The sequence below is a fragment of the Acinetobacter sp. CIP 101966 genome, assembly GCF_000369725.1.
In the GTDB taxonomy this organism is placed as follows: Bacteria; Pseudomonadota; Gammaproteobacteria; order Pseudomonadales; family Moraxellaceae; genus Acinetobacter; species Acinetobacter lwoffii_Q.
The window spans coordinates 612,503-669,660 of record NZ_KB850159.1 but is presented as its reverse complement, the minus strand read 5'-3'; the positions used below and the strand labels follow the sequence as shown (position 1 = coordinate 669,660).

At 44.3% G+C, this 57,158-nt stretch carries 52 protein-coding genes, 2 rRNA genes and 2 pseudogenes (1 of these 56 cut by a window edge); 46 read left to right on the top strand and 10 right to left on the bottom strand.

Going from position 1 to position 57,158, the window contains the following annotated elements; genetic code table 11:
* Positions 1-244 precede the first annotated feature (244 nt).
* The 9 genes from F891_RS06030 to hisC all read left to right on the top strand — a co-directional run bounded on the left by F891_RS06030 (position 245) and on the right by hisC (position 10,718).
* A 23S ribosomal RNA gene (locus F891_RS06030) occupies positions 245-3,142 on the top strand.
* A 216-nt stretch (positions 3,143-3,358) separates the two neighbouring features.
* Positions 3,359-3,473 (top strand): 5S ribosomal RNA (gene rrf / locus F891_RS06025).
* 198 nt (positions 3,474-3,671) lie between these two features.
* Complete coding sequence (locus tag F891_RS06020) at positions 3,672-5,123, top strand: RNA polymerase factor sigma-54 (RefSeq protein WP_005262613.1); 1,452 nt, start codon at positions 3,672-3,674, stop codon at positions 5,121-5,123.
* A gap of 184 nt (positions 5,124-5,307) precedes the next feature.
* The gene (hpf, locus tag F891_RS06015; protein ID WP_004730744.1) at positions 5,308-5,640 is read left to right on the top strand and encodes a ribosome hibernation-promoting factor, HPF/YfiA family; all 333 of its coding nucleotides are present in this window, start codon (positions 5,308-5,310) and stop codon (positions 5,638-5,640) included.
* A 133-nt stretch (positions 5,641-5,773) separates the two neighbouring features.
* A complete protein-coding gene (ibaG, locus tag F891_RS06010) occupies positions 5,774-6,025 on the top strand; it encodes a BolA family iron metabolism protein IbaG (protein WP_004730742.1) in 252 nt (83 codons plus the stop codon).
* A gap of 7 nt (positions 6,026-6,032) precedes the next feature.
* Complete coding sequence (murA, locus tag F891_RS06005) at positions 6,033-7,289, top strand: UDP-N-acetylglucosamine 1-carboxyvinyltransferase (protein ID WP_005262612.1); 1,257 nt, start codon at positions 6,033-6,035, stop codon at positions 7,287-7,289.
* Entirely contained in the window at positions 7,289-7,990 is a 702-nt protein-coding gene (hisG, locus tag F891_RS06000; RefSeq protein WP_004646025.1) for an ATP phosphoribosyltransferase, read from the top strand. Before murA ends, hisG begins: the two co-directional genes overlap by 1 nt.
* Positions 7,991-8,176: 186 nt before the next feature.
* Positions 8,177-9,481 (top strand): histidinol dehydrogenase, encoded by a 1,305-nt coding sequence (gene hisD / locus F891_RS05995; protein WP_005104910.1) that lies wholly within the window; start codon positions 8,177-8,179, stop codon positions 9,479-9,481.
* A gap of 148 nt (positions 9,482-9,629) precedes the next feature.
* Entirely contained in the window at positions 9,630-10,718 is a 1,089-nt protein-coding gene (hisC, locus tag F891_RS05990; RefSeq protein ID WP_005104909.1) for a histidinol-phosphate transaminase, read from the top strand.
* 109 nt (positions 10,719-10,827) lie between these two features.
* Here hisC and F891_RS05985 read toward each other — a convergent pair whose 3' ends face one another.
* Positions 10,828-12,159, bottom strand: a complete 1,332-nt coding sequence (locus F891_RS05985) for an anthranilate synthase component I family protein (protein ID WP_005262611.1) — start codon at positions 12,157-12,159, stop codon at positions 10,828-10,830.
* Positions 12,160-12,418: 259 nt separating this feature from the next.
* Here F891_RS05985 and F891_RS05980 point away from each other — a divergent pair, with 259 nt between their 5' ends.
* The 6 genes from F891_RS05980 (at position 12,419) to F891_RS05955 (ending at position 20,621) form a co-directional block, all read left to right on the top strand.
* Positions 12,419-13,537, top strand: coding sequence for a putative pilus system protein FilA (locus tag F891_RS05980; RefSeq protein WP_005262610.1), 1,119 nt, complete (start codon positions 12,419-12,421; stop codon positions 13,535-13,537).
* Between the two features lie 188 nt (positions 13,538-13,725).
* On the top strand, positions 13,726-14,559 hold the full coding sequence (locus F891_RS05975; protein ID WP_005262603.1) for a putative pilus system C39 family peptidase FilB: 834 nt from the start codon (positions 13,726-13,728) through the stop codon (positions 14,557-14,559).
* Positions 14,560-14,593: 34 nt separating this feature from the next.
* Entirely contained in the window at positions 14,594-15,799 is a 1,206-nt protein-coding gene (locus tag F891_RS05970) for a putative pilus system protein FilC (RefSeq protein WP_005262601.1), read from the top strand.
* A 12-nt stretch (positions 15,800-15,811) separates the two neighbouring features.
* Entirely contained in the window at positions 15,812-17,476 is a 1,665-nt protein-coding gene (locus F891_RS05965) for a putative pilus system OmpP1/FadL family transporter FilD (protein WP_004646033.1), read from the top strand.
* Between the two features lie 7 nt (positions 17,477-17,483).
* Entirely contained in the window at positions 17,484-18,668 is a 1,185-nt protein-coding gene (gene filE, locus F891_RS05960) for a putative pilus assembly protein FilE (RefSeq protein ID WP_005262598.1), read from the top strand.
* 21 nt (positions 18,669-18,689) lie between these two features.
* Positions 18,690-20,621 carry a putative pilus system protein FilF gene (locus F891_RS05955; RefSeq protein ID WP_005262597.1) on the top strand — a complete coding sequence of 644 codons (1,932 nt, stop codon included), beginning with the start codon at positions 18,690-18,692 and terminating at the stop codon, positions 20,619-20,621.
* A gap of 59 nt (positions 20,622-20,680) precedes the next feature.
* On the opposite strand, the gene F891_RS05950 is transcribed toward F891_RS05955, so the two are convergent.
* Positions 20,681-21,229, bottom strand: coding sequence for an NUDIX hydrolase (locus F891_RS05950; RefSeq protein ID WP_161785319.1), 549 nt, complete (start codon positions 21,227-21,229; stop codon positions 20,681-20,683).
* A 123-nt stretch (positions 21,230-21,352) separates the two neighbouring features.
* Here F891_RS05950 and F891_RS05945 point away from each other — a divergent pair, with 123 nt between their 5' ends.
* From F891_RS05945 to F891_RS05905, 9 genes are all read left to right on the top strand, one after another.
* Entirely contained in the window at positions 21,353-21,961 is a 609-nt protein-coding gene (locus F891_RS05945) for an NUDIX hydrolase (protein WP_004279164.1), read from the top strand.
* A 24-nt stretch (positions 21,962-21,985) separates the two neighbouring features.
* On the top strand, positions 21,986-22,513 hold the full coding sequence (locus F891_RS05940; RefSeq protein ID WP_171066341.1) for a gamma carbonic anhydrase family protein: 528 nt from the start codon (positions 21,986-21,988) through the stop codon (positions 22,511-22,513).
* Between the two features lie 136 nt (positions 22,514-22,649).
* Positions 22,650-23,315 carry a tRNA (adenosine(37)-N6)-threonylcarbamoyltransferase complex dimerization subunit type 1 TsaB gene (gene tsaB, locus F891_RS05935; protein ID WP_005262590.1) on the top strand — a complete coding sequence of 222 codons (666 nt, stop codon included), beginning with the start codon at positions 22,650-22,652 and terminating at the stop codon, positions 23,313-23,315.
* 16 nt (positions 23,316-23,331) lie between these two features.
* Positions 23,332-24,156 carry an undecaprenyl-diphosphate phosphatase gene (locus tag F891_RS05930; RefSeq protein ID WP_004279167.1) on the top strand — a complete coding sequence of 275 codons (825 nt, stop codon included), beginning with the start codon at positions 23,332-23,334 and terminating at the stop codon, positions 24,154-24,156.
* Positions 24,150-24,968 carry a class I SAM-dependent methyltransferase gene (locus F891_RS05925; protein ID WP_005262589.1) on the top strand — a complete coding sequence of 273 codons (819 nt, stop codon included), beginning with the start codon at positions 24,150-24,152 and terminating at the stop codon, positions 24,966-24,968. The genes F891_RS05930 and F891_RS05925 overlap by 7 nt, the downstream gene beginning before the upstream one ends.
* Before the next feature lie 120 nt (positions 24,969-25,088).
* Positions 25,089-26,471 (top strand): C13 family peptidase, encoded by a 1,383-nt coding sequence (locus F891_RS05920; RefSeq protein WP_005262588.1) that lies wholly within the window; start codon positions 25,089-25,091, stop codon positions 26,469-26,471.
* A 43-nt stretch (positions 26,472-26,514) separates the two neighbouring features.
* A complete protein-coding gene (gene fghA / locus F891_RS05915; RefSeq protein WP_005262587.1) occupies positions 26,515-27,351 on the top strand; it encodes an S-formylglutathione hydrolase in 837 nt (278 codons plus the stop codon).
* Positions 27,352-27,471: 120 nt separating this feature from the next.
* Positions 27,472-28,569: a YjgN family protein gene (locus F891_RS05910; RefSeq protein ID WP_005262586.1), complete on the top strand. Its 1,098-nt coding sequence runs from the start codon at positions 27,472-27,474 to the stop codon at positions 28,567-28,569.
* An 11-nt stretch (positions 28,570-28,580) separates the two neighbouring features.
* A complete protein-coding gene (locus tag F891_RS05905) occupies positions 28,581-29,720 on the top strand; it encodes a M48 family metallopeptidase (RefSeq protein ID WP_005262585.1) in 1,140 nt (379 codons plus the stop codon).
* A gap of 44 nt (positions 29,721-29,764) precedes the next feature.
* On the opposite strand, the gene F891_RS05900 is transcribed toward F891_RS05905, so the two are convergent.
* The gene (locus F891_RS05900; RefSeq protein WP_005262583.1) at positions 29,765-30,043 is read right to left on the bottom strand and encodes a DUF2218 domain-containing protein; all 279 of its coding nucleotides are present in this window, start codon (positions 30,041-30,043) and stop codon (positions 29,765-29,767) included.
* Positions 30,044-30,211: 168 nt separating this feature from the next.
* On the opposite strand from F891_RS05900, the gene rpe reads away from it, so the two are divergent.
* The 4 genes from rpe (at position 30,212) to F891_RS05880 (ending at position 33,097) form a co-directional block, all read left to right on the top strand.
* Positions 30,212-30,898, top strand: coding sequence for a ribulose-phosphate 3-epimerase (gene rpe, locus F891_RS05895; RefSeq protein ID WP_005262570.1), 687 nt, complete (start codon positions 30,212-30,214; stop codon positions 30,896-30,898).
* 628 nt (positions 30,899-31,526) lie between these two features.
* Positions 31,527-31,844 (top strand): DMT family transporter, encoded by a 318-nt coding sequence (locus F891_RS05890; protein ID WP_004279177.1) that lies wholly within the window; start codon positions 31,527-31,529, stop codon positions 31,842-31,844.
* 73 nt (positions 31,845-31,917) lie between these two features.
* Positions 31,918-32,400: a methylated-DNA--[protein]-cysteine S-methyltransferase gene (locus tag F891_RS05885; RefSeq protein WP_005262555.1), complete on the top strand. Its 483-nt coding sequence runs from the start codon at positions 31,918-31,920 to the stop codon at positions 32,398-32,400.
* A gap of 34 nt (positions 32,401-32,434) precedes the next feature.
* Entirely contained in the window at positions 32,435-33,097 is a 663-nt protein-coding gene (locus tag F891_RS05880; protein WP_005262552.1) for a nuclease-related domain-containing protein, read from the top strand.
* Positions 33,098-33,150: 53 nt separating this feature from the next.
* Here the strand turns inward: F891_RS05880 and F891_RS05875 are convergent, their stop codons facing one another.
* The 3 genes from F891_RS05875 to paaZ form a co-directional block, all read right to left on the bottom strand.
* On the bottom strand, positions 33,151-34,086 hold the full coding sequence (locus tag F891_RS05875; RefSeq protein WP_005262551.1) for a tRNA-dihydrouridine synthase: 936 nt from the start codon (positions 34,084-34,086) through the stop codon (positions 33,151-33,153).
* Positions 34,087-34,271: 185 nt separating this feature from the next.
* Positions 34,272-35,711 carry a spinster family MFS transporter gene (locus F891_RS05870; protein ID WP_005262550.1) on the bottom strand — a complete coding sequence of 480 codons (1,440 nt, stop codon included), beginning with the start codon at positions 35,709-35,711 and terminating at the stop codon, positions 34,272-34,274.
* A gap of 193 nt (positions 35,712-35,904) precedes the next feature.
* On the bottom strand, positions 35,905-38,016 hold the full coding sequence (gene paaZ / locus F891_RS05865) for a phenylacetic acid degradation bifunctional protein PaaZ (RefSeq protein WP_004646054.1): 2,112 nt from the start codon (positions 38,014-38,016) through the stop codon (positions 35,905-35,907).
* Positions 38,017-38,279: 263 nt separating this feature from the next.
* Here paaZ and paaA point away from each other — a divergent pair, with 263 nt between their 5' ends.
* The 8 genes and pseudogenes from paaA to F891_RS05825 all read left to right on the top strand — a co-directional run.
* Positions 38,280-39,224, top strand: coding sequence for a 1,2-phenylacetyl-CoA epoxidase subunit PaaA (gene paaA / locus F891_RS05860; RefSeq protein WP_004646055.1), 945 nt, complete (start codon positions 38,280-38,282; stop codon positions 39,222-39,224).
* A gap of 33 nt (positions 39,225-39,257) precedes the next feature.
* Positions 39,258-39,548, top strand: a complete 291-nt coding sequence (gene paaB, locus F891_RS05855) for a 1,2-phenylacetyl-CoA epoxidase subunit PaaB (protein WP_004279183.1) — start codon at positions 39,258-39,260, stop codon at positions 39,546-39,548.
* A gap of 16 nt (positions 39,549-39,564) precedes the next feature.
* Positions 39,565-40,320, top strand: coding sequence for a 1,2-phenylacetyl-CoA epoxidase subunit PaaC (gene paaC / locus F891_RS05850; RefSeq protein ID WP_026056591.1), 756 nt, complete (start codon positions 39,565-39,567; stop codon positions 40,318-40,320).
* Positions 40,321-40,348: 28 nt separating this feature from the next.
* Positions 40,349-40,849 (top strand): 1,2-phenylacetyl-CoA epoxidase subunit PaaD, encoded by a 501-nt coding sequence (gene paaD, locus F891_RS05845; RefSeq protein ID WP_004646058.1) that lies wholly within the window; start codon positions 40,349-40,351, stop codon positions 40,847-40,849.
* Between the two features lie 75 nt (positions 40,850-40,924).
* Positions 40,925-41,983, top strand: coding sequence for a 1,2-phenylacetyl-CoA epoxidase subunit PaaE (paaE, locus tag F891_RS05840; protein WP_005262548.1), 1,059 nt, complete (start codon positions 40,925-40,927; stop codon positions 41,981-41,983).
* A gap of 38 nt (positions 41,984-42,021) precedes the next feature.
* Positions 42,022-42,792: an enoyl-CoA hydratase-related protein gene (locus tag F891_RS05835; protein WP_004646060.1), complete on the top strand. Its 771-nt coding sequence runs from the start codon at positions 42,022-42,024 to the stop codon at positions 42,790-42,792.
* Positions 42,792-43,583 (top strand): 2-(1,2-epoxy-1,2-dihydrophenyl)acetyl-CoA isomerase PaaG, encoded by a 792-nt coding sequence (gene paaG / locus F891_RS05830; RefSeq protein WP_005247159.1) that lies wholly within the window; start codon positions 42,792-42,794, stop codon positions 43,581-43,583. The genes F891_RS05835 and paaG overlap by 1 nt, the downstream gene beginning before the upstream one ends.
* A gap of 3 nt (positions 43,584-43,586) precedes the next feature.
* Positions 43,587-44,867: pseudogene (locus F891_RS05825) on the top strand (3-hydroxyacyl-CoA dehydrogenase NAD-binding domain-containing protein); the annotation flags it as partial.
* A gap of 8 nt (positions 44,868-44,875) precedes the next feature.
* On the opposite strand, the gene F891_RS05820 reads toward F891_RS05825, so the two are convergent.
* The gene (locus F891_RS05820; protein WP_004282341.1) at positions 44,876-45,577 is read right to left on the bottom strand and encodes an IS1 family transposase; all 702 of its coding nucleotides are present in this window, start codon (positions 45,575-45,577) and stop codon (positions 44,876-44,878) included.
* 59 nt (positions 45,578-45,636) lie between these two features.
* On the opposite strand from F891_RS05820, the pseudogene F891_RS05815 reads away from it, so the two are divergent.
* The 6 genes and pseudogenes from F891_RS05815 to F891_RS05790 all read left to right on the top strand — a co-directional run.
* A pseudogene (locus F891_RS05815) lies at positions 45,637-45,936 on the top strand (3-hydroxyacyl-CoA dehydrogenase family protein); the annotation flags it as partial.
* 11 nt (positions 45,937-45,947) lie between these two features.
* Entirely contained in the window at positions 45,948-47,159 is a 1,212-nt protein-coding gene (gene pcaF, locus F891_RS05810) for a 3-oxoadipyl-CoA thiolase (RefSeq protein ID WP_005262543.1), read from the top strand.
* A gap of 60 nt (positions 47,160-47,219) precedes the next feature.
* Positions 47,220-48,512 carry a phenylacetate--CoA ligase PaaK gene (paaK, locus tag F891_RS05805; RefSeq protein ID WP_005262541.1) on the top strand — a complete coding sequence of 431 codons (1,293 nt, stop codon included), beginning with the start codon at positions 47,220-47,222 and terminating at the stop codon, positions 48,510-48,512.
* 63 nt (positions 48,513-48,575) lie between these two features.
* Positions 48,576-49,514 (top strand): phenylacetic acid degradation operon negative regulatory protein PaaX, encoded by a 939-nt coding sequence (gene paaX, locus F891_RS05800; RefSeq protein ID WP_004279192.1) that lies wholly within the window; start codon positions 48,576-48,578, stop codon positions 49,512-49,514.
* Positions 49,515-49,545: 31 nt separating this feature from the next.
* Complete coding sequence (locus F891_RS05795) at positions 49,546-50,154, top strand: DapH/DapD/GlmU-related protein (RefSeq protein WP_005262539.1); 609 nt, start codon at positions 49,546-49,548, stop codon at positions 50,152-50,154.
* Positions 50,155-50,283: 129 nt separating this feature from the next.
* Entirely contained in the window at positions 50,284-51,045 is a 762-nt protein-coding gene (locus F891_RS05790) for a class I SAM-dependent methyltransferase (RefSeq protein ID WP_005251061.1), read from the top strand.
* Between the two features lie 60 nt (positions 51,046-51,105).
* On the opposite strand, the gene F891_RS05785 is transcribed toward F891_RS05790, so the two are convergent.
* Positions 51,106-51,915: a cytochrome C assembly family protein gene (locus F891_RS05785; RefSeq protein ID WP_004730673.1), complete on the bottom strand. Its 810-nt coding sequence runs from the start codon at positions 51,913-51,915 to the stop codon at positions 51,106-51,108.
* A gap of 138 nt (positions 51,916-52,053) precedes the next feature.
* Between F891_RS05785 and ffh the strand changes: the two genes are divergently transcribed.
* The 3 genes from ffh (at position 52,054) to F891_RS05770 (ending at position 54,928) form a co-directional block, all read left to right on the top strand.
* On the top strand, positions 52,054-53,460 hold the full coding sequence (gene ffh / locus F891_RS05780; RefSeq protein ID WP_004279196.1) for a signal recognition particle protein: 1,407 nt from the start codon (positions 52,054-52,056) through the stop codon (positions 53,458-53,460).
* A 151-nt stretch (positions 53,461-53,611) separates the two neighbouring features.
* A complete protein-coding gene (locus F891_RS05775) occupies positions 53,612-54,178 on the top strand; it encodes an RBBP9/YdeN family alpha/beta hydrolase (RefSeq protein WP_005262538.1) in 567 nt (188 codons plus the stop codon).
* 144 nt (positions 54,179-54,322) lie between these two features.
* The gene (locus tag F891_RS05770; protein ID WP_005262536.1) at positions 54,323-54,928 is read left to right on the top strand and encodes an RBBP9/YdeN family alpha/beta hydrolase; all 606 of its coding nucleotides are present in this window, start codon (positions 54,323-54,325) and stop codon (positions 54,926-54,928) included.
* Here the strand turns inward: F891_RS05770 and F891_RS05765 are convergent.
* Together F891_RS05765 and F891_RS05760 are read right to left on the bottom strand one after the other, a co-directional pair.
* Complete coding sequence (locus F891_RS05765; RefSeq protein ID WP_005262533.1) at positions 54,882-55,622, bottom strand: type III pantothenate kinase; 741 nt, start codon at positions 55,620-55,622, stop codon at positions 54,882-54,884. The genes F891_RS05770 and F891_RS05765 overlap by 47 nt on opposite strands.
* A 14-nt stretch (positions 55,623-55,636) precedes the next feature.
* Positions 55,637-56,392, bottom strand: coding sequence for a biotin--[acetyl-CoA-carboxylase] ligase (locus tag F891_RS05760; RefSeq protein WP_005262531.1), 756 nt, complete (start codon positions 56,390-56,392; stop codon positions 55,637-55,639).
* Positions 56,393-56,419: 27 nt separating this feature from the next.
* Between F891_RS05760 and F891_RS05755 the strand changes: the two genes are divergently transcribed.
* Positions 56,420-57,158, top strand: partial view of a sulfite exporter TauE/SafE family protein gene (locus F891_RS05755; RefSeq protein ID WP_005247146.1) — the 5' portion only. The gene runs 65 nt beyond the window's last position; 739 of the gene's 804 nt are visible here — the first part of the coding sequence; it begins with the start codon at positions 56,420-56,422; its stop codon lies off the right edge, out of view.

Genomic DNA, 57,158 nt, shown 5'->3' with positions numbered 1-57,158 from the left:
TGAGTTGAAATAATTTGTTCAAACTCGTTTTTAAGATCAACACTAACAGTGATTTATTACTGTGATGTGAAGATTAAGGAAATGAGTTCTAGCGAAATTAACTGAATCAAGCGTTTTGGTATATGAATCTAATTGAAGCTGTACAGTAGTTAAATCTACGAAACGCCAACTGTATGAGTAAGTCGCAAGACAAGCTCTGTTGCTTATCCTACTTGTAAGGATAAACGACTGTTTGGGGTTGTATAGTCAAGTAATTAAGTGCATGTGGTGGATGCCTTGGCAGTCAGAGGCGAAGAAAGACGTGATAGCCTGCGAAAAGCTCCGGGGAGGCGGCAAATATCCTGTGATCCGGAGATGTCTGAATGGGGAAACCCACTTACCATAAGGTAGGTATTGCAACATGAATACATAGTGTTGCAAGGCGAACGAGGGGAAGTGAAACATCTCAGTACCCTTAGGAAAAGAAATCAATTGAGATTCCCTCAGTAGCGGCGAGCGAAAGGGGAAGAGCCCATTAAGTCATATAAGTTCTAGTGGAACGCTCTGGGAAGTGCGACCGTAGACGGTGATAGTCCTGTACACGAAAGGGCTTATATGATGATGTCGAGTAGGGCGAGGCACGTGAAACCTTGTCTGAATATGGGGGGACCATCCTCCAAGGCTAAATACTCCTGACTGACCGATAGTGAACCAGTACCGTGAGGGAAAGGCGAAAAGAACCCCTGTGAGGGGAGTGAAATAGATCCTGAAACCGCATGCATACAAGCAGTGGGAGCCGGCATTGTGTCCGGTGACTGCGTACCTTTTGTATAATGGGTCAGCGACTTATATTCAGTAGCGAGGTTAACCGAATAGGGGAGCCGTAGGGAAACCGAGTCTTAATAGGGCGCATTAGTTGCTGGGTATAGACCCGAAACCAGGTGATCTATCCATGAGCAGGTTGAAGGTTGGGTAACACTAACTGGAGGACCGAACCCACTGTCGTTGAAAAGCCAGGGGATGACTTGTGGATAGGGGTGAAAGGCTAATCAAACTTGGTGATAGCTGGTTCTCCCCGAAAGCTATTTAGGTAGCGCCTCGGACGAATACCATTGGGGGTAGAGCACTGTTTCGGCTAGGGGGTCATCCCGACTTACCAAACCGATGCAAACTCCGAATACCAATGAGTACTATCCGGGAGACAGACTGCGGGTGCTAACGTCCGTAGTCAAGAGGAAAACAATCCAGACCGCCAGCTAAGGCCCCAAAATTATAGTTAAGTGGGAAACGATGTGGGAAGGCATAGACAGCTAGGAGGTTGGCTTAGAAGCAGCCACCCTTTAAAGAAAGCGTAATAGCTCACTAGTCGAGTCGGCCTGCGCGGAAGATGTAACGGGGCTAAAACTATATGCCGAAGCTGCGGATGCATAATTTATTATGCGTGGTAGGGGAGCGTTCTGTAAGCCGATGAAGGTGGATTGAGAAGTCTGCTGGAGGTATCAGAAGTGCGAATGCTGACGTGAGTAACGACAATGCGAGTGAAAAACTCGCACGCTGAAAGACCAAGGGTTCCAGTCCAACGTTAATCGGGGCTGGGTGAGTCGACCCCTAAGGCGAGGCCGAGAGGCGTAGTCGATGGGAAATTGGTTAATATTCCAATACTTCTGTGTAATGCGATGAGAGGACGGAGAAGGTTAAGTCAGCCTGGCGTTGGTTGTCCAGGTGGAAGGTTGTAGGCATGTATCTTAGGCAAATCCGGGGTACTCTATGCTGAGAACTGATAGCAAGCTGTACTTGTACAGTGAAGTGGCTGATACCATGCTTCCAGGAAAAGTCTCTAAGCTTCAGTTACACAGGAATCGTACCCGAAACCGACACAGGTGGTCAGGTCGAGTAGACCAAAGCGCTTGAGAGAACTCTGCTGAAGGAACTAGGCAAAATGGTACCGTAACTTCGGGAGAAGGTACGCTGTTGTCTGTGATAGGACTTGCTCCTTGAGCGGGCGACAGCCTCAGAAACCAGGCCCCTGCAACTGTTTATTAAAAACATAGCACTCTGCAAACACGAAAGTGGACGTATAGGGTGTGATGCCTGCCCGGTGCTGGAAGGTTAATTGATGGGGTTAGCGTAAGCGAAGCTCTTGATCGAAGCCCCAGTAAACGGCGGCCGTAACTATAACGGTCCTAAGGTAGCGAAATTCCTTGTCGGGTAAGTTCCGACCTGCACGAATGGCATAATGATGGGGGCGCTGTCTCCAGCAGAGACTCAGTGAAATCGAATTCGCCGTGAAGATGCGGTGTACCCGCGGCTAGACGGAAAGACCCCGTGAACCTTTACTGCAGCTTGACATTGAACTTTGATCTTACTTGTGTAGGATAGGTGGGAGGCTTTGAAGTCGCGACGCTAGTTGCGATGGAGCCGTCCTTGAAATACCACCCTGGTAATATTGAGGTTCTAACTCTGTCCCGTTATCCGGGACGAGGACCATGTCTGGTGGGTAGTTTGACTGGGGCGGTCTCCTCCTAAAGAGTAACGGAGGAGTACGAAGGTGCGCTCAGCGTGGTCGGAAATCACGCGTAGAGTATAAAGGCAAAAGCGCGCTTAACTGCGAGACCCACAAGTCGAGCAGGTACGAAAGTAGGTCTTAGTGATCCGGTGGTTCTGTATGGAAGGGCCATCGCTCAACGGATAAAAGGTACTCTGGGGATAACAGGCTGATACCGCCCAAGAGTTCATATCGACGGCGGTGTTTGGCACCTCGATGTCGGCTCATCTCATCCTGGGGCTGAAGCAGGTCCCAAGGGTATGGCTGTTCGCCATTTAAAGAGGTACGCGAGCTGGGTTTAGAACGTCGTGAGACAGTTCGGTCCCTATCTACCGTGGGCGTTGGAAATTTGAGAGGATCTGCTCCTAGTACGAGAGGACCAGAGTGGACGAACCTCTGGTGTACCGGTTGTCACGCCAGTGGCATCGCCGGGTAGCTATGTTCGGAAGGGATAACCGCTGAAAGCATCTAAGCGGGAAGCCTACCTCAAGATAAGATTTCCCCGAGACTTTATGTCTCCTAAAGAGCCGTTGAAGACTACGACGTTGATAGGTTGGATGTGGAAGCATAGTGATATGTGAAGCTGACCAATACTAATTGCTCGTGAGGCTTGACTATACAACACCCAAACAGTTGTATATAAAGCATCAATTGATTTCATATTGATCTAACGATCAGACGAAGCCTTGATTTAGTTAAGCTAATCGAACAAACTACTGCAACTCAGATATATCTGTTAATGAACGATGTTCAAAGCACTGCTTTGAACAGAGTGCAAGATTTGAAGAAAGCTAAGGCAACCATAAGACCTCAGTAAGTAATCATACCAGTTGTGCTGGCGACCATAGCAAGAGTGAACCACCTGATCCCTTCCCGAACTCAGAAGTGAAACCTCTTAGCGCTGATGGTAGTGTGGGGTTACCCATGTGAGAGTAAGTCATCGCCAGCTCATTATTCGAAAACACCCTCAAGCCAAGGCTTGGGGGTGTTTTTTTATGCGAAAAATTAAGTATTTAAACAATTATTAGTCGCGAAAGACTAGAAATTTAAAATCCAATTTGTATGTTTTTTGGTAAATCTATGTTATAAAAAATAAAACGGCATAAAAATTGCTTATAAAACGGGATTTTCTATTAAGGGGGTAACAATGAGATTATCAGTGGGCATAAAAATTGCGAACTCGCTGTCATTAACTCCACAATTACAGCAAGCAATTCGGCTATTACAACTTTCAAGTCTGGAATTGGAGCAAGAAGTTCAATTGCAACTTGATAGTAATCCTCTATTAGAAAAAGTTGAAGAGCAAATTACCCTGGAAAGCTTATCTACAATTGAATCAAATAATGAAAATCACGATCTAACCAATGAACTTAATGCCGATCATCTGCCTGATGACTTACCTGTAGATACCGATTGGGATGATGTCTATACCCATCAACCTACAAGTCTGGGGGCAGCCGAGTTCGAAGAGCGTGAAGATAATCGTCAAGGGCATCAGAGCCTGCAAGAATATATGCTAGAACAAATTAATCTGCTGAATTTTTCACAGGTTGATAAATTAATCGCTTATTGCATAGTCGATTCTTTGGACGACAAAGGTTTTTTAGATGCTGAGTTGAGTGAAATTACTGCATCAGTACAACATTTACTCTCTTCTATGGGGTCTGAAGAAGAAATTGAAGATGATGAGGTTGCCGTTGTATTAAAGCATATCCAGCGTTTGGATCCGGTAGGTGTAGGTTCTAGAAGCTTGGCAGAATGCCTATTGGTTCAACTTGATAATTTACCTGCGTCAACCCCTTGCCGAAATGATGCGATCAAACTTCTGCAACATTATGAATTGTTGATTACCAATGAGCTTCCTAAGCTGATCAAACAGACTGGCTTAAATCCAGAACAGTTGCGCTGTGCCGTAGATTTGCTAAAAACCTTAAAACCGCATCCAGGTCTGGAATTTGAAAACAAGGAATCGGATTATCAGGTGCCAGATGTTGTGGTGATGAAAAAGAATAACTGCTGGCAAGTCAATTTAAACTCGGATGTACTGCCAAAGTTACGCGTCAATTCTTTTTATGCCAAAATGATTCGTCGTGCAGATCAAAGCGATGATAATCAGTACCTGCGTAATCAGATGCTGGAAGCGAAGAACTTTATCAAAAGTATCGATGAACGGCATAAAACCTTATTGAAAGTCGCGACTTGTATTGTAGAACATCAAAAAATGTTCTTGGAAATTGGGGCGGAAGGCATGAAACCTCTGGTTTTAAGAGATATTGCCGAAGAAGTCGAATTGCATGAATCTACAGTTTCTCGTGTAACCACCAATAAATATATGCTGACCCCACGTGGATTGTTCGAGTTGAAATATTTCTTCTCGAGTCATGTCGGGACTACTTCAGGTGGTGAAGCATCTTCTACTGCTATTCGTGCCAAAATCAAAAAACTGATTTCCGAAGAAAATGCCCGTAAGCCTCTGTCTGATAATGCACTTGCCAATATGTTAAAAGATGAAGGCATTGATGTGGCACGACGTACGGTGGCGAAATATCGTGAATCGTTACATATTCCTTCATCTTCTGAACGAAAAGTCTTGATCTAAAATTTGAAATCTGGCTATTCTAGAGATTCATTATGACAGCATAATGAATCTTTTTTTCTTTTGAGGAGCAGTAAAATGATTTGATCCAGGACTTAAAATACGGATATTTTATTTATAAGTTGCTGTATTTAAATTATTTTATATTGTGACTCTTCTAATCCTAACGAAGGTGAGGGATAGAACTATGCAAATAACAATTCGTGGACATCATTTATCGATTACGCCAGCTATTGAAGAAAGTATAAAAACCAAGTTTTCACAGATGACGAAGCACCTAGATCAGGTGAATAGTATGCAAGTGAAACTCTCGAAAGATCATCAAATTGATAAACGCTCTAGAAAGGGCAGTAGTAATCATATCGCAGAGGCTATTATCCGATTACCGGGCATTGAATTTTTTGCTCACGCCACCGCAGATGATATGTATACCTCAATTAAAATATTGACCGAAAAATTGAAACGGCAGATTGATCGATACCGGGAAATGCATTTACAGCAGCATCCTTTAGCCCTATAAAGGACAAATGATGAAAAAGAGGTTTTAAAAGCCTCTTTTTTTTTTATATATAATGTATGGATCCATGAATTATTTTTGCTATTTATAGTAAAATGGCTCGTTTTACACCCTTAGTCCTATAAGAGGTCTTGTGATGAATAATGAACAGCTCGCTGAAATTTTAGAAGCCGCTTTTCCAGAGGCGGATGTTGCTGTGAGTGGTCAGGGCGGAAAATTTGATCTCCGTATTGTGGATGATCAATTTGAAGGTAAGCGTCCAGTTGCACGCCAACAAGCTGTTTATGCTCCTCTCAATGCCCATATTGCCAGTGGTGCAGTTCACGCAGTAACGATTCGCGCGATGACAAAAGAAGAATGGCGCAAAGCAAGCTTATTTGGAGCTTAATCATTTAATGGATAAATTTTTAATTCAGGGCGGTATCAAGCTCGAAGGTGAAGTGCGCATTTCTGGTGCAAAGAACGCAGCACTTCCATTATTGGCAGCAATGATTCTTGCTGATACCCCGATTACGCTGAGAAATGTTCCTAATCTAAAAGATGTCAATACGTTGGTGAAGCTGATTGCTGGTCTTGGGATCACCATGACTTATGAAGGCGATACGGTTGTTGCTGATACGTCTACATTAGATAACCAGTTCGCACCGTATGAGCTCGTAAAAACTATGCGTGCTTCTATTTTGGTGCTTGGTCCATTATTGGCGCGTTATGGTAGTGCAAAAGTGTCTTTGCCAGGCGGTTGTGCGATTGGTTCCCGTCCTGTGGATCAGCACTTAAAAGCTTTAGAAGCTTTAGGCGCCGAGATTGAAGTGGAAGCCGGTTATGTACATGCCAAAGTCGATGGTCGCCTGAAAGGTGGCGAAGTCGTTTTTGATATGGTGACTGTAGGTGGAACAGAAAATATTCTGATGGCTGCCGTGTTGGCCGATGGTGTGACCACGATTCGCAATGCAGCACGTGAACCTGAGATCACTGATCTTGCGCAAATGCTGATCAAGATGGGTGCCAAGATTGAAGGTCTGGATACTGATACTTTAATCGTGACTGGTGTCGAAAGTCTGCATGGTTGTGAATATGCGGTTGTTGCTGACCGGATTGAAACCGGTTCATATCTGGCAGCGGCAGCGATCACTGGCGGTCGTATCAAAACCACGCATACCGATCCGTCCCTGATGGAAGCGGTGCTGGACAAGTTTGAAGAAATGGGCGCAGAAGTGACCCGTGGTGACGACTGGATTGAACTGGATATGCTGGGTAAACGTCCGAAAGCTGTCAGTTTCCAGACTCTACCGCATCCGGAATTTCCAACCGATATGCAAGCCCAGATTATGGCTGTGAATGCCATTGCTCAAGGCTTTGCAACAATTTCTGAAACGATTTTTGAAAACCGTTTCATGCATGTTCCTGAATTGGCACGTATGGGCGCCAATATTCAGGTTGAAGGTAATGATGCTGTGGTAACGGGTGTAGAAAAACTTTCAGCTGCACCCGTAATGGCAACAGATTTACGTGCTTCGTTCTCTTTGGTGTTGGCAGCACTTGCCGCTGAAGGTGAAACGCTGATTGACCGCATTTATCATATTGACCGCGGTTATGAAGATGTAGAAGCAAAGTTACAAAGTTTAGGTGCCCAAATTAAGCGAGTAAATTAATGAGCGATATGAGAAACGATGATCCAAACTTTGACGTAATGGGCAATTTTGATCATGGTTTAACTTTGGCATTAAGTAAGGGGCGTATCTTAAAAGAGACTTTACCTTTGCTAGAAACAGCAGGGATTAATCTTTTAGAAGATCCTGATAAGTCTCGTAAACTGATTTTCCCGACCACGCATAAACAGGTTCGTATCTTAATTTTACGTGCTTCAGATGTACCGACTTATGTTGAAAATGGTGCAGCCGATATTGGTGTGGCCGGTAAAGATGTATTGATGGAACATGGCGCGCAAAATGTCTATGAACCATTGGATCTGAAAATTGCGGTATGTAAATTGATGACCGCCGGTAAGGTGGGGATGCAACGTCCTAAAGGTCGCTTAAAAATTGCGACCAAGTACGTGAATTTGACCCGTCAATACTATGCCAGCTTGGGTGAGCAGGTTGATGTGATCAAGCTGTATGGCTCCATGGAACTTGCACCACTGGTTGGTCTGGGCGATTACATTGTTGACGTCGTAGATACAGGCAATACTTTGCGTGCCAATGGCTTAGAGCCACTTGAAGAAATCTGTAAAGTGTCTTCACGTTTAATCGTAAACAAAGCTAGCTTCAAGCGTAAGCAAGCGTTGTTAAATCCGATTCTGGCACAGCTTGAAAAAGCAGTAGAAGAACGTGAAAAGGCCAAACAGGCTTAAGCTTGCTATTTAAAAAAGCTGTCCTTTCAGGGCGGTTTTTTTATTCGATTGAACATAAATACGATGTAAATTCTTTCATCAATTTTACCAAAAGTTATTTCCAATAAAACTCATAGGGCTAGAGCACTATAGCTGCCGACAAAAGTCTGGAAAACAGGTAAACTAAAGCCTTCGAATTCAAACCTGATGGGTAAATTGATGCGACGTTTATCGACCCAAGATCAAAACTTCAAGCAAGCATTTGCTGACTTGTTGGCTTTTGAAACTGTTAATGATCCTGAACTTTTAAAAACTGTAGATCAAATTATTGCTGATGTTCGTCAGTATGGTGATGCTCAAGTTCTTAAACTCACTCAACAGTTCGATCGACATCCGGCGCATCAATTTTCAGATCTAGAGTTAAGCCAAGAACAACTACAAGCTGCCTTTGAGGGGCTAACGACTGAGGTACGCGAAGCTTTAGAGCTTGCTGCAGCACGCGTGCGTGAGTTTCACCAGGTACAAAAACAGGATGGTTGGACCTATGTGGATGCCTTGGGCAATACGCTAGGTCAAAAAGTGACCCCACTGGATCGTGTGGGAATCTATGTACCCGGTGGTTTGGCGTCTTATCCATCTTCTGTGTTGATGAATGCGGTGCCTGCACATGTGGCGGGTGTGCCGGAAATTATTATGGTAGTGCCTGCGCCGAATGGTGATTTAAATCCATTGGTATTGGCGGCTGCATATCTGGCAGGTGTAACGCGTGTCTTTACGATTGGTGGCGCGCAAGCAGTTGCGGCATTGGCTTATGGTACCGAAACTGTCCCACCGGTTGATAAAATCACAGGTCCGGGGAACCGTTTTGTGGCGGCTGCGAAGCGAGCAGTATTTGGTCAAGTCGGGATTGATATGATTGCAGGGCCTTCTGAAATTCTGGTATATGCCGAAGGCCAAAATAATGCTGAATGGCTGGCGATGGATTTACTTTCGCAAGCTGAGCATGACACTGTGGCACAAGCCATTTTCATCACACCAGATGAACAGTTGCTAAATGCCGTTGAACAGGCGATTGAAATGCACTTGGCAACATTACCGAAGGCGGAAATTGCCCGTACTTCGATTGCCAATCGTGGTGCTTTAGTCTTGGTAAAAGACCGTCAAGAAGCGTCAGATTTGATTAATCAGGTAGCGCCTGAGCATTTGATGTTATGTTTAGATGATGCAGAAGCAATGTCTGATAGCATTCGTCATGCAGGTGCAATCTTTATGGGTCGTTATACGCCTGAAGCCATTGGTGATTACTGTGCCGGGCCAAACCATGTCTTGCCAACTTCAGGTACTGCGCGTTTTTCATCGCCACTTGGTGTCTATGATTTCCAGAAGCGTTCAAGTTTGATCATGTGCTCACAAGAAGGTGTAAAAACTTTAGCAAAAACTGCGGATATCTTGGCGCAACAAGAGAACTTGGATGCACATGCACAGTCAGCACGTTATCGTTATCAATCATAAATAGCATTACAACCTCTCCCTGACCCTCTCCTAAAAGGAGAGGAGAATTTAAACCACAAAAATCTTGTGTCTTTATTAATGAAAATTCCTCTCTTGCGCCATATATGGCTCAGGGAGAGGTTAGGAGAGGGTTTAAAGAGAATATAAAATGAATATCACAACAGAACAAATGCGTTTTTGGAGTCCTGAAGTACGTGAATTAGAACCGTATACCCCAGGCGAACAACCAAAAATCCAGAATATTTTAAAACTTAATACCAATGAAAATCCGTATCCACCATCACCCAAAGTGGTAGAAGCAGTTCAAAAGGTACTTGCGAATTCGGCGGATGTTTTGCGTCTGTATCCTGACCCGGATGCATCAGAGCTAAAACAGGCAATCGCTAAACAGCAACATGTACCTGTTGAAACCGTCTTTGTCGGCAATGGCTCAGATGAAGTTTTGGCACATATCTTTAAAGCATTTTTTGTTCAAGAACAGCCTGTCCTTTATCCAGACATTACTTATAGTTTCTATCCGGTTTATAGTCAGTTTTTTGGCGTCAAAACCAAAATCTTGCCACTCAATGATGACTTTGAAATTGTGGTAGATGACTATAAACAAGCTAATGGTGGCATTATTATCACTAACCCTAATGCACCGACCAGTATTGATCTGGGCTTAGCGGCGATTGAGGAAATTCTGCAAGCCAATCCGGATTCAGTGGTGGTGATTGATGAAGCCTATGTCGACTTCGGTGCCGAATCAGCAGTCAAGCTGGTTGAGAAATATGAAAATTTAGTCGTGTGTCAAACCACATCGAAGTCACGTTCTCTTGCAGGTCTGCGAGTAGGTTTCGCGATTGCCCAGCCACATTTGATTGTAGCACTTGAAGCAGTCAAAAACAGCTTTAACTCTTATCCGATGGACCGTTTTGCGATTGCTGCAGCGGTCGCTTCATTTGAAGATCAGGCCTACTTTGAAGCACAGAATCAGAAAGTTATCGTCAGTCGTGAAAAGTTGGTGTCTCAATTAAATGAGCTTGGTTTTAAAGTTTTACCATCGAGTGCCAACTTTATTTTTGCCTCATTGCCATCTACGGATGCAGGCGAGCTTGCAAGGGAGTTGCGTGAACGTGGCATTATCGTGCGTTATTTTAACAAGCCACGTATTAACCAGTTCTTAAGAATTACCATTGGTACAGATGAGCAAAATCAGCGTTTAGTCGATACGCTAAAAAATGAGATTTTGGTGTGATTAAAATCCCTCCTAGCTTCTCTTTGAAAAGGGAGGAGTTCCCTCTTTGAGTAAAGGAGGGTTAGGGTGGATTTGTAGAAAAAAGCGAATCAAATGATTCGCTTTTTATTTATTTAGGCTGATACCACGTATTTAACAGATCCAGCATCGCTGAAACTTTATCAAAACATTCTTGATATTCTGCATCACAATCCGAAGAAATGGTAATACCACCACCCGCCCATAAAGAAACATCTTCTTGATATTTTTGGATGGAACGAATCAGAATGTTCCAGGAACCGGTACCATCAAAATTAAAATAACCCATTGATCCACAATAAGCCCCACGTGCTGCACCTTCCAGTTCAGCAATAATCTGCATGGCACGAATTTTAGGTGCACCCGTAATTGAGCCACCTGGTAGGGCTGACATTAACACCTCGAAAGGATTGATATCTGCTTTTAAGGTCGCTTCAACTTCGCTCACCATATGGTGTACTTGATTAAAACTTTCGATATTAAATAATTTGGGTGTTTTAACCGAACCTGTTTCCGCATACACACTTAAATCATTACGTAATAAATCCACAATCATGACATTTTCTGCCTGATCTTTTTCCGATGCTTTTAATGTTTGTTTAGATTGTTCATCCAGCACTGGATCTGTATAGCGTGGCATGGTGCCTTTAATTGGTTTGGTGATAATTTTCCGATTTTTTTCGAAGTCAATAAATAACTCGGGTGAGCAGCTGAGTAATTCAAAATCACCAATACGCAGATAACCCGCATAGGGCGCTTCGGTTAATGTCCAGAATGCTTGGGCAGTCGCTAAAAGGGAGCCTTGGGCTCGACCTTTAAATTCTTGGGTCAGATTAATCTGATAGCAGTCACCTGCAACAATATAGTCCTGAATTTTCTGAAAAGCCTGAGTGTAGACAGATTTAGTCCAGCGTGAGCTACAAGGATTTTTTAAGTGAAATGTCGGTTGAATTTTATCTTGGTTAAGTAAGTTCTGAATATGATTGAAAATCTGTTCTGCCTGTGGATCCTCACTATAGAACATCCAGCCATCAGGGGTTGGTTTAATGTAGGAAGAAAATTGACCAATAAATAAACCAGGTTGAGGACGATCTGGATAATGAATATATTGTTGAGCCGCATAATCATAGCTGATAAAACCAACATAACCTCCATGAAATCCATTCTTTTGAAGATTTTTTAATGCATCGATTGCTAAATTAAATTCAGATGGGCTGGGTTGATATTGTTCAATCCCTGTTCTTTTAAAAGACTGAATTTGTGATGTCTGCGCAACAAAATATTCTTGAGCGCAGCAGGCAATAAAAGGCTGACCATTATTATTTAAATACACCAGATGATCTAATGTCTTCAATGCGGATAATAGATCTGTAACCAGACGTGATTCAAACTTTAAGGGACGATGATAGAGAGTTTCGGTCATTCAGTTATGGAGAGTTCAATATGACTCACTATTTTATATCAAGAAGTCAGGAAAATATTTTTAAATCATGAAATACCGTTTATCGGTAAGCGACAGATTGCGACCAACAACAGTTGATCAAAAACTGACTCGACGCTAATTTAAGTGGGCTAGCAAATTACTCAAGGAAAGATGCTTAAGCTGTCAGAAAATAAAAAATACAGCCTAAACACTGAGTAATTCACAACCAAAAAAAATAGTACTCTTGGGAGAGTAAACAATGAAAAAATTTACAAAATTAGTTTTAGCGACTTCAGTTGCATTTAGTGCCAATGCGATGGCGATGCAAGCAATGGATGATGCATCTCTAAGCGAAACAACGGGTCAAGACGGTATTAGTATTGGTATCGGTATTTCAAAAATTGAAATTGAAAAACTATTTATTCATGACAATGATGGTTTATCTTCTGGTTCTACAATGAAGTCAACTGGTTTATTATCAGATGCAAGTGGTGTTGTATATAAAACTGGTACATTGGCAACGAATCAAGGTGGAGCGGTAGTAAATATCAATACACGAACCGCTTCATATGACCCTGTTGCAAAAGATGTCAGCTTAGGTGGTACAGGTGGGGCTGCTGCAATCGTAATCTATGGTAATGGTGAAGTAGGTCATAAGAATGAAAACCATGGTGTTGTTGTTGGTGCAAACTATGATGACAATGGGGCTTACTTACTAGCTTCGCGCAACCTTATGGATTTAAAAATTGATTCAGATGCAAATGGTGGTGATCCGTTCATTAACATTGCAGCTGAAGTTTCAGGCTTAGACATCAGTATTGGTAAAATTGGTGTTGTATCAAGTGGTGCTGAACCAGCTGCTAATGCAAATACTATTCGTCGTGGTGGTCAAGGCAAGGTTAATGACATTTTGTCTGGCTTATCTCTTAAAACAGGTCCTATGTCTGCAAACATTCAATTGGGTGCAGCACCTCAAGGCGCGATGATCAAGTTGAATGCGACAATGATTGGTGGTTTAACAATCAACGATTTGGGTATTCTTGATAATTCAACAGATGGTGCAACAATTGCTGCAGGTGTAACAACGGATGGTCCCGGTGAAATCTTTATCGACAGTATCAAGCTTACAGATGCTAATTCTAAAAATTTAACTTTAAATCAAAATATTAGTGTATTTGGTGAGTCAACTGTAAATAAAGGTTTTATTCGTATTGTCAGTACAAGTGGTGCGCATGATAACTATGTGAAAGGTATTCATTTAGGTAGCCGTGATGCTGCATCAATTGGTGATATGGAAGTTCAAGGAATGCAGACTTATTATAGTCCAGCGCAAGGTACATACCATCCAGGCGCAGTTATTACTATTTCAGGTCACTAATCTTCATTTAAAAAAAGCGCGTGTTTACACGCGTTTTTTTTATGACTAAATCATTTATCCAAAAAATAAAAAAAATGCTGTATTTTTTTGAAAAAGAAGGTATCTTTCTAGTTACAGGGAAGTAGAGTGAATGCTCTATAAAAAGAAAAATAGGCGCATCATGCCCATTATAAGAAAAGTTAATAATTATGTTAGAGATCGCGTTAGGCTCGGCATTGATGTATTACGCTGCCAAAGAAGCTCTGGATATCAAAAAACAGCCAAATGGTGCTGTTCACTATACTGAAGTTCTTGATTCAAGAAATGACTCTTTTGTACGTATGCACCGTGAAGCTGTAGAAGTAAAACCGACACTTCTGGATCAGTTTCAGGGCATTGTACGTCAGGCTTATGATTATAGTTGTGGTTCGGCAGCGCTTACGACCCTGCTCAATGGTTATGTCGGTACGCAGCTGGATGAGCAGCAAGTCATGAGTGGGCTGATGAAATTCGGTGAAACGGATAAAATTGTTGAACGCCGTAGTTTTTCTCTGCTTGATATGAAGCGCTTTGTGTCAGCCTTAGGGTTGGAAAGTGGAGGCTATCGAGGGGAGTTCAAAGATTTAGTTAATCAAGATCAGCCCGCCATTGTTCCGATTTCCTATGCAGGATTTAAGCATTTTGTAGTTTATAAAGGTTATAAAAATGGCCGGGTTTATGTTGCAGATCCAGCACTTGGTAATATCAGTTTTGAGGAACGGCGTTTTCAGGATATTTGGGAAAATAACACTTTGTTCCTGATTAATGTACCTGAACAATATCGCAAAAAATTTCTAGCATTAAAAGAATCAGATATGCGTCATGTAGAAGATGCTACGATCAATCGCTATGCCTTGGTTGACATGCAGTATCCACAATTTTATATGGACAAAATTGCTGATAAAGCTTCTACGATCCGTATGGACCGTAATCGTAATACAGAGTCAGAAAAATTTGGGGAATATCAACATAACTTCCTGAGACTGTATTACAAGAATAAATAAAATGAAAAACAGTAATAAAAATTAAAATGGTGAAATGGATATGAACAGTAAATGGATGAACAAGACGTTCTTGGCACTGAGCATTCAAATGGTAATGGGCGTTGCATTTGCTGCAGAAGAACCAGCACTAGGTGAATACGAAACGGTTGATGAGGAAGTTGTCGTTGAAACTGCTGCATCTGTACCGGCTCAAACCGGGCAGGTCGAAACGCAGACTGCAGAAGAATCAGAACTAGGTGAATATGAAGCAGTTGAAGAGGCGGTCGTTGAAACAGCATCACCTGTAGAGACTCAGGCTGGCCAAGTCGTAGATGCATCTCAAGCTTTACAGCAACAAGAAGGGGATGCTACTCAGGCAGCTAATCTGGAAGAAGTATTTACGTCAAATGAACGTCAATACTCCCTGATTAAACAAGGCGAAATTTCATCATATTACGATATTGATTATACCTATTATCGAGACACTCAACTCGATATAGAAATGGCTCAGGGCCAATTGTATCAACTACGTGTTCAAGAAAATGCAACACATAGTATGACTAATACTTTCACTTTCCAATATGGCGTGAAAGATAACCTGACCTTGACTGCATCCTTACCTTTAGTGGCCAAAACTGACTTGTTAAAAGATACGTCTACTGCAGGTTTAGGCGATATTAGTTTGGGTGCTCGCTGGGAACCCTTTCCACTAAAAGCGGGTCGTCTGCCTCTGATTTTATTTGCAAATTTGTCGACTAAAACGGGTGACAGTCCTTATGAAATTAATGCCGCGACAGATCTAGCAGCAGGAAAGGGCTATTACTCTGCTGGAGTAGGTGCCAGTACGCGTAAATACATTGATCCAGTCGTGCTGTTTGCATCAGTTTCTGCGAACTATGGTTTTAAAGAATCAGGCCTAAACCAGCGTCGAGGTAGCCGAATTATTGAGGAGTTTGAACCTGGTGTTAGTGGAGGTTTTGCCTTTGGTTTCGCATATTCATTTAACTATGACGTTTCGATGACCATGTCCTATCAGCAAAGCTTTAATACCGGTGCGGAATTTAACTATAACACTGGTGAAAGTTATTCTGCTGCGGATCAGACCAGTTCTACCTTTGCAATTTCCTTAGGTGTGCGAGTCTCTCCAGAAACCATTGTGAATGGTACCGTTGGCCTAGGGCTGACCGAAGATGCACCGGATGTTTCGTTGGGACTGTCATTCCCACTTGATATTTTAGGTTTTGGTAAAAAAATTAGTTAATAGGGGTGTCGTATGAAAAACATTCGACTTAGCCCGTTATTAACAGGAATTATTCTTGCGGGCTGTTCAAGTTATACCTTTGCACAATTGGGAACCAACCTTTCAGTTGATTTACGTGCACTATCCATGGGGAATGCTGTCACTGCAGATCCTCCAGGGGTCAATGCGGTCCACTTTAACCCGGCTGCACTGACTAAAATTAATGGGCTGCAAACCGAACAGCAAATCATTGTGGCTAATTTTGATATCCAGCGTGAGTTTTCAGTACCCGCCGGATATAACGTATTTGGCTATTCTGATGATCCTATTGTCTGTAATGACGGACCTGAAGTTTCATCTGATTTGTGTACCGATTTTAAAGGTCCGGTCAAAGGCGATGTGGAATATGTCAGCCTTTATGTCCCTTTTCTGAAAAAAATGGTGGATTTAGGGGAAGGCCTTCCTTTGACTGCACCGACCATGGGGATTGCATACAATCCACCTGGATCTAAAGCCACTTATGCGACTGCTGTTTATGCTCCTCTCATGGCAGGTTTTGGTCATGAAGATGGTAACCCGGCAAACTTTATGGGGCAGCAGGTTGCTTTAGAGCGGATTACCTATCTGTCACCATCCATCGGTTATGAGGTCAATGACCAACTGTCGATTGGTGCTTCTATCGGGATGTCTTATCAAGCCATCGGGATGAAAACGGACTTGCGTTTCCCGAATGAGTTGATCGGGATGTTGCGTATGATCGACGAAGTTGTGTGTACGCCGTTTAAAGAAAATTCCGACATTATTACAGATATTCTTTTGCTCGGGATCTGTAATGCGGATGAGGGGATGAATCCATTTGGCAAGTTTGGTCAAATGCAACTGGAGCTTGAGCAAAACTTAAGCCCAAGTTATAACCTGGGAATATTGTGGGAACCGCGCGAAGATTTTAGTTTTGGTATGGTCTACCAAAGTTCTGCGAAAATGCGCTTAAAAGGTAAATATCATATTGATAATGCCAAAGCCCCTCAGGAAATGATCAAAGGTTTGATGACCTCGCCAACCGGTCAGATTCTGGCGGCTATTCTTGGCTTTCCAAATTATATACCATCAAGTGAATCAGGTCTGGTGTCGATGGATTTTGAATATCCGGCGCATTTTCAGGCAGGTATCAAATATAAAGTGATGCCAGATTTGCAAGTCAATTTTGATATTGGCTGGACAGACTACAAGGTTTGGGATGAGTTCAAATTCGAATTTGATCGTACCATTTCAGCTCTAAAAATTGCCAAAATTTTGTCCGCCAATGTTACTGACTCAACCTTGGCTTTACCGATGGGATTTGAATCGCCGTGGAACTTCGGTATCGGGATAGAGTATTCCGCTACAGATCGTTTGAAGCTTCGGGCAGGTTATGAGCCACGTACCAGTGCTATTCCGAAAAATAAGCGTAATACCATGGTACCGATCAATGGTGCGCAGTTATTTGGTTTAGGTGTAGGTTACCGATTTGATGCAGACACTGATCTGGATCTATCAATTGGTTTCTTGCGTAGCAAAGATCAGATTCCAGCAAATACCAGTAGTTTAGCCAACCAGACCGGGGTAAATAACCTGTTATTGAACCCATATGCAGGTTTAAACGTAAAAACAGATACCAAAATTACAATTTTAGGTTTGAATTATCGCACTCGTTGGTAAGGGAAAAATGATCAAGACAGGGAACGTTGGATTGACAGCGGTACTGGCATTAAGTCTGGTATCCGTGTCTTTTTATATAAGCGCTAAAGAATTTATTACGATTATTGGTCCGGATGGACGACCATTAGTCGTACCCCGTAATAATGCAGAGAAAAAAACTGAGGACAAATCTCGATTGTCGAAAACAGCAGGAATTGCAGCAGTTCATTCCACACCTGTAAAGCAAGACTTAGAAAAAGTGCCCGTCGTAGAAAATGGACAAGTTAAACCTAAGCATGGCCATAATATGGTTGTACAACCAGTACAACCAGTACAACCAGTACAACCAGTACAACCAGTACAACCAGTACAACCAGTACAACCAGTACAACCAGTACAACCGCATATTGCACAAGCACAGATTGAGTCTACACCACAATTAATACCTGAATCTAAAGCTCCTCAAATTTCTGATGCTGAAACTGGATCTTCTGTTGCTACCATACAAAAACCGGGATTTAGCCAGGTTGAAGGCATTGAATATGTGGATAGTGAGTATCTGGAAAATAAAGAATTTAATTTAGAAGGCAAAAAACGTTTCTACAGCATGCTCGAAGGAGTAGTAGATAAAAATATCGGAACTACCCGGATCCAGACAATTGAACGTGAAAAAGGGGTGGGACAATCCGTATTAAAATCCTTGTTTCAAACTCCAGAAGTAGATTCCGGTCCTGTGGTACTGGCCCAAAGTTATTATCGTATTTCACAGTCGGAGACTATCGATAGCTTGGGCATGCAGTGTTTTACTGATAAGAAAATTAAAAAAGCGAAAGAAATCAGCCTTAAAAAAGCAGTTAACCTGTGGCCTCGTGCGCCTCTTAAAGCAGACGAATTTGATTTTGAAGTGGTCAAGCTTCAATTCGATATCCAGAATATTCAGATCAACTCTTATGCCTCTAGCCAGAAAAATCCAACGTATTATTGGCCTTTTGTTGTATTTTTAGACAGTCGTGGCTGTGTGCTTGAAGGAGCGGGCGGTTTTAAAAATCAGGAAGGACAGGCGAATATTATTCAACATGAGCGTATCGAAGGGGTTCTCCAGATTCCTGCACAAACTGAATATGTATTATTGACGCCTTTGGCCTCCGCGATAGATGTTGAAGACAAGATGCTGACAAATCATGGACAACTAAAATTAGTCGCCATTCGATAAGGACTATTCGAGTATAAGAATATGAAAAATAAAATATTATTTCCATTTGCTATAAGTACACTTTTAATGGCACTGAGCGGATGTGGTGGGGAAAGTGCCAATGTTATAAAAGAACCAGGTGATGAAGCTACGGAAAATGGTGCTTGTACCCCCGGTGAAACTAACTGTGTGGAATGGGGACTGGAGTATCCGCTTGAAGGTTTAAATTTCAACTGTAGTGGCGATACAGAAAATACGTTTATTACCTTATTTGACAGTAAAAATGGGGTAGCTTCTGGAACCTGCCAAAAGACCGATAATATTGAGTTTTCTATTCAAAGTTTTGGTTCGAATAAGATTAATTTAGGTCAAATAAAACTCAGTGATTATGCCAGTTTTAGTGCCCAGACTCAGCTGCCACGTTTAAGTGTGATTGATATTGCGAGTGGGATTAGCGGACGTCGGGTAAGTAACTTGGAGCCTGGTGATCCTACCGTTCAGGTGGCCATGCGTCTGGTTAAAATTCTGCAAGCTTTGGCACTACAAAAGGGAAGTATTGTTAATCCATCTGATGTGCAACCTTTATATATTACTGAAGACATGCGCAAAAATTTGGCTAAAATCAGTGGAAATATTAGTCTGACTGATACTGATTTGGCGACTAAAATCAAAGATTTTGTTGATATCAGCACAATTTCGGATGAGGTTGCTTTTACCACAGTCAAAAAACTGGTGACGATTGCCAACGCAGCTGTGTATCAGCCAGAATTTTCATTATTTTCAACATCCGGCGTGATTGGAAGTAACCTGACGGGTTCAGATGGACTGGTGGGTTGTAATCAAAGCCCTTGTGATATTAAGAATAAGAATACTAAATATTTATTTGGCCATTTTATGCTGATTACCGATCGCCAGGGCTATACCTTTGGCAGTGGCCTGCAATGGCGTGATACTCAGTCAAAAGTGGCGAAAGAAAATTTATCCTCCTTAGGGGGAGTTAATGCTGAACTCATCCGTAAGGTGAAACCGGTACAAATGACCGCTGATCCACAAAGTTCATGGATTCATCCAACCAGTAAAACCATTAACACGCCTTACCGCCTGAATGTCGCAAATAATGCGACTCAGCTTGAGTTGTATCAAGGCAGATTATTGAATGATTATGTGATCGCGGGTAAAGAAGCTTTCTATAAGGTGGTGACTGACAAAAAATCGCTGGATACTTCCGATCAAGCCAACTTGGGGTTGTGGCGTTTGCAGGCCGATGGTGAAAACTATACGGGAAGCGTTGATCTCTATAAGATTTTCCCGATTAGTTATCTGGATCGTCAGGTCTTTAAAACAGCGCAGAACGTGGGAGATAAGGAGAAATATATCTTCCCAATGTATGCCAATCTGGAATTTAAATTTACAGATAGCACTGTCAGCCCAATTACTTTAGGAATTGTAATTGACAGTAATGGTGATGTACGCACCAATATGCAATCCTCTAATAATTTCGCGACTGATCCGGTGAATGGCTGTAAGGGTGATGTGTTGGCAGATACGCTCTTAGATCATCAAGACATACAACAATACCGCCTCGGGACTTTGGGACGTGCATTTGTCGCTGATAAAGCGGTTTCCATGCGCCTGATTCTGGCCAATGAAAAGTTTGGTAATATCAATGGCGCATTGGTAGGGGTAGACTCACGCATCCAGTCGTCACCGGATTCTAGGGATTCGATTGTGATCGGTGGTGCACTGCTCAATTTGTCTAATGTGTTGGATACTAATGTCGGCCAGAATGGGCGTGTAACTTTCCTGAATTCGGCAGGTGATGGGGTACAATGGGCCAATACCTATGCGAGTTTTCAAAAAGTTTATAATAATAACAATGAGGGTGAAACACCGGCAGATATTAGCCTGGCAAAATTAAACGGTGGTTCGGTTGAGTTTAAACTTGCGGATTGCTACCAAGTCAAAGCCAAATAATATTCCTTAAAAATAAAAAATCCCATCTTAGTATGGGATTTTTTTTATGCATGTTAGGTTTAACCCGTGTGGTCTAGACGCGTGCCTAAGGTTTCCAGATGCATTGGAAAAATATTATTTTTACGGTCTTCAAAATAATGTCTGAGGGTATGTTCTACACTCGGGAAGGCAAGTTCAGTCCAGGGAATATCTGCTTCATCAAATAAACGTGTTTCGATGGTCTCTTCACCCGCACCAAATTTTCCATCAATCAGATTGGCTTTAAATAGCACATAAATCTGACCAATACGCGGAATATTATACATACAGTAAAGCTGTTCAATGTCTACTTCAGCTTCGGCTTCTTCGCGGGTTTCCCGTGCAGCCCCTTGCTCCATGGTTTCAAACAGTTCCATATAGCCAGCAGGTAAAGTCCATAAGCCGTAGCGTGGTTCAATAGCACGACGGCACAACAGCACTTTGTTTTCGAATAAGACTAAAGCACCACAAATTACTTTCGGATTAATGTAATGAATAGAGCCGCATGAATCACATACGCTGCGAATTTGCTGATCGCCCAAAGGAATTTTAGCAGTGGTTTTATGTCCACAATTCACACAGAAGTTCATATTCATCATCAATGATAAAAGTATGCTCAGGATAACTGAAAAAGCAAAATTTGGCATCATTTCTCTCCCGCCCCGACTAAAATCAGCTATGATGAAATTATGATCATCGTCAGGGTTGAAAGAATGGATGCATGTGAATTGACACAAAGGTTGCAGCAACGCTTACGTTTTTCCAAGCGTATCCGATCTGCTCATGCTGCCGTGTTGATTGCAATTACAGATGAAGCTGATCCGAAAGTATTGCTGACGCGCCGTTCAGCTTATTTGAATAATCATGCTGGAGAAGTCTCATTTCCGGGTGGCAAGCGCGATCCGCAAGATACCAGTAATATTGTGGTGGCTTTAAGGGAAGCCTATGAGGAAACGGCACTCAATCCTTTTGATGTGCATTTAATGGGTGATTTACCCATGCAAAAAGCCCGCAATGGCATGCTGGTCAAACCGATTGTGGGACTGATTCCTCCGCAAGTGAAGCTGATTCCACAACCGACGGAAATCGACCGGATTTTCTTTGCCTCATTGCAGCATTTGCTTGAAGTGACGCCTACGCCTTATGAAGTTCGCTTTGCCCAGCAATCTTTATATTTTCCGAGTATGCGGGTAGAAAATGAAGTGGTTTGGGGCTTGACCGCACGTATGCTGATTTCTTTATTTCAATATGGGCTGGATTATAAAAAAGACTGGCCATTCTTGCTTAATTCTCCAACGTTTAAACGCTCCAAATTTTTTTAACCATTGAACAGGATTTTATCAATGTTGTACAAATTTCAGGGATACTTACCTACCGCTACACATCAGCCCTGGGATGGCTGGATAGCACCGACGGCAACAGTGATTGGACAAGTTGAGCTTGGACGACAAGTCAGTATCTGGTTCGGTGCCGTAGTACGTGCAGATAACAGTAAAATTAAATTGGGTGACTTTAGTAATGTGCAGGAAAATGCCGTACTACATACGGATGCCGGCATCGAGATGAATATTGGCAATTATGTGACAATTGGGCACCAGGCTATGCTGCATGGTTGTACCATTGGCGATAATAGCCTGATCGGAATTCAGGCCGTCATTTTGAACCATGCCGTGATTGGCAAGAATTGTATTATTGGTGCCAATGCCTTGATTCCGGAAGGCAAGGTGATTCCAGACAATTCCGTGGTGATGGGCTCACCCGGTAAAGTGGTAAAAACGCTGGATGATGACAGTGTTCAAAAATTAACAATGAGCGCCATGCATTATGCTGAGCATTTTCAGAAATTTCAGGATTTGGAAGAAGTGCAACTCTAAGGCACTTTTTTAATGAGTGAATCATAAGCCTAGATTTTCTAGGCATTTTTGTATCTGTTTCGGGAAAATCTCGCGTAGCGGATATGAGTGGAGTATCATATCCGCGTTTTTTATATTCTCTGAATTAAGGTTGTGCATGAAAGTGCTGGCATTGGAGACTGCCAATGAGCAGTGTTCCGTTTCTGTAATCGATGATACTCAAGAACTATTTTTTCAGCTTGATGCGCGCGCCAAGGCACAAACGCAAACGATTCTCCCGATGATTGAACAAGGTCTGCAAGATCTTGGGCTGGCCATTGCTGATTTGACCGCGATTGCCTTTAGTCGTGGTCCAGGTTCTTTTAGCGGTGTGCGTATTAATGCTGCTGTGACTCAGGCCTTGGCTTGGTCCAATGATGTGCCGGTGATTCCGGTGTCGACTTTGCAGGCTTTGGCACAGGCGGCTTATCGTCTGCACGGTCTGACTGAAGTGTCTGCAGTATTGGATGCCCGTATGAGCGAAGTCTATATCGCGAGCTATCAACTGGATGCACAAGGGATTATGCAACCGGTCGATGATGAGCAACTATTAAGTTATGCAGAAGGCAGCCAAGCTGTGCGCTTTACCCCAGTTGGCTCAGGTGCTGAACTGGTACAAAGCGAAACTTCAATTTATAAAGAGGTGCATGCGACCGCACAGGATATCGCCAGCATTGCACTTGCAGCGGCACAAGCAGAAAACTGGGTCAGTGCAGAATTGGCATTACCCGTATATTTACGCGATAACGCGTGGAAAAAAATTCCAGAACAAGGCAAAGCATAATTAATTAGGATAAAGCATGGATCTTTTACTGCTACTCAAAGCGGCCATCATGGGTATTATCGAAGGCATTACCGAGTTTTTGCCTATTTCCAGTACCGGTCATTTGATTTTGGCATCAGAATTAATGAATTTCTGGACCAAGGAAAAGAGTGATGTATTCGTCATCGCGATCCAGATGGGGGCAATTGCTGCCGTTATTTATGAATATTGGGCGCGTCTTTGGGGGGCAGCGACCGGGATTGTCAGCGGTGAACCGCAAGGTCGCCGTTTAGGCATTGGCCTGATTCTGGCTTCTATTCCGATTATATTGATTGGTCTGACGCTGGGACAAACCGTCAAACAATTACTGTTTAATGATATTGCGATTGCCATTGGTTTGATCGTCGGTGGTTTGATCATTATCTGGATTGAAAAGAATCCACCACAAGTCCGTGTGCATGAAGTTGAAGAACTCAGCATTAGAGATGCGATCTGGATTGGCCTGATTCAGGTTTTATCCTTAATTCCGGGTACTTCCCGTTCAGGCGCAACCATTATCGGTGCGATGTTCCTGGGTGTGTCCCGTAAGGCAGCGACTGAATTCTCATTTTTCTTGGGTATTCCGGTCATTATCGGCGCTGGCCTGCTGGATCTTTATCAAAGCTATGATGTATTAAATACCACTGAAGACTGGACCGTGATCGGGGTTGGGCTTCTGGTTTCCTTTATCTCGGCATTGATATTAATCCGTGCGCTGGTCGCTTACGTGGCCAAACGCGACTTTATGATCTTTGCCTGGTATCGTATTGCTTCGGGTCTGCTGATTTTATTATTTGCTTATACAGGTTGGAAACTATGGTAAGCGCGATTCGCTTATATGCCGAATCTGACTATCAAGAGAAAGCACAGCACTTCGAGGCTGTGCTTTCTTCTCGTGAGGTGCAGGTCGAGATTGAAACTGTTGAAAAACTCAATGCACGTTTTTTCCGTTTAAACCCTGAACTGGCGCTTTGTGTCGATGCTGACGGACTCTGGTTATGTGCCAATGGCATGAAGATGCAACCGGACTGGCAAGCAGAAACTGGACGTTTAAAACGTGCATCGTTGAAATCGGAAATGATTGCACGCGCCTGTAATTTAAGTGAAAAACCAAGCTTGGTCGATGCGACTGCAGGTCTGGGACATGACAGTCTGTTGATGGCGCATTTAGGTGCGCAGGTCACTTTGGTTGAACGGCATCCAATTCTATTCACCTTGCTTGAAGATAGTCATACACGTGCCCAGTCGGATGCATTCCTGAGTCAAGTCGTATCACGGATTCATTTGGTATTTTCAGATTCAGCCGATTATTTAAAACAGCAGGCCGAGCAGCAGATTATTGATGTGGTTTATCTTGACCCGATGTTCCCACAGCGGGATCAAAATCAGCAGGCAGTCAAAAAACAGGCACAGGTCAAAAAACAGATGCAGCTGTTACATATGTTATTGCCTGAAGATGGGGAAATGGATCTGGGCGACAACTTGCTGGAACTGGCGCAGAAAATTGGCAAGCGTGTTGTGGTCAAACGTCCGCGTCTGGCGGTATTTCTGGCCGGAAAAGAGCCAAATCATCAATGGCAAGGCGATGCTTGTCGCTTTGATGCGTATTTTCAGCATGAACTTGTAGCTGAATAGGATAATGGCTTCTTTATTAAGCAAAGATTTGTTATATATTTAAAATTAGCATTGATTAAATGCTTATCAAGCATAAACTTATTCAGCACATTAGCGAGCCACTCATCTCCTTGAAATCCTATGATCGACTTTAAACCCTCCATTAATTTTTGGCACGATTTTAAGAGCAACCAAATTGCCGGGATGTGGTTATTTCTGGGGTCGAGGCGTTCTTTACAACTGGTCCGTCCATCCATCATGCAATTGGTGTTCTGGGGGATCTTGGGTGGCTGCGCCAACAGTTTGTTTAGCTGGCTCAGTTCAGGCCGTATGGGAGATTTTAACTCTCAAGGTCTGATCAGTTATGCGCTTTGGCCTTTCATTGCCCTGATTGTCGGTATTTTTCTGTCACAGCGGGTCAATAATCCACGCTTGATGCTGGTGCCCGCCTTGTTATGGTTGGTGTTAGATACCCATATCATGCTGTTCCAGTGCCTGATTCAGTATCTGGGTGATCTGGATTATCTGCCGTATATCCTCTACGACTATATTCCAACGCTCTTTGTCATGCTGTTTGTCTGGCAAAGTCTGGCAGTGGTCTGGGTCATCTCGCGTGAATTAAAATGGCCGTGGTGGGAACGTGCGCTGATTATGCTGGCGACCTTGTTTACCCTGGTGGTTTGGCAGATTTCAGTCAAAGATCAGCCGATCTGGAAAGTCGAAGAAATTCCACCGAGTTTTGCCGAAGATGCTTTCTATGCCCAGCCAACTTTGCTGAATAAAGCGCTGGAAAATATCGAGTATGGTGAATTTGCACAGTCACACTGGTATTTCATGGGGGTAGCCGGAGCGAGCTATCAGGATGTATTCCATTCTGAAGTCGAGCGGATTAAAGAACAGTTTGATACCCGTTTTGGTACTTTTGGCCGATCGATTGCCTTGGTCAATCACCCAGCGACACGTACCACCATGCCGATTGCTTCCAAAACCAGTATGGAGCTGGCATTACGCCGTATGGGGCAGCAGATGAACCGGGAAAGTGATGTGTTGTTTTTATATATGACCTCTCACGGTTTGCCGAATGTATTTGAAATGGAAAATGCCCCGCTGGATCTGGCACAAGTCGATCCAAAATGGTTGCGTGAGACACTGGATGCATCAGGCATACGCTGGCGCGTGATTGTGATCTCGGCATGTTTTTCAGGCAGTTTTGCTTCAGCTTTACAGAATGATAATACCTTGGTGATTACGGCTTCGGCAGCCGACCGTCAGTCTTTTGGCTGTTCGAATGAAGCGGATTATACCTATTTTGGTCGTGCGTTCTTTGATGAAGCCATGCGTGAAAATAGCAGCTTGCAAAGCGCGTTCGCCCAGGCCACAGATACCGTAGCAAAATGGGAATCGGCTCAAGGTTTTGAGCCATCAGAACCGCAATGGGTGATTGGTAAGAATATGGAATTGATGTTGCCACAACTGGAGCAACGTTTATTTCCACAGAACAGTACAGCGTCACCATCTCCCTAGATCAATGTCATCCACAGACCGGTTTCAATAATAAGGAATAGCCATGGAACTTATACAGAACAATAGAAGCTTTGAAGGTGAACAGCGGATTTATCGTTTTGATTCACGCTATCTTAAAACACCGACCAAGTTTGGCATTTTTCTGCCGCCTCAAGCTTTAGAGGGCCACAGCTGTCCTGCATTATTCTATCTGGCAGGTTTGACCTGTACTGAAGAAACCTTTGCCATCAAGGCACATGCACAGCGTCTGGCGGCACAGCTTGGCTTGATCCTGATTACACCAGATACTTCGCCGCGTGGCGAAGGTGTGGCAGAAGGCGACAACTGGGATATCGGTCAGGGTGCGGGTTTTTATATCAATTCTACCCAGGCACCATGGGCTGAACACTATCAGATGGAAAGCTTTATTGTCGATGAGCTTTACGCACTGGTCACTGAGGAATTCGTGATCCATCCCGGCAAGATCGGCATCTTTGGCCACTCTATGGGCGGTCATGGCGCATTGACTCTGGCATTTAAATATCCAGAAAAATTCAAATCTGTTTCAGCCTTTGCACCGATTTGTGCCCCGAGCCAGTGTCCTTGGGGGGACAAAGCATTCTCGAATTATCTGGGTACTGAGAAAGAGGAATGGCTCGAACATGATGCAACCGCTTTGGTTCAGGAAAAGGGCGCCTTATTTGGCGATATCCTGATTGATCAGGGTTTTTCGGATCAGTTCTATAGTCAGCTTAATCCAGCCTTGTTTCAGCAAGCTTGTGATGCCGTCAACCAGCCGCTAACTTTGCGTGAACATCAGGCCTATGATCATGGTTATTACTTTATTCAAAGTTTCGTAGATGACCATTTGCAATTCCATGCCGTGCAGTTAAATCCTTAAAGCAAGACTGCACACATCTAGCAGTACTAAAAAGATTAAAAAACCTCCAAAATGTTTTTACATTCTGGGGGTTTTTCTTTTAATATCAGGTGTATAAAAGTATAAAAAATTGGGGTCGTCATGCAGCAGACAGCAGACGGTATTCGTGTTAGTGAGCCATTATTTCCAGCTGCTTCAAGTTTTTCGACTGAAGCCACGCCTTCAGTCCGCCCCAAATATCAGCGTTATGGATTCAGATTTCATGGCAGTGCATCCGAATATTTTGGTATCTGGATGGTGAATCTGATGCTGACCATAGTGACCTTGACCTTGTACAGCCCTTGGGCCAAGGCACGCCGTATGCGTTATTTCTACGGCAATACCCAATTTTTAAACCATCGCTTCGACTTTGTGGCCATGCCGAGCCGGATCTTGCTGGGTCGTCTGTTTGCACTGGAACTATATCTGGTTACCGTCGTACTGACCAACTATTCAATCCTTGCCACCAGTTCTTTATTAATGGTCGCTGCGCTGTGTTTGCCTTGGCTTATTCGGATGACGCTGAAATTCAAGGCCCGAAATAGCAAATATGGCAATGTGCGTTTTTATTTTAATGGCAGCAACCGCGAGGCTTATAGGGTCTTATTTCTGGCCATCCTGATCAATATCTTTACTTTGCTGCTGTTTAGTCCGGTGATGATTTGGCTCTATAAACGCTATTGTTTTAATCATTTATCGATTGGTCAGCTGCAATTCAAGCTGAATATTAGCTGGTCTAAGTTTATGTCTGCCGTTTATCTGCTCTTGGGTCTTTGCCTGCTGGTTGGTATTGGCTGGCTTGCAGCAGTGGTGTACTGGGTGGACCGGATTGGCACCAACTTGTTTAGTCTGGGTTTACTGCTTAGCTATCTGCTTTGTCTGGCGCTAGTCTGGCCGGTCATTTCTGCACGTTTATACCTCATTACCTGGAATCATGTGGAGCTTGGTCAAAGTTACTTTAAAACACGGGTAACTACTTGGCATTATAGCTGGATTGTGCTGAGCAACTGGATAGTGCGTGTTCTTAGTCTGGGCTTAATGACGCCTTGGGCTGCCATCCGTTTATATGAATATCAGTTAAAACACTTGGAACTCTATGTAGCAGACGATGAAACCAATCTTGAGCATATCTTGCAACCTGATCCGAGTGCCTTGGCCGATGAAATCCTGGACGTATTTGATTTCGATGCGTCGCTATAGGAGTAAATGTGATGAAACGACCTGTTGAAGTTAAGTTTTATGATAGAATTCTCGCTGAAGCCCGTCGTGCCTGGATTGTACCGGATCAGCAACAAGGGATTGCTCTGAAACTTGATGAGGATGTTCCAGCACAAGTTAGCGCTGCAGATTTTTATTTTGCTTATCCGGACATGGCCTACATTGGTGGTGTCGGTGGTCGTAAATCGATTATTGAGCTGCCTGAAGAACGTCGGATTGAGTTTTTAAGCAAAGCGCCGCATTGGCTCGGGATTAAACATAAAGATATTTATCATGCGATCTGGAAGTTTGAACGTTCACCGATCCTGATTTTCTTTTCCATGATCATCGTGATTAGTGCAGTGATTGTGATTTTAAAATGGGGGATTCCTTATACTGCCAAACAGCTAGCAAAACTCCTTCCGGAGCAGACTTTAGTTGAAGTAGGCAACCGGACAGAGCAGCAGTTAATTGCCCAGACCCAGCCAAGTACACTCCCGGCAGAACAGCAGACACGATTAAAAACTTTGTATGAACAAAAGATTGCTGTAGGAAAACCTGCAAAAATTATTTTCCGTCAAGGTGGATCAAGCATGGGTATGAATGCCGCAGCCATCCCGAATAACACCATTATTGTGACCGATGAGCTGGTGAAAATCAGCGGCACCGATGAAGAAGTCCTTGCCGTACTGGCCCATGAACAAGGCCATCTGGTACAAAAACACAGCATGCAAAAAGTGATTTCTAATCTGGGTGCGGCGGGACTGTTTGCCTTGGTAACTGGAGATTTAAGTGATGTGGTCACAGCCTCTGTAGTCGTGTTGACTGATGCCGGATATTCGCAGGCGATTGAACTGGATGCCGATGACTATGCCATGCAGCATTTGCATCAACAGCAGATTTCCAGTATTCATTTGTCTAACTTTTTGCAGCGGGTGGAAAATGCCAGAATACTGGCAGAGGAATCGCAAACCTTAAAAATGAAAAATTTCACCCTGAATATTGATGGAAAAGACCGGCATCTGACAGAAACCGAACTGAAATGGATTCGCCTGATCGGGAAGTTTAAAAAATATCTGGAATCTCACCCCGAACTGGATAAAAGAATTGAGCGTATTCATGCCTTTAATGAACAAGCGAATCATCGTATTTAGTTTCTGATCATTGCTATGCCTTAATCATCAAGGCATTTTAGTCTCTATCTTTGCCAATCGGCAGTCAGATTTTCCTGTCCCATACGGATCAGATGATCCAGCACGACATTTTTGAGTTTATTCAGGTCAGTGGAATCAGCATTGCTCTGAATCGTTACGGTTAGATGATCTTGTTCAGGAGCCAATATCACTTCAGCATTTGGAAAATGAATCAGGAAATTTTGTTCGGTTTCATCAATATTAAATTTATGTTTCCAGTGATTGGCCAGGCGTTTGGCAATTCGTGAAGCTTGTTGCGTCTGGATATGGGCAATACTTTTCATCAGTTTTCTACACTATTCATCATTATTCTGCACTTTAAACCAGGCGGTGATGCCGGCATAAGCACTAAAGCGTTACACAGCGTTTTAATCTTGCAACATCGAATCACAGTAGCCGGAGCGGATTTGATATAATGGGAAAAATCCAATTTCAACAAGCCAGGTTCTCCCATGTCCAAGCCTTATTTAATTGCCCCTTCTATTTTATCTGCTGACTTTGCCCGTTTAGGTGAAGAAGTCGAGAACGTGTTGGAAGCAGGTGTAGACGTTGTCCATTTTGATGTCATGGATAACCATTATGTGCCGAACCTGACTTTTGGTGCGGGTGTTTGCAAGGCCTTGAAAAATTATGGGATTAAGGCGCCAATTGATGTGCATTTGATGGTTAAGCCGGTAGATCGCATGATCGGAGATTTCCTTGAAGCGGGTGCTGATATCATTACTTTCCATCCGGAAGCGTCTGATCATATTGACCGTTCTTTACAGTTGATCAAATCAGGTGGCGCCAAAGCGGGTCTAGTATTTAACCCAGCAACGCCACTGCATTATCTGGATTATGTACTGGATAAAGTCGATCAAATTCTGCTCATGAGTGTGAACCCGGGCTTTGGTGGACAGAAATTTATTCCAATGACTTTGGATAAATTGCGTCAGGCACGTCAACTGATCGATGCTTCAGGTCGTGATATTCGTCTGGAAGTCGATGGTGGTGTTACACCGAGTAATATTCGTGAAATTGCTGAAGCGGGTGCCGATATGTTTGTGGCGGGTTCAGCTATTTTTGGCAAGCCAGATTATAAAGCTGTGATTGATGAAATGCGTGCAGAGTTAGCCAGAGTAGGACAGATTCAACTCTAATCGCTAAAACATCAGATGCGCATAAATATGTGGATAACTTTATGGATAAGTGTGTAGATATCTATGTTGATAACCATATGGATATGTTGCATAAAATGTAATCATTTGTACCGTGGTTGATTGTGATTTAGACAATATTTGTATAAAAAGAACTCAAATTGGGTTCTTTTTTATTACATATAACCCTTATGTTTAGTGGTTATTTGTTAATCAAGAGTTAATAATTCAACCAAGTAAAAAATGATCAATGTCTCGCATATTTGTGTTTCATTATGTAATTACTCCAGACAAAGTTTAAATTTAATTGATGTGTATAACTTAATATTCTGAGTCCATTCTCATGTAATTGTTGTGGATGAATTGCCCGATTATTAGAACTATTTCTGACTTGGCATTTTCAACATCTACCATAACCAGAATAGCCATGAATGTCGTGAGGATTTGAGTAAGGCAAAGTTAAGTTGTATCTCGATAAGTCATGTTTTGTAAAAATAGCCAGATTACTGCAATGTGGTTTTATAAAATTTTTACACCTAGGAGGAACGACCTCCCTTGTGAATTGCATATCGGAATTTACAGGAAAAATCGTCAGGACGGCCTGATTCTTATATAAAAGGAGGAGGGCTGCATGGCCTGGATCGTACTTATTCTTGCGGGTATTTTTGAAATCGTTTGGGCATATTCGATGAAGCTGTCTGAAGGCTTTACCAGACTTACCCCAAGTATTATTACCATTGTCTTCATGGTACTGAGTTTTGCTTTGCTGGCTTATGCGATGCGTACTTTGCCACTAGGTACAGCCTATACGATCTGGACCGGGATTGGTGCAGTGGGTTCATTTCTCATTGGTATTTGGGTTTTGGGTGAACCCGCTACAGCGTTGCGTATGCTGGCTGCCGTACTCATCATTTCCGGTCTGGTGCTGATGAAAGTATCCTCTTCATAATTTGTATCTGCCTGTCTCGGTGAACTGGGTTAATATAGAAAATGAACTCCAGTGATTGGGACAGGGCGCCATCATGAACTTAAGTTATCTCTATATGGATTCTCCCGTAGGTCAGTTACGACTGGTCGCGAATAAAACCGCGCTGGTAGCCGTGCTTTGGGACTGTGAACAGCCGAATCGGGTGAAACTGGCGACCTTGGTTGAAGATCCACAGCATCCGGTTTTGATTGAAACCAGACGTCAGCTTCAGGAATATTTTGCTGGTCAGCGCAATGTTTTTGACCTGCCTTTGGACTTTGCCGGTACTGATTTTCAGAAAAAAGTCTGGCAGGCGCTACTGAATATTCCCTACGGACAGACCCGAAGCTATCGCGACATTGCTGAACAGGTGGGTAATATCAAGGCAGTACGCGCCGTGGGTGCAGCCAATGGCAAAAACCCGATTTCGATTATTGCACCCTGTCATCGGGTGATTGGTCGCAGTGGCAAGCTGGTAGGATTTGCCGGTGGTTTGGATAAAAAAGAAATCCTGTTAAATATTGAGCGAACGCATTAATATTTAAGCACTTAAAATAAATGAAAATTAGAATATGGAACATTCTACCATACAGCTATTAAGTCCACTCTGGTCCAGTTTAGGGTGGATTCTTCTGCTTTTCTTTGGCGTGATGATTTTTAAATTATTCAAGCCATTTTTAAAAGGGAAATTAGGAGAATTTGCGGTTGCTGCCCATGTCAAACTGTATTTAAAAGATCCTCAATATATTCTGCTCAATGATTTGACTCTTCCAGACGGGACAGGTGCGACCACGCAAATTGATCATCTGTTATTAAGTCCTTACGGAATATTTGTGATTGAGACCAAAAACTATAAAGGCTGGATATTTGGAAACGAGCGACAAAAAACCTGGACCCAGAAAATCTATAAACACAGTTATAAATTTCAGAATCCGATTCATCAAAACTATAAGCACATCAAAGTATTGGAGCAGCTACTGGCAGATATTGTGGAACCAGATCTTTTGCATTCTGTGATTGTATTTATGCCAGATGCCGTGTTTAAAACGCCGATGCCAAATCATGTATTTCGGGGGGCGGGCTGGACCGACTATGTGAAAAGTTTTGATCAACAGATGATTTCTGAAACGAAATTAAAACGGATACAACTGCGGCTAGAAAAAGAAGTTTTAGAAAAATCTTGGAAAACTAATCGGGAACACGTAGAAAATTTAAAGCAGCGTGAGCAGTTATAAGTTTTTTACTCAATCATAAAAAAGCCTTTGAATGATTCAAAGGCTTTTTAGTTTTAAATATTTGAAGCTTTCAGTTTTTCGGTAATCTCAGCCAGAACTTTAATCCGTTTTACTTCGTCCCATAATGCTTTGGCTTCAGGATAATGTTTCGACATCATGCCGAGCCATTGCTTGTAACGACCGACCATCCCGATCTCGGTTTTGGCTGGGCCGTTGATAAAACGAATTTGCAGTTGCAGCAGTTCATTCCAGTTCAGCAAAGGTGCATCCGAATTTTGACGAATACATTGGGTCAGGTCGGGTGTGGTTACTGCACCACGGCCAATCATCAGGTCTTCGCAACCAGATTCCAGACGGCACTGTTTGGCATCGGTATTGTTCCAGATTTCACCATTGGCGATCACATTGATCTTAAGTGCTTCACGAATCGGTTGTAGCTGATCCCAAAAAGCGGGTGGAGTATACCCATCGGCTTTGGTGCGTGCATGAACGGTGACCCACGCTGCCCCGGCATCTTCAATGGCATGCGCATTTTCCAGCATAAAATTACGGTCCATATAACCCAGACGCATTTTGGCGGAGACTGGAATATGCGCAGGCACTGCATCACGCACGGCTTTAACCAGCTCATGCACGACTTCGGGTTCATCGAGCAGGACTGAACCACCACGATGACGGTTCACGGTTTTGGCCGGACAGCCAAAATTCATGTCAATTGCCGGTGCGCCCATGGCTGCCACTTTGGCGGCATTCGCTGCTAGCATCTCCGGATTATTTCCTAAGAATTGGACATGTACCGGTGTACCTGCCGCCGTCTTGCCATCATTCAACAGTTCCGGGCAGTAAGTATGATAAATATGATCGGGCAGAAGGGAATCGGTGACACGGATAAACTCGGTCACACACCAGTCAAAGCTACCTACGGATGTCAGCACATCACGCATAATCGGATCGGTTAAGCCTTCCATGGGAGCAAGCACAAGTTTCAACGGTGCACACCTGTAAATTTAAAACGGTGTTATACGTTTTTTTAGGCAGCCTGTCTAGGCTGGATCGGAATTGAATGATGAGTACCTGAAAATTGAACTTTTTGGGCTGATATAAAAAGGCCTTTAATGTGGATTAAAGGCCTTTAAAAGTGAAAATTAAGAAGGTTTAGCAATATCCAGCCATTTTAGTCCGCCAGTTTTTCGACTTTCATACTCTCACGATAATACTGACAGCCCTTGTACAACAGGAAGCAACCAATCAATCCGGCAATCGCATTGACGATCGAGATTGAGTTACCAACCATTAAGGTATTCTGGAAATATTTATCCGTGATTAACGCCACTGCGGTGGTTCCGACACCTAAGGCAATCAGGTTTGAAACCAGCAGGAATTTGGCAGATACCTGTGCGCGTAGCTGATTCGGTGTCAGCATTTGCGTAGCAGCAGCCGATGCAGGAATCGGGAAAGTGGAGAAGAACATCGCCACAAAAATCAGCGCAAATGAAAGCTGCATATTATCGACCTGAGTAAACAGCACACTCGGAATAATCAGCGCCGCACAGCCAATGGCACCGGTACGAATTGCAGCATCGCTATAGCCACGTTTCGAGAAAAAGTCGATCAGCCAGCCACAGAACAAGGCACCTGAAGTATTCGCGACTAGAATAATCGTACCGAGGATATAACCGGTTTGACTCGCATCCAGACCGAAATTACGCATGTAATAGGCAGGTGCCCAGCCTAGCAGCGAATACAGCATCATGGTGTAAAAAGAAAAGCCAATAAAATGACAGAAAAAGGTCTTTTTATGTGTCTTGATAAAACCGATCGAGTTTTTGAAAGATGCTTTAATGACCTGGCCATCCTGACCGACTTTCATACCCTTACGTGCAGGTTCACGCACCGTCAGCACCATGAGTAGGGCCAGCAATACGCCCGGTAGACCGACAATCATAAAGGTGAGTTGCCAGGTTTTTACTTCACCAATAAGCGGTAAAGCCACGAAGCTGACATCTTTGAGCAGGCCAATCACATAGCCGCCAATCAGGAAAGCTAAGCCCGAACCAATAAAGGCACCAATGGCATATACCCCGAGTGCACGACCTAATTTATCTTTCGGAAATAAATCGGCAACGATCGAATAAAAGGCAGGGGAAAGCGCAGCTTCGCCGGCACCCACACTCAGACGTGCAATAAACATTTGAATAAAGTTTTTACTGAGGCCGCAGGCTGCTGTGGCAAGACTCCAGAAAGCAATCCCGGTCGCAATGATTTTAATCCGGGACTTTTGATCCGCCAGTGCGGCAATGGGCAGGCCCATAATGGCATAAAACAAGGAGAAGGCCAGACCTTGTAATAGGCTGAACTGGGTGTCGCTCAGCATTAAATCGGCTTTAATCGGTTCAATCATGAGCGATAAAATTTGACGGTCTACAAATGACAGAATGTAAGCCCCCATACAAATGACCACCACATACCATTGGTAGGTGCTGCTTTCCGGTGGCGGTTCAATCTGTTCAGACAGCGGCACGGCCGATTCTGCTGGTGTAGGCTCAAAACTTTGATTTGGCGGTTGAATCGTCCTTTCAACCATTTCTAGGTTCAGCGATTTATCATTCATCATGCAACATCCTGTGCTGATCGTTTGAGATATTTATTTGATACTTTTAATTTGATTGTTATTTTTATATTGTATCGCATTTAATTAATCTAGAGGCTAAATGGATAGGCGTCAATCTGTTTTTAAGAATAGATACAAATAATTTTTAAAGACTAAAAAAAGGAATCATAATGATTCCTTTTTTTAGTGTGCATTTTTAGCCACGTTCAACCAGGGTTAAAATATCATAGGTTGCAACCAGTTCATCGCGCTGGTTTTTCACTTTAATATCCCAGACCACCACACCATGTGGCTTCTGTGCCGGATCGCGCAGTGCTTTTGGAGTTTTCTGCTTACAGGTCAGTTCTACCTGAATGGTGTCGCCAATTTTTACTGGCTCCACAAAGCGTAAGTTGTCCATGCCATAGTTGGCAATGACTGGACCCTGAGCGGCATCAACGAATAAACCGGCCGCAGCAGACACCACGAAATAGCCATGGGCAACACGCTCACCAAACAGCGATTCTGCTGCAGCAATCTTGTCCATATGCGCATAGAAATGATCACCGCTCAGGCAGCCGAAATTCACCAGATCTGCTTCGGTCACGCTACGTCGTGCAGTCAGTAAACGTTCACCGATACGCAATTCATCAAATGATTTTTTAAAAGGATGCACTCGGTCTTCAAAGACCTGAGCTCCGGCAGTCCAGCTATGGCCGACTTGGGTCATGGCATTTGGCGAGCCTTGAATCGCAGTACGTTGCATATAATGTTTGACTGCGCGCAAGCCACCGAGTTCTTCACCACCACCGGCACGTCCTGGCCCACCATGCACCAGTAAGGGCAATGGCGAACCATGTCCGGTACTTTCTTTGGCACTTTCAGCATCCAGAATGTGTACACGACCATGCCATGGCGAAATTTTGCTGAGCAGTTGTTCAATATTTTCATCGGTATTGCGTACGATGGATGCCACCAGACTACCTTCGCCACGTGCCACCAGGTCAGCAAGTTGAGCCAGGTCAGTATATGGCATTAAAGTCACTACAGGTCCAAAGGCTTCAATCTTATGGATATTTTCTGCCTGAGCTGGCACTTTGCATACCAAAACTGTCGGTGGATAGCATGCAGACTTTTCAGCGTTTTGTACTTGAATCTTAAAGTCCTGACGCAAGTGGCTACCGAATACGATCTCTGCATCCTGGCTGAGCTGTTCAACTTTTGCCGCGACATCATATTTCTGTTTGACGCTGGCCAAAGCACCCATCGTCACGCCTTCCTGAGCCGGATCACCCACAACGACTTTTTTCAGTTTTTCAATTAGGCGACTCTGTACGGTGTCCAAAAGTTCAGCCGGAATGAATGCACGACGAATTGCGGTACATTTTTGTCCGGCTTTAGAGGTCATTTCACGGAAGACTTCACGGACAAATAAATCAATGCTTTCGTCATTGGCTTGTTCAGTCAAAATCGCGCTGTTGACTGAATCTGCCTCCATCGTGAATGGAATAGAGTAGGCATTGAGGTGCGGATGAGAACGGAGTTTTTGTCCTGTTGATGCTGAACCGGTAAAGGTGACCGTATCTTGAGGATTTAAATGATCAAATAAATCATAAATCTGACCGCAAATCAGCTGAAGTGAACCTTCTGGTAAAAAGCCGCTTTCATGAATAGCTTTGACCACGGCGTGGGTCAGCTCGGCACCTTCTGTTGCCGGTTTGACAATACAGGGTACGCCTGCTAGTAGCGTCGGTGCGATTTTCTCCAGCATGCCCCAGATCGGGAAGTTAAAGGCATTGATATGCACTGCGACACCGGCTTTAGGACTCAGTATATGTTTGGCGCCAAAGTTGCCTTGCTTGGATAGCGGAATCCATGCATCTTCAACCCATGCGGTTTCATCACTCAGTTCGCGACGCACCAAACTCGAATAGGCATATAAGGTCCCAATCCCGCCTTCAATATCAATCCAGGCATCTTTACGGGTACAGCCGGTTGCCTTGGCAAGTTCATAAAAGTCTTCTTTGCGTTCCATCAAATACTGTGCCACTTGCTTCAGTGCATTGGCACGTTGATGAAACGTCCATGTGGCAATAGTCGCACCTTTTTGTTTGGCATACTTCACCACGGCTTGGGTATCGATACCCTGACTGCCAACTTGATAAACCGCCTCACCGCTAATGGCATGATAAACCGTACGTAAATCGGCTTGCGCTGTGTATTCTTGGCCGTACACCAGTGAAGCTAAGCTTTTGATGGCAATAGGATTATGAGTTGATTCAGTATCTTGATAATCCATTGTGCTTGAGCTGCTGTCTAACTCTAACATTGTAAAAACTCCATTTATGATACGTTTTGAGGGGTATTTTTAATTTTGATGTTTCATAATTTGTGTTGAAAAATTGAAAATGTCAATCATAAATCTGTGTTTAAAAATGAATAACAATAAAATAAAAAATATTAAATGATGTAAAACATATATTTACAAAAAATAAGGGATAAAAATTAAATGATACCAATAAATAGATATTGATTTTAATTACGTATCGTTTTAATTTGGGTGTATCAACACTTGGGATAAGTGAGGGAACAATGAATAACCAACAACAAATCTTCGATCAAAAGATTGAAAAGGATATTTCCATAGAGCCGAAGGACTGGATGCCGGATGCTTATCGTAAGACCTTGATTCGTCAGATCGGTCAGCATGCACACTCTGAAGTGGTGGGCATGTTGCCGGAAGGCAACTGGATTACCCGTGCACCGACCTTGAAGCGTAAAGCTGTGCTGATGGCAAAAGTTCAGGACGAAGCCGGTCATGCTTTGTATCTGTACAGTGCTGCAGAAACCTTGGGTGCGGATCGTGACGACATGATGGATAAACTGATTGCCGGTCGCATGAAATATTCTTCAATTTTCAACTATCCAACCCTGAGCTGGGCCGATGTTGCCGCGATTGGCTGGCTGGTAGATGGTGCAGCAATTGTCAATCAGGTTGCGCTGTGCCGTACATCTTATGGTCCTTATGCCCGCGCTATGGTGCGTGTGTGTAAGGAAGAAAGTTTCCATCAGCGTCAGGGCTTTGAAGCCATGATGGAACTGGCCAATGGTACGCCGGAACAAAAGCAGATGGCACAAGATGCAGTGAACCGTTTCTGGTGGCCGGCCCTAATGATGTTTGGTCCAAGTGACGATAATTCACCGAACAGTGCACAAAGCATGCAGTGGAAAATTAAATTATTCAGTAACGATGAGCTACGTCAGAAATTTGTCGATAACACCGTGTCGCAAGTTTTACAGCTGGGTTTAACCGTTCCCGATCCAGACCTTAAATTCAATGAAGCCACCGGACATTATGAATTTGGTGAAATCAATTGGGATGAGTTTTTTGCGATTCTTGCAGGCAAGGGACCGTGTAACCATGAGCGTATTGAAGCACGCCGCAAAGCTTGGGAAGGCGGCAAGTGGGTACGTGATTCAGCAGCCGTCTATGCGCAGAAACAGCAGCAACAGTCAGCAGCACAAAAAGTTGCTTAAAAAATAGTTTGATCAATATAAGGAAATTTGCTCATGAATAACAAAAACAACTGGTCACTTTATGAAGTGTTTGTGCGTAGTAAACAGGGTCTGAGTCACCGTCATGTCGGCAGCCTGCGTGCGCCGGATGAGGAAGTCGCACTACAAAATGCCCGCGATGTATATACCCGCCGCAATGAAGGCATCAGTATCTGGGTGGTGAAATCTGAATTGATTACCTCTTCCCAGCCAGATGAAAAAGCAGAGTTTTTTGAACCCGCTTTGGACAAGGTTTATCGTCATCCAACCTTTTATAACATTCCAGCTGGCATCGAGCACATGTAAGGGAAGGATGAAGATGATGACAAATCAAGTATTGGCAGAATTTCTTTTACATGTGGGTGACAGTCAACTGATCCTGTCTCATCGTTTGGCAGAGTGGTGTGGTCATGCACCTGAACTGGAGCTGGATATTGCCTTAGCCAATATCGGACTGGATTTATTGGGTCAGGCACGTACTGCCCTCAGTCTGGCGGGTGAAGTGGAAGGACAGGGCCGTGATGAAGACAAGCTGGCTTATTTCCGTACCGAACGTGAATACCGTAATTTGCTGCTGTGTGAACAGCCGAATGGTGACTTTGCCCAGACCCTGGTGCGCCAGTGGTTGATGGATCACTACCACGCTTTATTGTTTAGCGCCTTAAGTCAAAGTCAGCATGCTGAGTTGGCCGCCTTTGCAGTGAAGTCACTCAAAGAAGTGAAATATCACCAGCGTTTTTCCACCACCTGGATGGAGCGCCTAAGTTTAGGTACCGCAGAAGCGCATGAAAAAACCCAGCAAGGTTTAAACCAGTTATGGCGTTTTACCGAGGAACTTTTTGTTCTGACGGCTGATGAAAGACAGTTGGTCGATAGCGGTGTCATTCCAGATATTGAAAATTTAAAAGCCCAGTGGCTGGAGACCATTACATCCGAGTTAGCGCGATTTGAATTAAGCCTGCCAGAGCTAGGCGCTTATCGCAGTGGGGCTAAACAGGGTTTACATACAGAACATCTCGGTTTTGTTTTGGCTGAACTGCAATACATGCAGCGCTCATATCCAAACATGAACTGGTAATTCGGCACAATCACAGGGAGTGAGTCGCATGAATCTGATTCGACACGTAGAAGATCAATGTTGGGACGTTTTACAGCAGGTTTCTGATCCAGAGATTCCGGTATTGTCAGTGATTGATCTGGGTATGATTCGTGGCGTCGAGCTGAATCAGCAGGATGAAATTGTGGTGCGACTCACGCCGACCTATAGCGGCTGTCCGGCCACGGATTTATTAAAAGCAGAAATTACCCAGGCTTTCGAGGCGAACGGTTTGACGCCAGTCAAAGTGATTGTCGATCTGTCTGAAGCCTGGACTACGGACTGGATGAGTGAATCGGGCAAACACAAATTACAGCAGTATGGTATTGCCCCGCCGCAAGGCCAGTCACATAGCTGTGGTACGCATGTGGCATTGACCGATGGCATCACCTGTCCACAGTGCTTAAGTCATAACAGCAAATTATTAAGTGAATTCGGTTCAACCGCCTGTAAAGCTTTATATCAATGTCGGGACTGCTTAGAAACTTTTGACTATTTCAAATGTATTTGATTGTAACGATTGCTCGGTGGTCAGGGTAAACCAATAACAAGCCTGAACACCGCCACCTAAAAGAAGGATTTTGCCATGAGCCAATTTATACCGTTAACCATTAAATCGATTCAGCCACAAACCGAGCAGGCGATCTGCATTGCCTTTGATCTCGCGCCTGAACAATTGGATGCTTTCCAATATCAGCCAGGTCAGCATCTCACCATCCGCCATTTAAGCGATGACGGCGAGCTGCGCCGCTGCTACTCGATCTGCAGTGATACTCAGGAAGACATGAGCATTGCGATTAAAAAAATTGATCAGGGTCAGTTTTCAACCTGGGCCAATGCGCATCTCAAAGCGGGCGATGTACTAGAAGTCATGCCACCGCAAGGGGTGTTCTTTCAGAAAGCCGCCAAGGCTGGTGGCCAGAATTATCTAGGATTTGCAGCAGGCAGTGGCATTACACCAATTTTATCGATTGTAAAGTCGGTGTTGAACCGTCAAGCGGAAGCAACATTCACTCTGGTATATGGCAACCGCTCCTGGAAACAGACCATGTTCTCTGAACAGATCATGGACTTGAAAGACCGTTTTAAGGAACGTCTGCAACTGGTAAATATTTTTTCACGTGAACTGAATGACAGTGACATCTTTAATGGTCGGATTGATGCAGACAAATTGCAGCAGTTATTTCAGGCCAATCTGATTTCTGCCGAAGCAGATCACTGTTTCGCTTGCGGTCCTGAAGAAATGATGACAGCAGTCGAAACGGTATTACCGACTTGGGGCATTCAGCGCAGCAAGATTCATACCGAACGTTTCAATACCGGGACTGCACCACGAGCAACCGCCCAGCAGATGGAAAGCCGCAGTGAAGAACGCGTCAATATCATCCTCGATGGTCGCGAGCTGATTGTTGAAGTCTCTAAACAGGATGACAGTATTTTAGATGCTGCGCTACGTGCCGGAGCCGACCTGCCATATGCCTGTAAGGGCGGCGTTTGTGCTACCTGTAAATGTAAGGTGCTGGAAGGTCAGGTTGAAATGGCGGTGAATTACAGTCTGGAAGAAGACGAAATCCAGAAAGGTTATGTGCTGAGCTGTCAGGCACGTCCGACCACAGCCAATGTACGTCTGAGTTTTGATGAATAAGTACGGAATCAATTGCTGAGCATAGCAGGAGTTCAAGGATGACTTACATTAAAACCAGCTCACCCAAGCCAGGTGTGGTACTGATTGAGCTGAATCGCCCGGAAAAGCGTAATGCCTTAAACAATGCCACCTTGCAAGACATTGCAGCCTGTTTACAAGACTTGGAAACAGATGCTGCTGTGAAAGCCGTGGTCATCACCGGAAATACACAATGCTTTGCTGCTGGTGCCGATTTAAATGAGCTGGCGCAGTTAGATGTGGTTAGCATCCAGCAGGATCAGCGGCCACTGCTGTGGAAAAAAATTGATGAATTTTCCAAGCCTTTAATCATGGCCGTAAATGGCTATGCTTTTGGTGCAGGTTTCGAATTGGCTTTGCATGGTGACATGGTGCTGACCGGAGAAAATGCCCAGTTTGCCTTGCCTGAAATTGGCTTAGGCATGTTGCCGGGTGCCGGTGGAACCCAGCGTCTGGCCCGTCTGGTCGGTCAGCAATTGACGATGCGCTGGGCCATGACCGGTGAAATGATTTCGGCACAGACCGCATTGCAACATGGCATTAGCAGCCAGGTTTGTCCGGCAGAACTGACCGTGCAATACGCACTGGAGCTGGCAGAAAAAATTGCCAAGCAGGCACCGCTGGCTATTCGTGCCATCAAGCAATCTTTAAAGTCGATTCATGAAGTGACTTTAAGTCAGGGACTGAAACTTGAACGTCAACATTTTGTCTGGCTGGCGGCGACCCAAGATCGCCAGGAAGGCATCAATGCATTTTTAGAAAAAAGAAAACCAGAATTTAGAGGTGTGTAATGGATTATCAAACAATTATTGTCGAAGAAAAAAATGCAGTGGGCTACCTGACCTTTAACCGTCCAAAACAGCTCAACAGCTTTAATGAAACCATGCATCAGGAAGTCTCCAAGGTCATCAAGGCCTGGGCCAAAGACAGCCAGATTCGTGCCGTAGTGATCTCAGCCGAAGGCCGCGGTTTCTGTGCCGGTCAGGATCTGAATGACCGTGTGGTCGATCCGAATGCCGATGCACCGGACTTAGGTCTGTCGATTGAAAAATATTACAACCCTCTGATTAAGCTGATTACTGAAATGCCTAAACCGGTGATTTGTGCGGTGAATGGTGTGGCAGCAGGGGCAGGCGCCAATATTGCCCTGGCCTGTGACATTGTGGTGGCAGCAAAATCGGCTTCCTTTATTCAGGCCTTCTGCCGTCTTGGCTTGGTGCCAGATTCAGGCGGTACCTGGTTCCTGCCGCGTCTGGTCGGGCGTGCTCAGGCGATGGGCCTTGCCATGCTCGGCGATAAAATTCCGGCTGAGCGCGCAGTACAACTGGGCATGATCTGGCAAGTGGTTGAAGATGAACAACTGCAAGCAGAAGCGAAAAAACTGGCAGAGCATCTGGCACAGCAACCGACCTATGGTCTGTCCCTGATCAAAAAAGCCATCCATGCCGCAGCCGACAATAATCTGGATGAGCAGCTCATTCTGGAACGTGACCTGCAACGTCTGGCTGGACGTTCAAGCGACTATAAAGAAGGTGTACAAGCCTTTATGCAGAAGCGTACCCCTGAATATAAAGGATGCTAAATCATGCAACAGATCAATTTGGAACAAGTCAAAGTTGCTGTGGTCGGTGCTGGAACCATGGGGATTGGTATTGCACAACTGGCAGCCATGCACGGGCATCCGACCTATGTGTTTGATCTCGATCGCAGCAAAGTTCAGAGTGCCTTAACTGCTTTAGAGGCGCAGCTTAGCAAGCGCGTACAAAATGGCAAAATGACCCAGCAATTGCTGGAAAGTACCTTTGCCAATCTGATTGTGGCAGAGGACATTCAGCAGCTGGCCGATGCGGGCTTAATTATTGAAGCCATTGTAGAGAAGAAAGAAGTCAAACAAAACCTGTTTCAACAGCTGGATACCATTTGCCCGGAACAGACGATTTTTGCGTCCAATACCTCATCGATTTCCATTACCGCCATTGCCTCGGCGATTCCACATCCGGAGCGGGTGATTGGACTGCATTTCTTTAATCCGGCACCGGTAATGAAGCTGGTCGAGATTATCCACGGACTGAAAACCTCAGCAGTCCTTGCCGATGCAGTATTTGAGCTGATGAAGGATTGGAACAAAGTCCCGGTACGGGCCAAATCGACCCCCGGCTTTATCGTCAATCGTGTCGCGCGGCCTTATTATGCCGAAGCCTTTCGTGCCTTGCAGGAAAATGCCACCACTCCGGAACAGCTCGATTACATCATGCGCGAATGTGGCCGTTTTGCCATGGGACCGTGTGAACTCACGGACCTGATTGGTCAGGATGTGAATTTCTCGGTGACACAAAGTGTCTACCAGGAGTTTTTCTATGAACCACGCTACCGCCCGTCCTTGATTCAAAAAGAGCTGGTCGATGCTGGCTGTTATGGCCGAAAGTCCGGTCAGGGTTTTTATGATTATATGCAGGCCAAGCCTGCACCAGTGTATGAATTGCCAGTATGTTATGCCAAGTCGCTGAATAAGCTCAAAGTCACGGTAAAAGGTGAATGGCTGCATTCCTCAGCATTGATTGCACGCTTAAAACAGGCAGCCCATGTGGAACTGAGTTTTCAGGCAGCAGAACAGAATGAAATCCTGATTGGTGATCTTTCTCTGCGAATGTCGCTCGGTGAGTCGGTTGAACTGGCTTATCCGCATGAGCCTGTAGTGTTGATGGACTGGCATGCAGATTGGACAAATGCCGAGGCAATTCCAGTCGTTGCATCACCGGCGTGTAGTACTGAACAGCGCCAGGCAGTGGAGCTATTCTTCATAGGTATGGATATGATACCTATTTGGTCTAAGGATCATCCGGGTCTGGTGGTGTTTCAAAAAGTATGCTGGCATTAAACGAATCCATTATTGATATAAAAGAACACTAAATCAAAGGCTTTGAAATGATTTTCAAGCTTTTTGGAGAAGTTGCAGCTTCTCCTAAAGCCTCGCCTGATTCGATGCCGTAATCGACAATTATTGCCTTCTATACCCACAGTGAAAAATTTACCAATCAACTGTTTGCATTCTTTAAAGGTCGTAACAAAGCTATCCCAATGGTCACTTGATATACATGTATAGCTTACACCTAACTGCTTCAATTTTAATTTAAGTCGTTTTGCAGTGGCTAAATCTCGGTTACCCCATACATAAGCAACAATTTCACCTGTTTCTCGATGATAGGCATAAATTAGCCATTGTTTATTTTGCTTATGACCAACAAAAGTCCAAAACTCATCTACTTCAAGGGTTTCATAATGACTTTGCTGTGCTCGAAGTTGATATTTTGATTGGCTAAGTGTCCGTAGAACTTTACCGATACTTACTCTTTCAATTTCTGCTATATCCCTGACACCACTGCCTCGCACCATGAGGTGTAATATTTTGGTTTTGATACCTGAGTGACAGCCTTGATAACTGAGAGCATGATCACCAATAAATTGACGTCTGCATATTTTACATTGGTAATTTTGCTTACCATCTACTTTTGTGCCATTTTTCTTTATACTGTCACTTAGGCAGGCTGGACACTTGATTTCTAGAGTTATTCGCATTTCTCTATTTTATCAAAATCCAACCTGCTTTTTTTCAGCATACTTTTTGAAACACCACCCCGGGTCTTTATGTTATACGTAGTATCGCCATGTTGGTGAATGAAGCCTGTGAAGCGGTATTTAATGATATTGCATCAGAGCAAGATATTGATTCTGCTATGAAATATGGAGTGAATTATCCTTGTGGTCCATTCGAATGGGCAGATAAAATTGGGTATTACACAATTTTACAAATTTTAGAAAATATGTATCGTATTTATTGTGAAGATCGCTATAGAACTAGTATATATTTAGCAAAGAAAGCGGTGCAGGGACAGGCACAGCAAACTCAGCAGCACCCATTACGCGTGGCTGGCTAAAAGGAATAATCATGGAACAGGTTTATATTTTTGATGGAGTTCGTACCCCGATCGGACGCTATGCCGGTGGGCTGAGCAGCATTCGTGCTGATGATCTGGCAGCACTCCCGATTCAGTATCTGAAAGAGCAGCATCCGGCATTGCCATGGGCAAAACTGGATGAAGTGATCTTGGGCTGTGCCAATCAGGCCGGTGAAGATAACCGTAACATTGCGCGTATGGCGGCTTTACTTGCAGGACTGCCTGAATCTGTTCCCGCACTTACCGTGAACCGTTTATGCGCCTCAGGTCTGGATGCCATTGGACTTGCAGCACGTGCCATCAAATCGGGTGAAGCACAGTTTATTTTGGCCGGTGGGGTAGAATCCATGAGCCGTGCGCCTTTTGTGCAGTCTAAACCGACCTCAGCGTTTAGCCGTACTCCAGAAATTTATGACACCACCATTGGCTGGCGTTTTATCAACCCAAAATTTAAAGCCCAGTTTGGCGTTGACAGCATGCCGGAAACGGCCGAAAACGTCGCTGAAAAGTATCAGATTAGCCGTGCAGACCAGGACCTGTTTGCGTATCACAGCCAACAGAAAACCGCAGTAGCACAGCAAGAAGGTATTTTTGCCGAAGAAATTCTGCCAGTAGAGGTTAAAGGGCCAAAGAAAACCATCCTGACCATTTCCCAGGACGAGCACCCGCGCGCAGAGACGACACTGGACAATCTGGCCGCCTTAAAAACCCCATTTCGTAAAGAAGGCGGTTCGGTCACCGCCGGCAATGCTTCGGGTGTCAATGATGGTGCGGCTTGCGTATTGCTCGGCAATCAGCAGTTTGCCGATCAGCATGGTTTAACTCCTCAAGCCAAAGTGATCGGGATGGCCAGCGCCGGTGTCGAAGCTAAATATATGGGTATTGGGCCGGTTCCAGCGGTACAGAAAGTGCTGAAACAGACTGGCCTGAGTCTGGAACAGATGGATGTGATTGAGCTGAATGAAGCATTCGCAGCACAATCGCTGGCTGTGATCCGTGAACTCGGTTTGCAAGACGATGATTCCAGAATTAACCCGAATGGTGGTGCCATCGCTTTGGGTCATCCGCTGGGTATGAGTGGCACCCGTTTGGTGATTACCGCCATGAAAGAATTAAAACGTCGTAATGGCAAATATGCACTCTGCACCATGTGTGTGGGTGTTGGTCAAGGTGTTGCACTGGTTTTAGAAAATATGGATTAAACACATCATTCAATCAATGAATTAAACCGTGGTCAGGAAGACTGCGTCAGGAGTAAGAATATGAATAACAATGCAATGGAAAAAATTGAAAAAGTATCGGTTGATGAGTTACGCAGTGTTCAGCTACAGCGTATGAAAAAGACGTTGCAATATGCTTATCAGAATAGCCCGGTTTATAAAAAGAAATTCGATGATGCTGGTGTGCATCCGGATGATTTCAAATCACTGGAAGACCTGGCGAAATTCCCGTTTACCACCAAACAGGATTTACGCGATAACTATCCGTTTGGCATGTTCGCTGTGCCGCAGGAACAGATTGTACGTGTGCACGCATCTTCTGGCACCACCGGTCAGCCGACCGTGGTTGGTTATACCCAGAATGATATTAATGTCTGGTCTGACGTGGTGGCGCGTTCTCTTCGAGCAGCCGGTTTGACCAGCAAAGATATTATTCAGGTGTCTTATGGTTATGGTCTGTTTACTGGCGGTCTAGGTGCGCATTATGGCGTTGAGCGTTTGGGTGCAACGGTGATCCCAATGTCTGGCGGACAAACCGATAAACAGGCGCAACTGATTCATGACTTTAAACCGACAGCACTGATGGTCACGCCATCTTACTGCCTGAATATTATTGAAGCGCTTGAGAAGAAATTTGGTACAGCCAAAAACTGTTCGATTAAAACCGGCGTCTTTGGTGCAGAGCCATGGACCAATGAAATGCGTAAGGAAATTGAAGAGCGTCTAGGCATTGATGCGCTGGATATTTATGGTCTGTCAGAAGTGATGGGGCCGGGCGTCGCCATGGAATGTCTGGAATCCAAAGATGGCCCAACCATTTGGGAAGATCATTTTTATCCTGAAATCATTCATCCTGAAACTGGCGAAGTGCTGGCAGACGGTGAGCTAGGTGAACTGGTATTTACCACTATTACCAAAGAAGGCATGCCGGTGATCCGTTACCGTACCCGTGACCTGACCCGTTTATTGCCAGGCACGGCACGCACCATGCGCCGTATGGACAAGATTGTCGGCCGTAGTGATGACATGATGATTATTCGTGGAGTCAATGTGTTCCCGTCGCAGATTGAAGAGCAGATTTTACAGATCCAGCAACTGATTCCGAACTACCAAATCCAGATTTGCAAACAGGGACATCTGGATACATTGCATATCCGTACCGAAATGCGTAAAGATAGCAGTGACATTATGGCGCACCAGCTGGCAACTCAGCTTAAGGGCCAGATTAAAACCATGGTCGGAATCACGGTAAGTGTCGAAGTGTTGCCTGAAGGGAGTCTGCCACGCTCTGAAGGTAAGGCACAGCGCGTTTTTGATATCCGCAAGTCTGCATGAAGTACTATTGGATGATAGCCAAATGGTCTATCATTCAGTTTCTATAAGGTAAAGTTAAACGCAATGAATCCGAAATTAAAACAAATAATTGATGACTTTATTCAAACTGAAGCACTCAGCGGAACCTCATTAATCATGACCATCTTCGGTGACTGTATTTTTCACCGGGGTGGCATTATCAGTCTGGCCAGTCTGATTCAGCTTATGGATGTCTTCGGATTTAATGAACGATCGGTACGGACTGCCGTATTCCGTCTGGTCCAAAATGGCTGGCTGATGTCTGAAAAAATTGGTCGCACCAGTTATTATCGCGTGACCGAAAGTAGCCGCCAGCGCTTCATTATGGCGGATCAAAAAATTTATAGTTTTCAGCACACTGAATGGGATCAGAAATGGGATCTGGTGCTACTCAGTTCAGTGGAACTGGAAAATAAACTGGTTCTGAAAAAAGAACTGGAATGGCTGGGCTTTGCCAATATCGCCACCAATGTCATGGCCTATCCGGGTTGTGATCATCAGAAACTGCAAAACCTGCTGCTGAATCTGAAAATGACCGATCAGGTGGTGGTGTTCAAAGCTGAAACCTTGCAACTTTGGCAGGAATCCTATCCAACTGTGAAACGCATGGTGGCCACCAATTGGCCGGTGCAGGAACTGCATCAGCGTTATGAAAAATTCATTGCGGATTTCCGGGAATTCTTTCATCTGGTGGAACAGGAAGATGAACTGGATCCGGTTCAGGCTTTTCAGTTACGAATTTTGCTGATTCATCAATTCCGCCGGATTTTATTAAAAGATCCGAATCTGCCTTTTGAATTATTGCCGTCTAACTGGCTTTCCCTGAATGCCCGTAATTTAAGCAGTAATTTATATCAAACCGTGGTTGCGGCAGGGGATGAATTCTTTATGGAGATCGCACGAACTTCGGAAGGTTCGATGCCACCAGTACATCCACAATTTTATAAACGTTTTGGCGGTTTGCGACTGGAAGCCGTCAGCTAATCTAATTCTGCATTTTTAAAGGAATAAAATAATGCCGTGTTATGCCATTGATGGGGTGATTCCTGTGGTCAGCGCTCGCGCTTATGTACATCCGCAAGCCGTTCTGATTGGGGATGTGGTGATTGAAGAGGGCGTATATATCGGGCCTTTTGCTACTTTAAGAGCCGACTTTGGTGGGATTCATATCCAGAAAAATGCCAATGTTCAGGATTCCTGTACCATTCATGGCTTTCCCGGTAGCGTCACGCTGGTCGAAGAATATGGTCATATCGGACATGGCGCGATTTTACATGGCTGTATCATTCGCAAAAATGTACTGGTGGGCATGAACAGCGTAATTCTGGATGAAGCCGAAATTGGTGAAAATACCATTATCGGTGCCAATAGCACGGTTAAAGCTAAAGCTCAAATTCCGGAAAATTCATTGGTACTCGGTAGTCCGGCGCGGGTCATCCGTCCCCTGGAAGCCAAAGAAATCGCCTGGAAAAGCAAAGGGACGCAAGAATATATTCAGCTGACCGAGCGCTGCTTGTCCTCAATGCAGGAGGTCAGTCCGTTAACAGAAGTCTCCGCAGACCGGCTGAGCTATAAAGCCTTCAAGGCAGAGTATCAGATCAAGCAGAATAGCTTGAATGACTAAGTCAAGAACATGATTCTATTCATTGAATGAATTCTGCATTTTAAAAACAGGAAGTGAATGAAACCAAATTCCAACTGCATTCCCTGACCGGCTATTTAGACTGAAATAAAACTGGTCTGGAAAGCATATATGGAAAATAGGGAATTTAAAGATCATTTCTCCCAGCAGTCACAGGACTATGCCTTGTTTCGTCCGCATTATCCGGATGCATTGGGAAAGCTATTGGCAGAGCTGTCACCAGGTACTAAATTGGCTGTAGATGTCGGCTGTGGTTCTGGACAGCTTTCAGAGGTTTTGGCGAATTACTTCGATCAGGTGATGGCAATTGATGCAAGTAGTGAACAGCTTGCCCAGGCCAAACCGCATCCAAAAATTCAGTATGGTCAGGCATTCGCTGAAGAGATCCCGTGTGTTGACCAGAGTATTGATCTGATTGCGGTGGCTCAAGCAGCGCATTGGCTCGATCTGGAAAAGTTTTATGCAGAAGTTCGCCGTATTGCCCGGCCCAATGCCATTCTGGCTTTAATTAGCTATGGCGTGTTCAGTGTGGATGAGCCACATCTGAATCATTACTTTAAGCATTTTTATGAGGTGACGCTTGCACCGTACTGGCCGCCTGAACGTCGCCATGTAGATGAAGGATATAAAAATCTACCATTTCCATTTCAGGAAATTGTGATTCAACCACCTGTATTAGAGGTTGAATGGAACTTTTATCAGTTAATTGGTTATATGAGTACTTTGTCGGCCGTGAAAGCTGCCACTAAAGCACTTGGACATAATCCACTGAATGTACTGGCAGATGCCTTATTGCCACAATGGGAAGGTCCAGAATTGCCTAGAGTCATTCGCTGGCCATTATCAGTGCGTGCGGGGCGTATAACCGTTTAAAGAATATTCAAGCTAAAGCCTGTTTATTGGACAATGGATTGAATATTTCAAGGCTCAGAATTATCGCCCTAGAATCATTTCCAGCACAAATTTAGACCCAATAAAACCCAGTGCCAGCAAGCCAAAACCGAGCAGAGTAAAGCGCACGGCTTTCTGGCCACGCCAGCCAAACTTCCAGTGTCCGATTAATAGTGAACCGTAAACCAGCCAGGAAATAATACTGAACGCAGTTTTATGTGCCAGATGTTGAGCAAAGAAATTGTCGATGGTAAAAAAGCCAAAGCCCAAAGCGAGGGTAAGTAAAACAAAACCGGTCATCAGCATATCAAACAGCAATGATTCCATGTCTTGATAAGAGGGTAGCAAACTGACCCAAACGCGGCGTTTTTGCTTCTTTTTCAGCTCACGATCCTGAAAGCGTAAAATTACGGCCTGAATGGTCGCCATGAGCAATACCGCATAAGCAGACAAAGACAGGATAATATGAATATCCAGACCCAAAGAGTTTTGTGTGATGATTTTTGCAGGCTGAGTAAACGCAAAGCCAAGAATTAATCCGGTCGCAGCCACCGGAATCCCGATCAGGTTCAGGGCAATAATCGGACGATAAGTGCTGTAAATAATGCTGAGTAACAGCATCAGACCAGAGGTAAAGGAAAACAGGGCAAAGACATCATAATTGATGCCCAGCGGGGTATGCATATCGCCATATAAAACCAGCGCATGCAAGCCCAGTCCAAGCAGTGCGGTTAGCGAGACAAACCATTGATTAGGAGCACGTTTAGACATTAAATGAATGAACAGATACCAGAAGGAAGCGGTATAAGCGACTAATGCTAAGATCGTATAAACCAAGGGGAGGCTAACCATGTCAAACCTTTTTAAGGGTGATGAATATTCATTTATATAAATTCGCTGCGAACTACAGTATCCTATAGCATTCTATGCATAAATTTTCTATTTTAAGAAACAATTTTTTGCTCATGGCTATTTTAAGCGGATTTTGCAATGTTTGATACCTTAACAGAACGACTCACGCAGAGTTTAAGAAATGTTACTGGCTCAGGGCAGCTAACCGAAGACAATATTAAAGATACGTTACGTGAAGTGCGTATGGCGCTTCTTGAGGCCGATGTTGCGTTACCTGTAACTCGTGAATTCATCGCGAAAGTTAAGGAAGAAGCATTGGGCCAGGAAGTGATGACTCAGTTATCTCCTGGGCAGGCTTTTGTCAAAATCGTTCATGACGAATTGACCAAAATGATGGGCGAGGCCAATGAAAGCCTCGACCTCGCTGCAAAACCACCTGTGGTTGTCCTGCTGGCAGGCTTGCAGGGTGCAGGTAAAACAACAACTGCAGCGAAACTTGCACGCTTCTTACAAGAACGTCAAAAGAAAAAAGTCGCGATGGTCTCTGCCGATGTGTATCGTCCGGCTGCGATCAAACAGCTACAGACTGTCGCAGGTGAAGTCGGTGCGATTTTCCTAGAATCCAGCGCAGACGAAAAACCGATTACGATTGTGAATCGCGCGATTGAACAGGCAAAAATCCAGTTTGCCGATGTACTCATTGTCGATACGGCAGGCCGTTTGCATATCGATGATGACATGATGGGTGAAATCAAAGAGCTGCATGCAGCGATTAACCCGACTGAAACCCTGTTCGTGGTCGATGCCATGACCGGTCAGGATGCGGCAAACACCGCCAAAGCATTCAACGATGCCTTGCCTTTAACTGGTGTGATCCTGACCAAAACTGATGGTGATGCGCGCGGTGGTGCAGCGCTTTCAGTACGCGCGATTACCGGCAAGCCAATCAAATTCTTGGGTATGGGTGAGAAACTCGATGCCTTGGAGCCATTCCATCCTGAGCGTGTTGCACAGCGTATTCTCGGTATGGGGGATGTACTTTCTTTGGTCGAAGAACTTGAACGCAAGGTCGACAAAGAAAAAGCCGAAAAAATGGCGAAAAAACTGCAAAAAGGCGGCAGCTTCAACTTTGAAGACATGCTGATGCAGTTTGAGCAGATGAACAAGATGGGCGGCATGATGGGCTTCCTGGACAAACTTCCTGGCATGAGCAATGCCGGTCTGCAAGATGCGTTGGCGCAAGCCAATCCTGAAAAGCAGGTCAAGAAAATGGAAGCGATTATCCAGTCGATGACCATCAAAGAGCGCCGTAACCCGGACTTGATGAACCCAAGCCGTAAAAAACGTATCGCAGCAGGTTGTGGTATGGAAGTGGCAGAAGTCAACAAGCTGATCAAGCAACATGCCCAAATGGCCAAGATGATGAAAAAATTTGCCAATCCATCCGGTATGGCAAAAATGATGAAGTCACTCGGCGGCTTGCAGAAACAGTTTGGCGGCGGCGGTGGTATGGGTCCATTGTTCGGCGGCAACGACAAGAAATAAGTTGTGTTTAAAAAAAAGGCGCAATATGCGCCTTTTTTTATTGCGAATAAATGGTCAAACTGGTTTAAACAAAACAACATTTACTTACCCAAAATAAAAATCCGATCAGGCAGACTCAGGAGCATGAGCACAAAATAAAGAGAAATTTCAAATGACCCAAGTGATTGTCGTACATGGTTATACTGCAAGCCCGGAAGAAAATTGGTATCCGTGGATTCAGGAAAAAGCCCAACAGGAAAACGTCAGTTTAAAAGTACTTCGGCTCGATCCATCGACCACACCGACACTGGACACCTGGGATCAGCAAATGCGTGAACAGATTGATGCAATTGACGAGGACAGTATCTTTATTGCACATAGCTTGGGAACTGTGGCCGCATTGCATTACTTATCCAGAGAATTAAAACAGCAGAAAATTCAGCAACTGGTATTGATCGCGGGATTTAATGGCCGGTTAGGTCGTCTGGATGAAGTAAACCCTTTTATTGATGCCGCTGATATCGATTTTGATTTACTCAAACAGCAGATTGCAGAACGTGTAGTGATCTATTCTGAAGGCGATGACCGGGTTGCACCAGAATTTAGTCTGGAACAGGCGGACAGTCTGGATGCCATTGTGGTGAATGCCAAGCATCACGGACATTTTATTGATTCTCAAGGCTGTACTGATTTGCCAGAACTCTGGAAAGTAATCGAACCTTATCTGATTAAATCTTAAATTTAGGCATGTTATTGTATTCGCTAAATTTTAAAATTTAACATGAGATGGTGTTCAAAAAGGCACTTGAATTCCATCTCCAGAATGGTTAAAACTTATTTTTTGTCGACGCAATTTGCGTTCAATGATAATAAGTAAATCACTATGAAAAATATAATAAAGAAAGTCTATATCGTGCCGGATTATCAGGCGACCTCCAATGATCACTGGTACCCGTGGCTGAGTCGCCAGCTTAAAAATGCCGGTTTTGAGTCTAAACGGATTATGCTGGCCAACCCCTTTCAGCCCAATTTAGAAGAATGGCAGCAGAACCTGAAATTGCACATTCCGCACATGGATGAACATACCTTTTTAGTTGCACATGGCCTGAGTTGCGTCAGTGTTTTAAGTTTTTTACAGCAACATTATCTCCAGCAGCAACACAAGATCGGCGGCATCATTCTGGTCTCGGCCTTTGATACACCGCTGGTGGCCTGGTCAGAACTGAATAAAATACTGCAGGCTGTGCGACTCGATCTGAAAAACTTGCCGTATAGCTGTAAACGTGCGGTGATGCTGATCTCCAGTAATGATCCCTATGTGCCTGCACCGATTTCCTTGCGTTTAGCACATAGCTTGAATGCACAAATTTTTGAGATCAAAAAAGCCGGGCATTTTAATAAATCTGATGGGTTTGCCGAATTCCCTCAGTTGCTGGATATTATCAAACAGTGTCTGGCAAATGAGCTGCAAAATGCTGCAGGCCTTTAAGCAAAAGATCAGGTTCAATCCGGGGTTGATACTGAGAGAGATGCTGCGCGAAAAGTGGAGCATCTCCGCCGGTTAACACCAACTGTGCTGGAAAATCATGTAGTACTTTCTCAATCGTGCTGAGCAGACCCAGTAGGATGCCATGATGAACAGCATCGATGGTGTTGCGTCCAGGATTGAGTTCAGAAAAAGCGGTATCCGGGATTTTAATGCCTTTGGTATTCTGAATCAGTGAATCACGTTGCAAGTACAGATTTGGCAGAATAAAACCACCCAAATGTTGTTGTCCTTGCGCCAGATCAATGGTCAGCGCCGTACCGCAACTAATCACACAATAATTTTCATGCGCTTGCGTCGCCACTGCAAGTACCTGTAACCAGCGGTCAATCCCCAGTTGCGAAGGTTCATCATAGCCACAGATCAGACCGGCATATTCTGCTTGTACCTGAGCAAAAATCACTGGAATATGCAGACTTTCTAAAATGCCGAGAATACGCTCATTATTGATTTTATCCTGAACCGAGGATAGACCTACCTGATGCAAGCCCAGCGCTTTGAAATGCTGGATCAGGCCCAATAACAAATCGGCAGGAGACTGTAAATGTAATTCTGCTGCCTGTTCAATAATCTGATCATGCTCGGTAATCCAGTATTTAAGCCGGGTATTGCCGATATCCAACCATAATTTTTTCATTGCTGTATGCCTGTTCATCTACCATTTTTAAGGCGGAGCTGTCCCTGATAAAAGGTCTGGATTCCCTGATCGGTCAAAATCTTGACCGCACCATCGTCCTGAATCCCGAGAAAAGTACCGGAATATTGCCCTTGCACATCGGTAAATTCAACCGTTTGTTGCATAAATGCAGCCGATCGATTAAAACGCGCCGCCAGATTCTGACTGCCATAATTAAACCATTGCCCGGCTTGCTGAATCGCCAGATATAACTGGGCAATCAGTTCGACTCTTGAGGTATGCGATAATCCCAACTCGTTCAAGGAGCTAACCTGCTGATCTGGAAGTTCAGTGGGCAGAGGATCGATATTTAAACCGACACCGACCACCACCTGTGTGGATGAAATCGGCTCGACCAGAATACCACCCCATTTTCCATGCAGGCTATACAGGTCATTCGGCCATTTTACTTGTAATTTTAGCCCTTGCAGACTGGGCATTTGCAGGATATTTAACGCAATTTCCAGCGCCAGACGACCATCGATGGGTTTTTGTGTATGCAGCAATGTGCTTAAATAGATGTTCCCTTCAGGTGATATCCACTGACGTTGACGCTGTCCACGGCCTTGGGTCTGCACATGACTGCACACCAGAACCTGCTGTACCCCCTTCGTTGCCAATTCGCGCACATCATCATTGGTCGATGTAGTAATCGGTTTGATGAGTAATACTTCCGGGAGTTGGCCTGCATCGCTTAATCGTTGTTGCAGTTCACGAGTTTCTACATCCATTTGAATCTAAACGTGGTAAATATCGTTATGGAGTTAATCATATATTTATTGATTGGTGCAATTGCCGGATTCACCGCAGGCCTGTTTGGGGTCGGTGGTGGTTTGATTATTGTGCCGATCCTGTACATTGTTTTTACCCAGCTCCAGTACGATCCCAGCGTGATTATGCATATGGCGGTGGGCACTTCCTTGGCAACAATTATTGTGACTTCTATCAGCTCGGTTATGGCGCATCATCAACGAGGGGCAGTGCTATGGCCCGTATTTCGTAATCTGGCGCCAGGTCTGATCATTGGCTCTTTCTTGGGTGCGGGGATTGCCGATTATTTATCTGGTCAGGGTTTGCAATTGTTAATCGGGTTCTTTGCAGTCTGGGTGGCTTTTAGAATGTTTAGAGGAGCGCATATTCAGATCGATCCGAATCAAAAATTGCCTTCAACCCCGGTACAAATTGCTGCAGGTGGTGGAATCGGTGTGGCATCGGCGATCTTTGGGATTGGTGGGGGGAGTCTGACCGTTCCATTTCTGAATCGCTGCGGAATCGTGATGCAAAAAGCAGTGGCGACCTCTGCGGCTTGTGGGTTGCCGATTGCAGTTGCAGGTGCGCTGGGGTTTATCTGGTTTGGTAAACAGGCGCAGGTCACCGTGCCAAATACTATTGGCTATATTCATATTTATGCCTTTATCGGTATCAGCATGATGAGTTTTTTCACGGCCAAGCTGGGGGCAAAAGTGGCACATCTGCTTTCACCGGCCGTATTAAAAA

Coding starts and splice junctions, on each gene's coding strand:
- F891_RS05880 (WP_005262552.1), top strand. CDS start 32,435: ATGGAACATTCTACCATACAGCTATTAAGTCCACTCTGGTCCAGTTTA.
- F891_RS05885 (WP_005262555.1), top strand. CDS start 31,918: ATGAACTTAAGTTATCTCTATATGGATTCTCCCGTAGGTCAGTTACGA.
- F891_RS05890 (WP_004279177.1), top strand. CDS start 31,527: ATGGCCTGGATCGTACTTATTCTTGCGGGTATTTTTGAAATCGTTTGG.
- F891_RS05900 (WP_005262583.1), bottom strand. CDS start 30,043: ATGAAAAGTATTGCCCATATCCAGACGCAACAAGCTTCACGAATTGCC.
- F891_RS05765 (WP_005262533.1), bottom strand. CDS start 55,622: ATGAAAAAATTATGGTTGGATATCGGCAATACCCGGCTTAAATACTGG.
- paaB (WP_004279183.1), top strand. CDS start 39,258: ATGAATAACAAAAACAACTGGTCACTTTATGAAGTGTTTGTGCGTAGT.
- F891_RS05910 (WP_005262586.1), top strand. CDS start 27,472: ATGCAGCAGACAGCAGACGGTATTCGTGTTAGTGAGCCATTATTTCCA.
- F891_RS05795 (WP_005262539.1), top strand. CDS start 49,546: ATGCCGTGTTATGCCATTGATGGGGTGATTCCTGTGGTCAGCGCTCGC.
- F891_RS05760 (WP_005262531.1), bottom strand. CDS start 56,392: ATGGATGTAGAAACTCGTGAACTGCAACAACGATTAAGCGATGCAGGC.
- rpe (WP_005262570.1), top strand. CDS start 30,212: ATGTCCAAGCCTTATTTAATTGCCCCTTCTATTTTATCTGCTGACTTT.
- F891_RS05975 (WP_005262603.1), top strand. CDS start 13,726: ATGTTAGAGATCGCGTTAGGCTCGGCATTGATGTATTACGCTGCCAAA.
- F891_RS05920 (WP_005262588.1), top strand. CDS start 25,089: ATGATCGACTTTAAACCCTCCATTAATTTTTGGCACGATTTTAAGAGC.
- filE (WP_005262598.1), top strand. CDS start 17,484: ATGATCAAGACAGGGAACGTTGGATTGACAGCGGTACTGGCATTAAGT.
- F891_RS05970 (WP_005262601.1), top strand. CDS start 14,594: ATGGATATGAACAGTAAATGGATGAACAAGACGTTCTTGGCACTGAGC.
- hpf (WP_004730744.1), top strand. CDS start 5,308: ATGCAAATAACAATTCGTGGACATCATTTATCGATTACGCCAGCTATT.
- F891_RS05905 (WP_005262585.1), top strand. CDS start 28,581: ATGAAACGACCTGTTGAAGTTAAGTTTTATGATAGAATTCTCGCTGAA.
- F891_RS05955 (WP_005262597.1), top strand. CDS start 18,690: ATGAAAAATAAAATATTATTTCCATTTGCTATAAGTACACTTTTAATG.
- paaE (WP_005262548.1), top strand. CDS start 40,925: ATGAGCCAATTTATACCGTTAACCATTAAATCGATTCAGCCACAAACC.
- F891_RS05980 (WP_005262610.1), top strand. CDS start 12,419: ATGAAAAAATTTACAAAATTAGTTTTAGCGACTTCAGTTGCATTTAGT.
- paaA (WP_004646055.1), top strand. CDS start 38,280: ATGAATAACCAACAACAAATCTTCGATCAAAAGATTGAAAAGGATATT.
- paaK (WP_005262541.1), top strand. CDS start 47,220: ATGAATAACAATGCAATGGAAAAAATTGAAAAAGTATCGGTTGATGAG.
- tsaB (WP_005262590.1), top strand. CDS start 22,650: ATGAAAGTGCTGGCATTGGAGACTGCCAATGAGCAGTGTTCCGTTTCT.
- paaX (WP_004279192.1), top strand. CDS start 48,576: ATGAATCCGAAATTAAAACAAATAATTGATGACTTTATTCAAACTGAA.
- F891_RS05950 (WP_161785319.1), bottom strand. CDS start 21,229: ATGAACTTCTGTGTGAATTGTGGACATAAAACCACTGCTAAAATTCCT.
- F891_RS05965 (WP_004646033.1), top strand. CDS start 15,812: ATGAAAAACATTCGACTTAGCCCGTTATTAACAGGAATTATTCTTGCG.
- F891_RS05770 (WP_005262536.1), top strand. CDS start 54,323: ATGAAAAATATAATAAAGAAAGTCTATATCGTGCCGGATTATCAGGCG.
- pcaF (WP_005262543.1), top strand. CDS start 45,948: ATGGAACAGGTTTATATTTTTGATGGAGTTCGTACCCCGATCGGACGC.
- paaC (WP_026056591.1), top strand. CDS start 39,565: ATGACAAATCAAGTATTGGCAGAATTTCTTTTACATGTGGGTGACAGT.
- paaD (WP_004646058.1), top strand. CDS start 40,349: ATGAATCTGATTCGACACGTAGAAGATCAATGTTGGGACGTTTTACAG.
- F891_RS05835 (WP_004646060.1), top strand. CDS start 42,022: ATGACTTACATTAAAACCAGCTCACCCAAGCCAGGTGTGGTACTGATT.
- F891_RS05870 (WP_005262550.1), bottom strand. CDS start 35,711: ATGATGAATGATAAATCGCTGAACCTAGAAATGGTTGAAAGGACGATT.
- ibaG (WP_004730742.1), top strand. CDS start 5,774: ATGAATAATGAACAGCTCGCTGAAATTTTAGAAGCCGCTTTTCCAGAG.
- fghA (WP_005262587.1), top strand. CDS start 26,515: ATGGAACTTATACAGAACAATAGAAGCTTTGAAGGTGAACAGCGGATT.
- ffh (WP_004279196.1), top strand. CDS start 52,054: ATGTTTGATACCTTAACAGAACGACTCACGCAGAGTTTAAGAAATGTT.
- F891_RS05925 (WP_005262589.1), top strand. CDS start 24,150: ATGGTAAGCGCGATTCGCTTATATGCCGAATCTGACTATCAAGAGAAA.
- murA (WP_005262612.1), top strand. CDS start 6,033: ATGGATAAATTTTTAATTCAGGGCGGTATCAAGCTCGAAGGTGAAGTG.
- F891_RS05785 (WP_004730673.1), bottom strand. CDS start 51,915: ATGGTTAGCCTCCCCTTGGTTTATACGATCTTAGCATTAGTCGCTTAT.
- F891_RS05775 (WP_005262538.1), top strand. CDS start 53,612: ATGACCCAAGTGATTGTCGTACATGGTTATACTGCAAGCCCGGAAGAA.
- hisD (WP_005104910.1), top strand. CDS start 8,177: ATGGGTAAATTGATGCGACGTTTATCGACCCAAGATCAAAACTTCAAG.
- F891_RS05945 (WP_004279164.1), top strand. CDS start 21,353: ATGGATGCATGTGAATTGACACAAAGGTTGCAGCAACGCTTACGTTTT.
- F891_RS05790 (WP_005251061.1), top strand. CDS start 50,284: ATGGAAAATAGGGAATTTAAAGATCATTTCTCCCAGCAGTCACAGGAC.
- hisC (WP_005104909.1), top strand. CDS start 9,630: ATGAATATCACAACAGAACAAATGCGTTTTTGGAGTCCTGAAGTACGT.
- F891_RS06020 (WP_005262613.1), top strand. CDS start 3,672: ATGAGATTATCAGTGGGCATAAAAATTGCGAACTCGCTGTCATTAACT.
- F891_RS05820 (WP_004282341.1), bottom strand. CDS start 45,577: ATGCGAATAACTCTAGAAATCAAGTGTCCAGCCTGCCTAAGTGACAGT.
- paaZ (WP_004646054.1), bottom strand. CDS start 38,016: ATGTTAGAGTTAGACAGCAGCTCAAGCACAATGGATTATCAAGATACT.
- paaG (WP_005247159.1), top strand. CDS start 42,792: ATGGATTATCAAACAATTATTGTCGAAGAAAAAAATGCAGTGGGCTAC.
- F891_RS05930 (WP_004279167.1), top strand. CDS start 23,332: ATGGATCTTTTACTGCTACTCAAAGCGGCCATCATGGGTATTATCGAA.
- F891_RS05985 (WP_005262611.1), bottom strand. CDS start 12,159: ATGACCGAAACTCTCTATCATCGTCCCTTAAAGTTTGAATCACGTCTG.
- hisG (WP_004646025.1), top strand. CDS start 7,289: ATGAGCGATATGAGAAACGATGATCCAAACTTTGACGTAATGGGCAAT.